Source organism: Pseudoclavibacter sp. AY1H1 (assembly GCF_002931055.1).
Classification (GTDB): domain Bacteria; phylum Actinomycetota; class Actinomycetes; order Actinomycetales; family Microbacteriaceae; genus Pseudoclavibacter.
Genome location: NZ_PSXX01000006.1, coordinates 56,021 through 113,691, shown reverse-complemented (window position 1 = coordinate 113,691; position 57,671 = coordinate 56,021). Strand labels below are relative to the sequence as shown.

Here is a 57,671-nt window from a genome sequence, read left to right as displayed (position 1 = left end):
TTCGTGACAAATCATGAAAAGCACACGTCTCACCAGCACGACCCCGCAGCAGGTGCACCCGCACCGCCGGGCAACCACAAGGAGAGCATCATGTCGAACACCACCCCGAACGTCAGCACCTCGTCCAGCGACCGCAAGGATCTGCGCCCCGCTCACGCCGCCAACGGCAAGACCACGATCGATGACGGCGTCGTCGCGAAGGTCGCCGGCATCGCCGCCCGCGACGCCCGTGGTGTCTACGACCTCGGTGGCGGTGCGGCCCGCGCGATCGGCGCCATCCGCAACGCCATCAACGCCACCGACCAGAGCCAGGGCATCAGCGTCGAGGTCGGCGAGAAGCAGGTCGCCGTCGACGTGACCATCGTCGCCGAGTACCCAGTCTCCCTCCAGGACGTCGCCGACGGCGTCCGCGCCGACGTGATCCGCGCCGTCGAGACGATCGTCGGCCTCGAGGTCACCGAAGTCAACGTCACCGTCAACGACGTCCACCTCCCCTCCGAAGACAACGACACCAACAAGGCGGAAGAAGCGCGAGTCCAGTGAACACCGCATCCCTCACCCGAACCGGCATCCTCATCGGCGCAGTCCTCGCGCTCACCTGGATCATCCTCGGCTTCTGGGCCTTCTTCTTCGTCGCGATCGCGATGATCATCGGCGGCGTCATCGGACGCATCCTCGAAGGAAAGCTCGACGCCAGCGCCCTCGTCGACGTCATCCGAGGACGGAACACCTCCTCATGAGCATCGCCGCGACCACACACCACGGCGCGGCGCAGCGAGGCACAACACGACTCACCGCGAAGGCCCTGACTCGTGTCGCGTCAGCTGTCGCCGGTGACGCCCTCGGGGTCGACGCCGGCAACGTCAACGTCGACCTCGACGACCACAACGGCAACCTCGCGCTGCGGATCAGCACACCGATTCGTGTGCCCTCCCTCTCCCGCATCCGCTCGCAGGACGCCGCCATCGAACGCAGCGGCGGGGCGATCCTCGATCGAGTCGAAGCCGCGAAGGTCGCGATCCGGGACCGCTTCCAGACGTTGACCGACTCGCGCGTCGACCGCGTCATGCTGCGGATCACCGGGCTCGACATCCGAACCGAGGAACGAGTCACATGAGCAACCACGATTCCCTCTACAAACGGGTCGCTCGGCGCGAGACGCATTCGCCACGGTCGGCGCTCGCGATCGTCCTGGCCGTGCTGCTCATCGTCGTCGCGGCCTGGGTCGGCACGGAGATCGTCCTGGCGCTTCTGGCGCTCCCCGCGCTGCTCGTCGCGCCGGTCGACATGTTCACGTCGACCCTCGGGGTGCTCGAGCAGCCAGCCCAGTACGTCGGGATCGCGGGCGTCGTGGTCGCCATCCTGGGTCTGGTCCTGCTCATCGCGGGGCTCGCCCCCGGACGGCGAGCGCGCCACACGCTGCGCTCGTCGCGGACCGCGACCGTCGCGGACAACGCGGTCATCGCCTCGGCGCTCGCCCGCCACGCGGCTCGAGCTGGCCACGTCAGCCCGGACAACGTCACCGTCTCGGTCTCGCACCGTCGCGCCGACGTCCACCTCGTGCCCGCCTCCGGGGTGCCCGTCGACGCCGCCTCCATCGAAGCGGCCGTCACCCGGCAGCTCGAGCAGTACGAGCTCACCCCACGCGTCACCGCCAAGGTCCGCGTCGCAGAGAACGGGAAGGTCGGCGCATGAACAGCACGAACCGAGGCCTGAACCGGCTCCTCATCGTCGCCACAGGGCTCCTTCTGCTCATTGTGGGCGCAGCCGCCGCCATCGGCGCCTGGCTGCCCGGAGCCAAGGACACCTGGACCCCGATCTCTGAAACGGTCACCACGCAGGTCGGCAGCTGGCTCCAGCAGACCCCCTTCCCCGGCACGGACTTCAGCTGGCTGATGATCGCCGTCGTCGCCGTCCTCGTGGTGGGCATCATCCTGCTCCTCGCCTTCAGCCTCCGACAGGGGCAGGGTCGGACGGGACCCCTCATCCACGACCGCGCGTCGAAGGCGGGACCGACTGTCGTGGACGTCAGTGTCGCCAGAGACGCGCTCTCGGACTCGCTCGGCGAACGCGATGAGTTCCTCTCGACCAGCGTCTCCGCCTACGAGGTGCGCGGAACCCCGGCGCTGAAAGTCTCGGCGAGCTGTCGGCGAGGGGTCTCCCCGAGGGACGCAACAGACCTCGTCGAACGTGACCTCCACACCCTCGACGCTCTGCTCGGCAGGGAACTGCCGGTGCTCCTCCAGCTGACCGGCGGGTTCAGAGCACAGACCCAGAAGCCGACTCGCCTGCAGTAGCCAGACCCCCACCCAACAAGCACGCCCCAGCTCCAACCCGAAAGCTCCACCACCATGTTCCTCCGCATCATCACCTTTGCCCTCGGCATCATCACCAAACGACGCAGCGCGAAAAAGCGACAGCAGAAGCGCGACGGGAACCGACACTGACCGCCACCCTGCAGATGACCGCGCGACGGATTCTGAGGGGCCCGGCCTGGAGCGCACCTGTCGTTGCGGCCGCGGTCGCCCCTACTGCTCCCCCCGAGTACCCCTGCCTCGGAAACTCCACCTCACGCTCGGCGTGGAAGATCGACGCCGGCCCGCTCACGGGTGCGTTCGTCGAGGGCTCGGGCACAAACGGCTTCGAGAGCCCGACGGGCATCACCCTGGTCTCCGGGATGGACGCCGCTGGCACGGCTGCTCCCGCCACCTGGAGTGCGAGCTACGCCTTCCCGGTGACCCCTGGCCGCACGTACACCTTCACCACCCGGGCGTGCGCGACCCGCCGCTCGTCTGCAGCGGGGTCGAGCCGCCCCGCGGCGGTCGCCGTGGAGGTCGTCGACGGGAGGGGGACGATGATCGAATCCCTCGCAGTGCTCTCCACGGCATCCGCCGATCCGGCGCCGACACAGACGCTTCCGGTCACGCAGAGCGCAGACCCGAAGATGACCCCGATCACGTTCGCCCACCACTCCGGAGGCGCGGCTGGAATGGTCACGCTGCGACTGCTCTTCTCGAAGGCGATCGCTCCAAGCGACCTGATGGCGAACGACGACCTCAGAATCGAGCTCCCCACCGTCACCTGCACGTTCCCGCCCGCCTGAGACCGTCGGTGGGGGGCTGACTACTGCCCTCGCTCCGCTTCTTCGACGGCCGTGACCAGGCGTGCGCGCTCCTTGTCGATCCACTGCTTCCCTGAGTACGACTGCCCGAACGTCTCGGCGAAGTCGACCGGGTCGCTGCCCACGATGTCGCGGACAGGCGCGTCATCGGCCACGGCCCGCTCCCAGAGGTCGGCGAGATCAGCGTTCATGCGCACCATCGACTCGCCATCGACGACGCCACTGGAGTACATGAGGTAGCGCTGGACGGCCTTCGCGACCCTGCCGTAGGGCTCCGGCAGCGCATCCAGCCGGGCCTGTGCCTCCTTGTACTGCTTCTTCTCCTCGAATGAGCCCGTGAGCGATTCGATCCACTTGGCGGCCATGTCAGTTGCCTCTCTCGATGTCTGTGCTGGTTGCAGCGGATGGTGCGGTGATGGCGCCTCGGAGCTGCTCGAGGCGTTCGACGAGGAAGCCCCACGTGCGCCAGAACTCCGCGAGGTACTCGGTGCCCGCGGCGTTGATCGTGTAGACCTTCCGCGGCGGGCCCTTCTCGGACGGGACTTTCTCGACGTCGACGAGGCCTTTCTGCTCGATGCGCACGAGGAGCGCGTAGACCGTTCCCTCGGCGATGTCGACGAAGCCCTGCTCGCGGAGCCAGCTCGTGATCTCGTACCCGTAGGCGGAGCGCTTCGCGAGGATCGCGAGCACGATGCCTTCGAGCGTGCCCTTGAGCATCTCGGATGCCTGCCTGCCCATCGGCCACCTTCTCTACTCAGTAACAATGAATACCGGTACAAAGTAACACCGAGTACTGGTACTTAGCAACAAAGACAAGTGATTGTCTGTCAACACTCAGAGCCACCCGGAATGCACAGCTTCGCCGACATTCACCGATGTATCGTCGGGTGTCGTCAGGTATCGCCAATCCGCGCATCCACCCGGTCGACACGATCGCCACCGGATGCTCGGCACTCGAAAGGAATGCACATGGTCGCTCAGCACACCCCAGGCGGACTCGGCTTCGGCCTCCGCGAAGCCGTCGATGAGATCCGCGAGACCTTCGCCTCGCGACCGACCACTGCTCGAGCCGGCCGCGGAGATGTCAGGACCGCCCTCCTCGTCGCGCTCCTCGAGGGCCCACAGCACGGCTACCAGCTGATCCAGGCCATCGAAGCCCGCACGAGTGGCGCTTGGAAGCCGAGCCCCGGCTCCGTCTACCCCACGCTCCAGCTGCTCTCCGACGAGGGCCTCGTCGTGCCCGAGGTCACCGGCGAGCGCAAGGTCTACGCGCTCACCGAAGAAGGCCGCGCCGTCGCAGTGGATGCCTCAGCCGGGGAGCTCCCCTGGGAGTCGCCCGCCGCCCGCCGCGCCGAGCGCGCAGCGACCCTCCCGAAGGCCGGCGCTCGCCTCGCCCAGGCCGTCGTCCAGGTGCAGAGCAGCGCCACCCCCGATCAGGCCGAACGGGCCGCAGCGCTCCTCGACGAGACACGGCGCAAGCTGTACTCGATCCTCGCCGAGGACTGAACGTGACCGATGGCCCCGGCCTCACGGAGGAGCTGGCCGCCGAGAGCAGACTGACCGCAGCCGCGGCGCAGGCGCGAGCCGTCACCCGGCCCGGCGCCGTCCGCAGCAGCGATACGAAGCTCTCGGCGGAAGGCCGTGCCAGGTACCGCAGGATCGTGCGGTTCGCGCAGCGTGCGATGGTGCAGATCTGGTGGTTCGAGATCTTCCTGCCGCGCATCCGCCTCGGGAAGCTCGCGGAACGCGGACGGACGGCGCGCATGCAGCGCCTCGCCCGCCGCTTCCACGCCCTCGCGGTCGAGCTCGGCGGGCTCATGATCAAGGTGGGCCAGTTCCTGTCGTCGCGCCTCGACGTGCTGCCACCGGAGATCACCGCAGAGCTCGAGGGGCTCCAGGATGAGGTGCCCGCGGTCGCGTTCCCGGCCATCCGCGCGCAGGCGGAGGCTGAGCTCGGCATGCCGCTCGGGCAGGCCTACGCGAGATTCGACGAGAGTCCGATCGCCGCCGCCTCCTTCGGGCAGGCGCACCGGGCTGTACTCACCCCCGCGCTCGCCGAGGAGACCGGATACTCCAACGTCGTCGTGAAGGTGCAGCGGCCGGGCATCGAGGACCTCGTGGAGACCGACCTTCGCGCACTGCGCCGCGTCGGCCAGCTCCTCAAGCGAGTCGAGCTCGTCTCCAAGCGTGCTGACGCCCCCGCCCTCGTCGAGGAGTTCGCCGCGACGAGCCTCGAGGAGATCGACTACATCCACGAGGGCACGAGCGCCGAGCGATTCGCCGCCGACTTCGAGACCGACCCCCGTGTGGGGGCCGCCCAGGTCGTGTGGGAGCGCACCGCGTCGCGCATCCTCACCCTCTCCGACGTCACCGCGATCAAGATCACCGACGTGGATGCCCTGCGCGCGGCGGGCATCGACCCCGTCGAGGTCGCCAACGAACTGGCGAGGGCCACGTTCCAGCAGCTGTTCGTCGCCGGGTTCTTCCACGCCGACCCGCATCCCGGCAACATCTTCGTCACCCCCTTGACCACACCGAGGCTGCCCGCCCCGACGGACGTCGATGCCGAGGGCGGCCCCGAGACGCCCGCGCCCGTCACGTGGGAGCTGACCTACATCGACTTCGGCATGATGGGCGTCATCTCCGACACCCTCCGGGCGAGCCTCCGCCAGCTGATCTTCGCGATCGTCTCTCGCGACGGGCCGGGGCTCGTGCGGTCGATGCGCAGCGTCGGCGTGCTCCTCCCTGCCGGTGACACCATCGAGCTCGAGCAGGCGATGACCGAGCTCTTCGGGCGCTTCGGAGGGATGGGCGTCGCCGAGCTGCAACGCGTCGACCCCGCCGAGCTCGGCGACTTCGCCGACCGCTTCCGCGACACCATCCGCGAGATGCCGTTCCAGCTGCCCGAGAACTTCCTGCTCATCATCCGAGCGATCTCGCTGGTCTCCGGCGTGACCTCGGCGCTCGACAAGGACTTCAACATGTGGGAGGCGGTCGACCCGTTCGCCCGCACCCTCACCCGCGACGAGGGCGGCAACACGGTGCAGGCCGTCGCCAAGCAGGCGATCTCCGCGCTGGCGACCGCAGTCACCCTCCCCGGTCGACTCGATGCGCTCACCACTCGCCTCGAGGCCGGCCAGCTCAAGGTGCAGACGCCCAGCGTCGACCGGCATATGCGCTCACTCGAGCGGATGCTGCGCGGGGTCGTCTCGGCGATCGTGTTCGCCGCGCTGCTCATCGCGGGTGTGCTCCTGCTGCCGCAGCTCGCCCCGCTCGGGATCGTGCTCATGAGCGTCTCGGTCGTGCCGCTGCTGCTCGCCGCAGGGGCGGTCTTCGGTCGGCGTCGGGGCTAGACCGCGAGCTTGCCGCTCTTCGACAGCTCAGGGTCGGTGCACGAGGAGAGGTCGAAGCAGCACGGGCGGCGCTTGCCCGCCTCGAGCTTCGAGAGGCCGACCTCGACGCGGCGCAGACGCGTCTGCGGGTTGCGGGTCGCGTTGATCCATCGCACCCACTCCCACCTCGCCATCGGCGTGATGTCGTTCCAGGTGGCGACGGATTCGGGTGCCTCCGCGAGCGCGGCGGCGAAGTCCTCGGGAACGACCGGCTCTGGCCAGTCGCCTCGAGGTCGCAGCTCGACGGCCACGACATCGCCGGCCCTGATACCCGCACCGAGCGCGGCCGCGACGTCCAGCCAGTGACCCCGGAGCCCGTCGGGTTCGATGACGGAGTCGAAGAGTCTAGCCGTCTCCGCGCCATCCGGCCGGATCGAACCGGTCACGGCAACCTGGCCGCGGGACGGCAGCATCCTGCTCGCGTCGTCCGGGAACCGGACGATGAACCGCTCGCCCGAATCGCCGACGACCGGGGCGGCGATGACGCGTGCCTCGAATCGCACAGCGTCGGTGTCCGGTGCCGCACTCTCCTCGACGAGAGCGCTCTTCGTGTCAGCCATGAGGAGATCGTACGACCCGGCGCCTCGTGCCGGGGATGCCAAGGCCCATCTGCCTCGAGCTTCGCGCTAGGAACGACGGCGGATGGCAGCTTCCTTGCGCTGCGCCTCGATCGTCGCGATGAGCGTGCGCGCGTCATGCGCACCGCTGTGGCGCGTCTCGCCGAGGAAGAACGTGGGAGTGCCGCGCGCACCGCTATCGATGGCGCTCTGCATGTCGTCGCGGATGCGCCTCGGCAGCTCGTCGTCGAGCATGTCGAGGTCGAACCGGTCGAGGTCGAGCCCGATCTCCTCCGCGTAGCCGCGCAGGAACTGCACGTCGAGACGCTCCTGGTTCGCGAAGAGCAGGTTGTGCATCTCCCAGAACTTCCCCTGGTTCGCGGCGGCCTCGGCGGCGATCGCGGCCTGGAAGGCGTGCGGGTGGTAGTCCTCGAGCGGCAGGTGGCGCACCACGTAGCGCGCCCCTCCGTCGGTGAAGTACTCGCCGAGGTCCTGCCACATGCCGGTCGCTCGCGCGCAGAACGGGCATTCGAAGTCGAGGTACTCGACGATCGTGACCGGCGCGTCCGGGTCGCCGAGGAGGTGGTCGCGCTCGGGGTCGACGGGGCGCGACAGCTTCGTCGGCAGGTCGGCCGTCGTCTCGTTCATCTTGACGCGCGCGAACGTGAAGGTGAGCCAGCCGAGGACCCAGGAGAGCACCATGGCGATGAACACGCCCACGATGGCCTGCCCGGCGACTTCGCCCTCGAGCGCCAGCGAGATGATGAGCAGCGACATCGTGAAGCCGATGCCGCTGAGCGCGGCGCCGCCGAAGACGCTGCCCATGCCGACGCCCTGCGGGAGTGTGCCGAGGCCAGCACGCACGGCGATCCAGCTGCCGAGGGCGATGCCGCCGAACTTGCCGAGGACAAGACCTGCGACGACACCCCACGTGACCGGGGAGGTGAGCGCATCGCCGAGCATCCCGCCCCGCAGGTCGACCCCCGCGTTCGCGAGCGCGAAGACCGGCACGATGAAGAGCGCGACGGGGCTGAGCAGCACCTCGTGGAGCCGTTCGTTGACGGAGATCGACTTGGCGAGGCCGAGCCGCACGTTGCGGGCAGCATCGGCGCGAGGTGACTGCCAGAAGTCGCGGAAGAGCCGCTTCGCCCGCACCACGTCCTCCCGGTCTGGGTCAGAGGCCGGGATGAGCAGCCCAGCGGCCATTCCGGCGAGTGACGGATGCACACCGGAGAGCAGCGTCGCGGCCCACAGCACGACGATGACGACGATGTAGGGACTGCTGCGCCACTCGTTCGCGCGGGCCAGGAGGAACAGGAAGACGAGGCAGACGACGGCGATGCCGAGGGGCATCCACTGCACGGACTCCGTGTAGACGATGCCGATGATGGCGACGGCGAGGAAGTCGTCGACGACGGTGAGGGTCAGCAGGAAGACGCGCAGCTGGCTCGACATCTTCGGACCGACCAGCGCAAGCGCGCCCAGGAGGAACGCCGTGTCCGTGCCGATGACGGCTCCCCACGCTTCCGGGGCGTCCCGCCCGGCGATGGCGAGGTAGATGAGCGCTGGGAGAGCGACTCCGGCAAGGCCCGCGACGATAGGCACAAGAGCCTGGCGCCGGTCACGCAGCGAGCCGACCGCGAGCTCTTGTCGCACCTCCAGACCGATGAGGAAGAAGAAGATGACCATGAAGCCGTCGTTCACCCAGTGGTGCAGGCTCATGTCGATGCGGAAATCGCCGATGCCGATGGCGGCGTGGGTCTCCCACAGCTGCACGTACGACTCAGACCAGGGCGAGTTCGCCCAGAGCAGCGCGAACACCGCGACGCCGACGAGCAGGAGGGCGCTTCCCGACTCGGTGCGCAGACGGTCCGCGACGAGACGGACCCAATCCTGTTTCTGCTGGCCCAATGGCTTCCCCTCCACGACGGCGGGGTCTGTGCTCAGACTTCTCGCCGGATGGAAGCATACGTCCCAGCGGAGACGCGCGGGGTCGTCAGGCAGGTCCTGTCAATCCCTCCTTGGCGTCAAGTCGACTGCCTCAGGTGTGGCGCGCGAATGCGAACGCGTCGAGCCAGGCATTCACGTCTGGCCAGTGCGGCGCATCCGGCGCGATCGCGGCGCGATGCTCGAGGGTCGCGGGCTCGATGAGCTCGACGTCGGCGCCAGCCTGCCTGGCGGCGGCAACGTAGGCGCGGGTGTGCTCGACCGGCACACGCTCGTCATCGACTCCGTGCACAAGCAGCGCCCGTGCCTGCAGAGGCAAATGCTCGATCGGTGACGCCGACGCGTAGACCTCCGGGGCTTGGGAGGGCGCCACGCGGAAGAACTCCGAGACGGCTCCGTCGCCGTTGCCCTCTTCGTAGCCGCGCGCGAGGTCAGTGACGGGCGCGAGCGCCACGACCGCGTCGCCTGGTTCTCCGCCGAGCAGTGCGAGCTGACCGCCAACCGAGTGCCCGACGATCACGAGCCGCGCATCCGGCGTCAACCGGGACGCCTCGCTGCGCGCCGCCGAGAGGCCACGCGAGAGGTCCCCGCGGGTCGCCGACCATCCATCGTCGCCCCGCCGGTACTCGAGATTCGCCACGGACCAGCCGCGTCGGGTGAATTCCGGCACCAGCGGGAGCATGAGCTCGTCGGTGAACTGCGATCGCCAATACCCACCGTGGATGAGCACGGCGAGCCCGCGCACGGACCCGGAAGCCGCCCAGAACGTCAGATGCTGATCTGCGTCCGACCCGTATGTCTCACGCCTCGCCTCAGGGTCGCCCGGCATGCCCCGGACGCTCGCATCCGTCACGTGCGCCGCCTCACGCGCCTTCCACGGCACCCTCTGGCAGGAAGTCGACGCCGTTCAGGGCTGAGAGACGCACGACCTCGGCCGGGTCGGTCACGTTGTGCAGCAGGCTGAAGAGGTTCGCCAGCTGGCCGCCTGGGCTCACCCAGAAGAGCGACTTCGCTGCCTCGTCCTGCTTGTTGTAGTAAGCGTGCGGGATGCCCTTCGGCATCTGCACGAGGTCGCCCGGGCCGGCCGAGGTCCACTGGCCGTCGAGGTAGAGGGTGTAGACCCCGTCGAACACGTAGATGAACTCGTCCTGGGTGGGGTGCACGTGCGGCGGCACCCCGGTTCCGGCCGGGTCGAGCGAGAGCCATGAGTAGGTCGAGGCGCTCTCTGCCTTCGTGATGTAGGTGTGGCCGAGCACATTCCAGACACGGCCGGCCACGGCCTCGTCGGCTCGGACGATACCTGCGGGCAGGTCGCCCAGGACGATCTCTTCAGAACTCACCATTGGGTTCCTCCAGTTGGGGTCGGTGCGCTCAGTCTGGCAGATGCCTCGCCGCCTCGGCGATCGCGTTCGGCCTCCTTGCTGGCCTGCTGGCGGATCGCGAGGACGCCGGTTGTCCAGGCCGTGGCGATCGCGGCGCATCCGCTGCTGCCGGCGATGATCATGGGCGCAGAGCTGGCCATGACCCCGGCAACCAGCATGACGAGCACCGCGAGCAGTAGAACGCTCATCGCGATCGTGAGGATGCGTATCGATCGGCGCTGCTTCATGCTGGCCGGCTGCGTCGCGTCAGCGTTCATGATCTCTCCCTATGTCCCTGTCACCGCGAGTGGGTGCTGCATTCAAGGTACGAAGCACAGGAGCCTCGGCGCTTCGGCCGCGGGGCTGAACTCGATAGCCGGAGGGATGAGACCGACGAGCTCGTGGTGCGGATACGAGCTTCGCGCTCCATCCGCTTCTCATGCCGCTCGCGTCCCTCGACCGCCTCCACCTCGCGATTCTCCGGCGGCGCGTTGGTGACGAGGTCGTCGATGAGGCGCGGCCGCGTTCGCCTACTGCCCCGTCGCGTAGCCGGGCGCCATGTCCATGAAGCGAGAGAAGTGCCCCTGGAAGGTGACGGTGATCGTGTCGGTCGGACCGTTGCGGTGCTTGGCGAGGATGAAGTCGGCTTCACCGCCGCGCGGGCTCTCCCGGTCGTACGCGCCTTCGCGGTGGAGCAGGATGATCATGTCGGCGTCCTGCTCGAGCGATCCGGACTCGCGGAGGTCGCTCGCCGCCGGGCGCTTGTCGGCGCGCTGCTCGGGACCACGGTTCAGCTGTGACAGCGCGATGACGGGAACGTCGAGCTCCTTCGCGAGCAGCTTCAGCGCGCGCGAGAACTCCGACACCTCCTGCTGGCGGCTCTCGACGCGCTTGCCGCTTGTCATGAGCTGCAGGTAGTCGATGACGACGAGCGACAGCCCGACCTTCTGCTTGAGCCTGCGGCACTTCGCGCGGATCTCGACGAGCGTCATATTCGGGCTGTCGTCGATGTAGAGCGGGGCGTCGGAGATATCGCCCTGCGTGCGGGCGATCTGCGTGAGATCTTCCTGCGTGAGGCCGCCGGCGCGCATGTGCTGGAGCCGAACGCTCGCCTCTGCCGAGATCAGGCGCATGGCGATCTCGCTCTTGCCCATCTCGAGGCTGAAGAAGATCGAGGCCTTGCCGTGCGTGATGGACGCGGACCGTGCGAAGTCGAGCGCCACCGTCGACTTTCCGAGACCGGGGCGGGCGGCGACGATGATGAGCTGGCCGCCGTGGAAGCCGTTCGTGATGCGGTCGAGGTCGCTGAACCCAGTCGGCACTCCGGTCATGCCGCCGGATTTGTTCTGCGCGGCGTCGATGTCGTTCTGGGCCTCGAGGATGGCCTCGGCGAGGACGACGTAGTCCTCCTTCTCGACAGCACCGGTGACGCCGTAGATCTCGGCCTGGGCCTGGTTGACGAGGTCGACGACCTCACCTTCCGCGAGGTAGCCCATCTGCACGATGCGGGTGCCGGCCTCGACCAGGCGCCGCAGGACGGCGCGCTCCGAGACGATCGCCGCGTAGTAGCCGGCGTTCGCTGCTGTCGGCACGATGCCGGCCAGCGTGTGCAGGTACTCGGCACCGCCGGCGCGCGAGAGCTCACCCGACTTCGTGAGGTGGTCGGTGACGGTGATGACATCCGTGGGCTCACCGGCGGCGTAGAGCGCGTGGATGGAGTCGAAGATGATCTCGTGCTTCGGCACGTAGAAGTCGATGCCGCGCACGGCCTCGACGACGTCGGCGACCGCGTCCTTCGAGAGGAGCATGCCGCCGATGGCGGACTGCTCGGCGAGCAGGTCGTGGGGAGGCGTGCGAACCCCGTCGTGCGTCTCCCGCTCACCCTGAGATGAGGAACCGAGATGCGCGATCGACACGGATGCTCCTGACTTCGCTCGAATGCCGGTGAGAGATTTGACCACAGTAGTCCCCAGCTCCCCAGCCGGGCGAACCATCACCGGCGTGCCTGTGGATAACTCTGTGGGTAACTGTGGAGACGCGCCGGACGATGTGTGGAAACTCTGTGGATAACATCGGGGATACTTGCCGAGCATGAGGCGATAAAGCGGCCTTGACCAGGCTTTTTATTGCGCACATCTGGTGTGCACAACAGGTGTGAAGCATCCATTGAAGGTTGAAACCTGCAAGCGGGACTGTGCATAACATCCGCCCGCTTCCCCACGCAAACCGGGGATATCCGGGCGTTTTCCACAACCTCGCGAGCGTGCGCTCAGCGCTGCGTGTGAGCGCGCTCCCTCAGCTTGCGCTGCCGTCTCGCGCTCCAGCGATCGACGAGCACCTGCCCGTATGGAACGGCGATGACCACCGCCCGCCCCGACACGTTGCTCGACCGCCACCACCAGACGAGCACCGACAGCGCGAACAGCACCGTGATGCTGGCCACCGCGAGGCGCGTGTACGGCCCCTCGAAGAACGAGTCGGTGGGCTCAGCGAGCGTCACGGTCGTGAAGAAGATGGTCACCAGCATCGCGAGGTGCTCCTGCCCCTTCCTCCACGGACCCGCGACGGCCGCGAACGGAAGTATCCACATGACGTACCAGGGGTGGATGGCAGTGGATGCGGCGACGATGACCGCCGTGCACAGCACGAGGCGCAGCAGCGGGTCGATGGGCCGCTTCGTGAGGACGACCCACGCGGCGACGAGACCGGCGATCGAGAAGGCGATGATCTTGAGGATGACCTCGAAGACGAACGGGTCGAGGGTCACGAGCTCCGCGAGGCCGCGCACGGTGCCGACCATGAGCGTCAACGGGGAGTACCAGTGCTGGATCGCCCCCGGCACGGTGAGGGCCGTCACCCAGCCGAATCCCAACCCCAGCACGAGGCCGATGGCACCAACAAGTCCGATGGCGATGGCGCCGTGCAGTGTCCAGCTCTTCACCCTGTCCCACACGGGGAGTGAACTGGGCCTGCCGATGAGCGCCACGATGGGGAGGGCGATGAGCGCGATCGGCTTGATCGCCACAGCGAGCGCGATCCAGACCACTCCGAGGACACGATGCCCCTTGAGCGCCGCGAGCAGGCCGAACCCCATACCGGCGAGCATGAGGCCGTCGTTGTGCCCTGAGGCGATGAACAGGAGGAGCGTGAGGGGGTTCGCTGCGATCATCCAGGCGACGAAAGCGCGGTTGCGCCCGCGAAGTGCGGCGATCTTCAGGAAGGCCACCACCATGAGCACGGCGCCCGCGGTTGCGGCGACGCGATTCAGGAACAGGGCGTACTCGGGGATCTCTGCCCCGAGCCAGGAGAAGACGGCCGCGACGCCGAGGAACAGCGGACCGTAGGGCGACTCCGTGCTGGACCAGAAGGGATCGACGCCGAGCGAGTACCAGCCGGCGATCTCGTTGACGCCATGCTGGTACGGGTCGATCCCCGCCGCCATGAGGCGTCCGACCGCGACGTACGAGAACATGTCCCGACTGAAGACGGGGATGCAGATCAGCAGCGGCAGGGCCCAGATGACCGCCGTCCTGATCACGCGTCGCAGCGAGGCGTCGTCGTCGCGAATGCTCGGCCGGAAGCGGATCCAGGCGATGAGGAGCAGGAAGCCGCCGACGATGAGCAGCATCGTGCAGAGACGAGTCAGGTCTGGCGAGCTGCGGAAGAAGGCAATGGGGAACCACTCGCGGATACCGAGGCCGTCGCCGATCCAGCCAGCGCCGAACGATCCGACGAGGATGAACAGCGACCCGATGAAACCGAGGACCGTCGGGCTCACCGTCACCGGAAACCGGCGCGGCTCGTGCTCTGCTGCCGGTCGGTGCGTTTGGTTCGACATGTTCGTGTGTCAATCAGGAAAGGGAACGAGCTGGATGCTGGACTCCGCTGACCTTATAGCGTCCGCTCGCGCATCCACCCCAGACTGGTGCGAGCAGGCCGTGGGGTGCGACCTTGGGGCCCGACGCGGGACAGGAACGGCCCCGGACATCGAGATGTCCGGGGCCGTGCTCTGTCGATCAGCTACCGAGGTGCTGCTCGAGCGCCGAGGCGGCTACTGGCTATCGCTGGGCGATGACCTGGAGCTTGACGGTCGCAACGAGGTCGTCACGGAGGCGAACAGTCGCCTCGTGGTTGCCCGTGTACTTGATCGGGTTCGGGAACTCGACCTTGCGCTTGTCGATCTGGCCGAGGCCAGCTTCTTCGACGGCGGTCGCGACGTCGGCACCGCGAACGGAACCGAAGAGGCGGCCTTCGGCGCCCGACTTCACGTGAAGCTTGACGATGGCGGACTCGATCTTGTCCTTGAGCGCCTTCGCCTCTTCGAGGGTTGCGAGTTCGCGTGCGGCACGAGCGGAACGAATCTGCTCGACCTGCTTCTCGCTGCCACGGGACCAGCTGACTGCGTAGCCCTTGGGGACGAGGTAGTTGCGGGCGTACCCGCTCTTGACCTCGATGACGTCACCGGCTGCACCGAGGCCGGAGACCTCGTGCGTAAGAATTACCTTTGCCATGTCGACTACTCCTTAGCGGCCAGAGCCGGCGTAGGGCAGGAGCGCCATTTCACGTGCGTTCTTGACTGCACGTGCGATGAGGCGCTGCTCCTGGACGGAGACGCCGGTGATGCGACGAGCGCGAATCTTTCCGCGCTCCGAGATGAACTTGCGGAGGGTGTTGACATCCTTGTAGTCGATGACTCCGACCCGGATCTGCTTCGCGGGAGCAGCGGGCTTGCCGCCCTTCCCGCGTACACCCTTGCGGCGGTCGCCGCTTGACTTTCCAGCCATTGGGATCTTCTTTCGTTGAGTGTGTTTGCGAGCGCCCTTTAGAAGGGGGGCTCGTCAAAATCGTTCGATGCGCCGGGCGTCGCCCAGCCGGATGCGCCGTTGTCGCGGGGCTGGCCAGCAGGCTGGCCCCATGGCTCGTCCGCCGGGGCGGACTGACGTCCACCTGACGCGTTGCCGTTGCTGTTGCCGCCGCCGTTGCCACCGAAGGAACGCTGCTGGCCACCGCCGAAGCCACCCTGGCCGCCACCCTGCTGTCCGCCGGCGCCGCCGGAGGACGTGCGGGTGAGCTGCGCAGTGGCGTAGCGGAGGCTAGGACCGATCTCCTCGATCTCGAGCTCGATGGAAGTGCGCTTCTCGCCTTCCTTCGTCTCGTAGGAGCGCTGCTTGAGGCGACCCTGCGCGATGACTCGCGAGCCCTTTGAGAGGCTCGAGGCGACATGCTCCGCAAACTCACGCCAGACGCTCGCCCGAAGGAAGAGTGCCTCGCCGTCCTTCCACTCGTTCGCCTGACGGTCGAACACGCGGGGGGTGGATGCGATGGTGAAGTTCGCGACTGCGAGCCCGTTCTGCGTGTACCGCAGTTCGGGGTCAGCCGTGAGGTTGCCCACCACGGTGATGATCGTGTCGCCAGCCATGACTAGGCCTCGGTGGTCGCCGCGGGCTTCGCTGCAATAGCAGCGGCCTTGGCAGCCTTGCGAGCCTCGTCGCGCTTCGCCTCGGAGGCGACGCGAGCGATGGCCTCTTCTGCGCGGAGCACCTTGGTGCGCATGACAGCTTCGGACAGGTTCAGCTGGCGGTCGAGCTCGTTCGCCGTTGCCGAGGTCGACGTGAAGTCAACGACGGCGTAGATGCCTTCGCTCTTCTTGTTGATCTCGTAGGCGAGGCGACGACGGCCCCAGATGTCGGTCTTCTCGATGGTTCCACCGTCATTGCGAATGACGTTGAGGAACTTATCGAGGCTCGGAGCTACGGTGCGCTCGTCGATCTCTGGATCGAGGATCACCATCAACTCATACTGATGCACGATAAACCCACCTCCTTCGGTCTAGAACGGCTGCAGACGATCTGCAGCAGGAGGGTTATTGCGCGTGCCTGGGCAGTTGATCGCTCAGACAACCTGGCAAGCATAGTCGCTTCCGGCTCCTAAATGCCAGTCAATTGGAAGAACTCCCCGACTCGCGAACGAATATGCTCTTTCCAGCACAACCGGCGGCCCCCGTGGTCCGCTGAAACGCACCACTACCTAGGGGAATCATGAGCGATCCAACAGGCGGCGCGGGCGAACGCGACCCGAACGCCCCAGTGCCACAGAACTCAGCACCGCAGGAAGGCGACGCTGCGGCGTCGCAGGCTCCTCAGGCGGCGTTCGGCGACCAGCCCGGCGCAGCCGAGCAGGGCTCGAGCAACGGCTACGGCGTCGGCAGCAGCTACGGCTCGAGCGGCGACAACTACCAGGCCCCGGGCAACTACACGGCGCCTGGCGGCTCCTACGAGGCCCCGGGCTCCGCATCCGGCTACCAGGGCGGGCAGTCGTCCTACTCCGGTTCGACCGGTTCGAGCGTGCCGAGCGCATCGTCGAACTCGGGCTACTCGACCCCCAACTACGGTTCGTCGAGCGACAACTCCAGCTACGGGGCGTCGAGCGACAACTCGTACTCGTCGCCGAGCGCTGGCTCGTACACGGGGGACACCTCGTACACGGCACCCTCCGCATCCGGAAGCGACTACTCGGCTCCGAGCTACGGCAGCACTCCCGACTACTCGGCCGGAAACGGCTACGGGAACGACAGCGCACCCGGGTCCTACGGGTCAGCACCCGCACCCGACGCGTACGGGGCATCAGCGCAGAACAACGCGTACGGCTCGGCTCCGGCACCCGACGCGTACGGCACGTCCGGACAGGGCAACGCCTACGGCGCCCAGTCCCAGGACCCGAACGCAGCTCCCGGCGCCTACGGAGCGGCTCCTGCCTACGGAGCAGCCGGCGGTGCTGGCGGAGGCCAGCAGCAGCAGTATGGCAACTACGCCCCGCAGGGCAAGGGCGGCTTCAACGTTCTCGGCCTGATCGCAACGATCGCGGGTGCCTTGGCTCTCTTGATCTGCCTCATTCCCTTCGCCGGGTACTTCTTGGCGATCGTGTTCGCGCTCGCCGCGATCGGCCTGGGCATCGCCGGCCTCGTCGTCAAGCGCTTCAACGCGAAGAAGCTCTTCGCAATCATCGGCGTAGCGCTTGGCGGCATCGCGCTGCTCGGCGGCTGGGCGATCACCCTGGCCACGAGCGCCGGGGTTGCGCAGGACATCTCCGACGAGGCCACGACACAGATCGATGAGCTCTCTGACGAGTCATCCGGCGAGCTGGAGATCGAACTGACCATCACCAGCACGGGCACCTCCCCGGTCGACATCACGTACAGCTACGAGAACGGCCTGGCTGGCTCGGACCGTGTCCAGGTCGACACGGAGGCGCTTGCGACAGCAGTGCCGTGGTCGGAGACCACCACGATGAAGTACGAGGCTTCGTACGGATACGACAGCACCCTCGCATCTGTTTCCGCGAGCCACAGCGACTACAACGACCAGTCAGAGCTCTCCTGCACCCTGACGGTCAATGGAACCGTGATCGTGGAGGCGAGTAGCTCAAGCTACGTCTCCTGCTACGACTCGAACCTCTCGCAGTACGCGCTCGCCGAGTAGCTCCAGTCGCATCGACACGAACGGCCCCCTCTTCGGAGGGGGCCGTTCTGCGTTGCTTCGACAGACCAGAGTTCGCTTGGCAGACCAGCCGCGCTGAATCCCCTGCCCGTGCATCCAAACGTGCACCGTCCGTGATGGGTTTTCACGACCGGTGATGGGAAAGAACCCATCACCGTCACCGAAAGTCATCACGCGCCTCAACGGCGCCACGACGGACCGGTGCCGCCTCGGACTGGTGCCGCTTCGGAGCGGTGCCGCTACGGCCGGTTCTGCTCCCACCAGTCGAGCAGTCGCTGCTTCGCGTCGTCGTGCTCGAGCGGGCCCTCGTCGAGGCGCACCTCGAGCAGGTGCTTGTATGCCTTGCCGACGAGCGGGCCGGGGGCGATGTCGAGGATCGCCATGATCTGCTCCCCATCGAGACTGGGGCGCACGGAGTCGAGCTCCTCCTTCTCCTGCAGTTCCAGGATGCGCCGCTCGAGGTCGTCGATCGCGAAGAGGAGCCGATCGGACTTCCGCTGGTTGCGTGTCGTGATGTCGGCGCGGATGAGGATGAGGAGCCGCTGCAGCTCTGGTCCGGCGTCTCGCGCGAATCGTCGCACCGCCGAGTCGGTCCAGCCCGCGCCCTCGTAGTTGAAGACCCGCATGTGGAGTTCGACGAGGCGCGCCACCGACTTGATGGTGTCGTTATCGAACCGCAGTGACGTGAGGCGCTTGCGCGCGAGCTTCGCGCCGACGACGTCGTGGTTGTAGAAGGTGACCTTCCGCCCCTCGCCGAAGCGTCTCGTCTTGGGCTTGCCGATGTCGTGCAGCAGCGCGGCGAGGCGCAGGACGAGGTCCGAGTCCGCTCCGGGGTTGCGCTCGCGCTCGAGGCTGATGGCCTGTTCGAGCACCGTGATGGAGTGCTCGTAGACGTCCTTGTGCCGGTGCGCGTCGTCGCGTTCGAGCTGCAGCGCGGGCAGCTCCGGCAGCACGAGCTCGGCGAGCCCCGTCTCGACGAACAGCTCGAGGCCTGGCCGAGGCGTGTCCGTCTTGAGCAGCTTCACGAGCTCGTCGCGCACTCGTTCCGCGGAGATGTCGAGGATGCGCCGCCGCAGCTCGACGATCGCGTCGAAGGAGTCGCGGTCGAGCTGGAAGCCGAGCTGCGAGGTGAACCGCACCGCCCGCAGCATCCGCAGCGGGTCGTCGCCGAACGATACTGCGGCCTCGATGGGCGTGCGCAGGGTCGTCTCGATGAGGTCTTTCGTGCCGTCGGAGGGGTCGACGAGCGTGAGCGCCGGGAGCTGCAGGGCAAGCGCGTTGACGGTGAAGTCGCGCCGATGCAGGTCGCCGTCGATGGTGTCGCCGAACGCCACGACGGGCTTCCGGGAGGTCCCGTCGTAGCTGTCGGCGCGGTAGGTCGTGATCTCGACGGTCTCACCGGAGAACCGTGCCCCGATCGTGCCGAACTCGCGACCGATGTCCCAGTGCGCATCCGCGATCGGGGCGACGATGCGGAGGATCTCATCTGGCCGAGCGTTCGTCGTGAAGTCGAGGTCGGTGACGTCCCTCCCGAGGAAGGCATCTCGCACCGGACCGCCGACCAGGGCGAGCTCGAAGCCCGCGGCCTCGAAGGCGGAGGCGAGCTCGGCGACGGGAGACGCGGTCGCGAGTCCGCGAAGGCGTTCCATGGCGGACTGCACGTTTTGCATCCGCTCATTCTACGAGGCGAGGCGGACGGTCGGCTCGCCTCTGAGGGCGCGTTCAGCTCGCCACCTCGCCGTCCGTCCTTACTATGGAGGTCATGGACCACGCACCGCGCGCCGCTGTGCCACGGTTCCTGCGTGCCTGTGCACGCCGGGTTGTCCCTGCGACGCTCCTGGCGTCGGTGCTGGCGCTCGGGGTCACCGGTGGCGCGTCAGCTGCACCCACGAACCAGACGAGCCCGGCCACGGTCAGCGCCTCGACAGCCGCGCCGCGAGCCATCGCCGACGCGCCGGACGGGCAGGTCTCGATCTTCGCCGCGCCGGCCGACGGCGGTCTCGTGCAGCCAGGCGGACCGCTCGTCGTGGAGCTCGTCGTCGTGAACAAGACGGATGCCGAGATCGCGCCCGGCCAGCTCGAGCTCGCGGTCGGTTCGTCGACGATCGACACGAGGTTCGCGTTGAATGCGTGGAGCTCCTCGAGCAACGAGTCCGCGGTTGACCGGCTCGACGTAGTCGCGGACCTCGCAACGGAGAGCGTCCCGCCCGGGGAGACCGAGCTCGTGAACGTGTCGGTATCTGCGGAGGGGCTGCCGTTCGCCGCCACCGACGACTTCGGTCCCCGAGCCATGGCCGCGACCCTCACGAGCGGTGACTCGAAGCTCGCACAGGCGCGTTCCACGATCGTGCTCAACGGCGTCGCTGCCGCTGAGCCGACGCTCGTCTCGACCGTCGTTCCCATCACCTCCGGCCTGTTCGTCGATGCCGATGAGGCGCTGCTCAGCAGTGCGCGGCTTGCCGAGGAGACGGCCCCGGGCGGGCGCCTCGAGAAGATCCTCACCGCGGTCGAGGCCAGCCCGAACTCGACGGTCGCAATCGACCCCCGCCTCCTGGCCTCGATCCGCGTGCTCGGTTCTGCAGCGCCGCAATCGGCGCTCACATGGCTGGACCGGCTGACGGCGATCGACAATCAGACGTTCGAGCTTCCCTTCGCAGACGCGAGCCTCACCCTCCAGTCGCAGTGGGGGGCCCAGCAGCCGCTGGAGGTCACGAACTTCGACTTCGACATCGATCCCGCGAACTTCGCCGATCCCGCGGAAACCCAGACGCCGACGCCGACGCCGACCGAGAGCGCCGACACCGGGACGCTCACCCCCTCCGAGGACGAGGCGGCGGGCACCGACGCAGAGGGCAGCGCGGAATCGTCCTCGTCCCCCGAGGCGACCACGACCGAGTCCCCCGCGCCAACCGCCACAGAGGATCCTGAGCCGGTCGCACCGCCGCTGCCCACGACCGAGAGCCTCGTCAGCTTCCCATACACGATGAGCGGCGTCGTCTGGCCGCAAGCTGGCACCGTCCAGTCGGCAGACCTCGACAGGTTCCGCGACTGGGGCGGCGAGTCCCTCATCCTGGACGACTCCAACACGGGGGTCAGCGCGGACGCGGACTTCACCGAGAGCGCGCAGGCCACGGTCGCAGGCTGGAGCGCGGTCATCGCCGAGAAGACCCTCGACGACGCGATCGACGACGCCGTGCACGCCACCACGGACGAGGAATGGAACGAGGCGGCGACGCGCATCGCGACGCTCCTGGCCGTCGTGACGCGCGAACTCCCCTACGAGCCGCGCACGCTGGTCGGCACGGTGACGCGCGACGAGTTCGACGGCGATCGCCTCGCACAGACCCTGCAGTTCGTGGATGGGCTGAGCTGGGCTTCAGCGACACCGCTGACGTTCCCGAGCGACGCCGACACCGGGCGGCGGGAGGCCTCCCTCATCGACGGAAGCGTCGGCGAGTCCGCGTTCAACCGCATGACGAACGTCATGCAGACCATCGAGCGTGCGCAGGTCATCTCGACGATCTTCGAGGACCCGCAGGACTACAGCGAGCCGGTCCGAGTCGCCGGCATCGGCGCCCTCGCAACCGGGTGGGCGACCACACCGGCAGAGGCGCAGACTGCCGTCAGCGGGCTCCGCAACCACGTCACGCTCACGGAGTCGTATGTCCAGCTCGGCGACACGAGCGAGGCGCTCATCGTCGGCCGCGACACCGAGCTGCCGCTCTTCGTGTCCAACGCGATCCAGAACCGCAAAGTCACCGTGCTCGTCGAGTTGAGGCCGACGACGGGCGCCGTCGAGACTGGCGACGCCGTCGCCCTCACGATCGAGCCGAACTCGATGTCGCGGGTCGGCATCCCCATCAAGGCGATCGCCAACGGACCGACGTACGTCACCGTGAACGTCATGACCCCGGATGGCGAGCAGCTCTCCTCGACGAAGCAGATTCGCCTGGATGTGCGCGCCGAATGGGAGAGCATCGCGATCCTGGTCGCGAGCGCCGGCCTGGCCGTGCTCTTCATCGCGGGTCTCGTGCGCACCATCCGTCGTCGGCTCGCAGCAGTGGCCGGACCCGGAGCCGAGCCTTCGGACGCTCAGACTTCCGCCGAGGACAGCACCCAAGCCGACGCGGCTGACACCCAGACCGCCGACGCGGCGAAGACCGAGGAGTAGGCATGGCTCAGGGCATCGCTCGGGCGAGCGCGCTCCTGGCATCGGGCACCATGGTGTCTCGCGTGCTGGGCTTCGTGAAGGCCATCGTCATCGCGCAGACGATCGGTGTCATCGGCGTCTCCGCCGACGCCTACGCCGGGGCGAACCAGCTGCCGAGCAACATCTACTCGATCATCTCGGTCGGGCTCCTCAACGCCGTCATCGTGCCGCAGGTCGTCAAGGCAGCGAGACACGAAGACGGCGGTCAGCTCTACGTCAACAGGCTCGTGACGCTCGCCATGGTGCTGCTGGGCGGGCTGACGATCCTCGCGACCGTGGGCGCGCCCATCATCGGCGCGCTCTACGGCGCGAGCCTCAGCCCCGAACAGCTGGGGCTCCTCGTGGCGTTCGCCTACTGGTGCATGCCGCAGATCTTCTTCTACGGCATGTACGCCGTCCTCGGCGAGATCCTCAACGCCCGCGGCCTCTTCGGGCCGTTCGCGTGGGCGCCCGTCATCAACAACGTCGTCGGCATCGCAGGCCTGCTGCTGTTCAGCTCCGTGTTCGGCGCCGACCCGACGGGTACCGGGCGCAACATCGACTCGTGGGACCCGACGATGATCGCGATGCTCGGCGGCACCGCCACGCTCGGCGTCGCGATGCAGACGATCGTGCTGCTGTTCTTCTGGCGTCGCGCGGGCCTGCGCTTCGGCCTGGACTTCCAGTTCCGCGGCACGGGCCTCGGACAGGTCGGCAAGCTCGCCGGGTGGACGCTCGGCATGCTGCTCGTCATGCAACTCGCGGGGCTCGTGGAGACGATCGTCGCCTACCTGGCATCCGGTGAGAACGCGTCGATCGCGGCCATGCAGAACGCGTTCCTCATCTTCGCGCTCCCGCACGCCGTCATCGCCGTCTCGATCGCCACTGCGTTCTTCACCCGCATGAGCGCGGCGATCAGTGACGACAGACCCCAGGACTTCATCCGCGACCTCTCCGAGGGCTCGCGCCTCATCGGCATGTTCTTGCTGTTCGCCGGGTTCGGCCTCGCACTCGTGGCTGTGCCGTTCGCGCGGATCTTCGCGACGACGGATGCCGGCATCAACTCGATCGCGGCGATCCTCATCGCGTTCCTGGTCGGCCTCATCCCGTTCAGTGGCCTGTTCCTCGTGCAGCGCGCCTTCTACGCGCTCGAGGACACCAAGACCATCTTCTTCGTGTTCCTCTTCACGTTGCCACTGCACATCTTCGGCATGGCGCTCGCCGCGATCGGGCCGGTCGAGCTCATCGTCGTGGGCCTCGCCCTGATGCAGTCGATCATGTCGACCCTGCGGCTCGCGATCCTGCTCTTCATCCTGCGGAAGCGGATGGGCCAGCTCGACTTCGCGAACATCGTTCGCTCCTACGTGCGCTTCACGATCGCGGCCATCGCTGCATCCATCCCAGCCCTGATCGTCATGGTGCTGCTCGGCACGTTCCAGGAGGACGGCTTCCCCCGCTCCGGCATCTTCCAGGCGCTCGTCTCGTGCGCGATCGGCGCCGGCATCATGGCCCTCTTCTACTTCCCCCTGCTCTGGCTGCTCAAGTCACCCGAGTTCCGGGGCTTCGCCGGCCCACTCCTCGCTCGTTTCGGCATCAAGCCCGGCCCGCCATCGAGTCCAGCCCGCCCCGGCGAGGAGGGGCTCGACGAGGATGACCTTCCGGCGTTCCCAGAAACCGTCACCGTTGGCGCGGAGGACTCGGCACCGACGCCATGGAATCTCGCATCCGAGGAGATCGAGCCAGACCCTGCGGACGAACGCAGGCAGGCTGCGGAGCAGGAACAGCGCGAGGAGCGAGTCAACGCGGCCTCCTGGGCGTTCGGTGGCGCCACCGAGGACCTCTCGACCGCCGGCATCATCCTGCCCATGCACTCGCGGACGACCGAGATCCCGAAGGTCGGCCGCCAGGAACCGCCCCGCACCCGCCGGGAGCGTCGCGAGGAGGAGCGCCGAGCTGTGATCGAGCTGGCCGCCCGCCGTGAAGAAGAGGCGCGTCTCGCCCGTGAGGCCCGGAGCCAGGCCGATGACGACGACGGGCGCGGTTCAACACCTCGTCCGAAGGAATAGTCGCTAGTCTCAACGCGTTTGCCTGTATGTCGAGCCGCGATTCCCGCGACTCGGAGAAGTGCGGAGGACTCATGCGGAACGTCATCATCATCGGTTCAGGCCCCGCCGGCTACACGGCTGCGATCTACGCGGCCCGTGCTGGCCTCAAGCCTGTCGTCATCACCTCGAGCGTCGAAGTCGGCGGCGAGCTGATGAACACGACCGACGTCGAGAACTTCCCCGGCTTCCCCGAGGGCATCCTCGGCCCAGACCTCATGGAGCGCATGCAGGCGCAGGCTGAGCGCTTCGGCGCCGAGCTCGTCTACGACGACGTCACGACAGTCGACCTCGAGGGCGACGTCAAGAAGGTCTCCACGTCGTACAGCGGCGACTTCGAGGCGCGCACGGTCATCATCTCGACCGGTTCCGCCTACCGGAAGCTGGGCCTCGACGCTGAAGGCAGGCTCTCGGGCCGCGGCGTCTCCTGGTGCGCGACCTGCGACGGCGCGTTCTTCAAGGACCAGCACATCGCGGTCGTCGGCGGCGGCGACTCGGCGATGGAGGAGGCGACCTTCCTGACGCGCTTCGCGAGCAAGGTCACGATCATCCACCGCTCCGAGAACCTCCGCGCATCGGTCATCATGCGCGAGCGTGCGGAGCAGAACCCGAAGATCGAGTGGATGCTCAACTCCCGTATCGAGGACATCACCGGTGAGGCGAGCGTCGAGTCGGCGAGCGTCCTCAACACGGCGACCGACGAGCGCACCGAGCTGCCCGTGACGGGCGTGTTCGTCGCGATCGGCAACGACCCCCGCATCGACCTCTTCAAGGATGTCCTCGACATCACCGAGGAGGGCACGATCTGGGTGGATGGCCGCTCCTCGCGCACGAGCATCCCCGGTGTCTTCGCCGCCGGCGACGTCATCGACCCCCACTACCGTCAGGCCATCACGGCTGCGGGCTCCGGCACGGTCGCGGCACTCGACGCGGAAGCGTTCCTGGCGGCTCTCCCCGAGCCGATCGCGGAGGAGTCGGAAGACCAGGCAGCCGCCGCGGTGACGGAGAGCGAAACCGTCATCGTCTGATCGACCGGAGCGCACGCAGACTCAATCCGAGCAGGCACTCCGCCCCGAACACCATTCACCACGAAGCACGACAACTCCCACGGAGGTACCAATGTCAGAACCGATCGTCGCCACCACGGCGAACTTCGACCAGATCGTGGCAGACGCCCCGGGTCCCGTCATCGTCGACTTCTGGGCGCCCTGGTGCGGCCCGTGCCGCCAGGTCGCCCCAGTGCTCGACCAGATGAGCGAGGCGCACGAGAACCTCTCCATCGTCAAGGTCAACGTCGATGACGAGCCTGACCTGGCCATGAAGTTCCGCATCACGAGCATCCCGGCCCTCAAGCTGTTCTCGAACGGCGAGGTCGTCAAGGAGGTCGTCGGCGCATACCCGCGTGCGGCACTCGAGAAGCAGTTCGCCGACTACCTGGGCTAGACCCGACCGGCGAAGGAAGCAGACATGGCGAGGGTGCCGATAACGCCCGCAACGAAGGCGCTCGTCGCTGCCGGGGTCGAGCACGTGGTTCACAGCTACGTGCACGACCCCGGCGTCTCTGCGTTCGGCGCCGAGGCGGCTGCGAAGCTCGGCATCGACGAGGCCCGCGTCTTCAAGACGCTGATCGTGCAGCTCGACGAGAAGCAGCTGGCTGTCGCCGTCGTGCCCGTCAGCGGGTCGCTCGACCTGCGCGGGCTCGCTCAGGCCGCTGGCTGCAAGCGCGCGGCGCTCGCCGACACCGCGCTCGCAGAGAAGCGGACCGGGTACGTGCGAGGTGGCATCAGTCCGTTCGGCCAGCGGATGCGACTGCCGACGTACCTCGACGAGTCGGCGTTCGCGCATCCGACGGTCTTCGTCTCCGGCGGACGCCGCGGGCTCGACATCGAGGTCGCGCCGACGGCGTTCCTGCAGGTTGTCGACGGCCATCGCGCACCGATCTCGAAGCGCTGATTCGGGGGCTGGGGACGCAAACAGGGCTGCGCACGCACTTCGCCTGCAGCTCACGCACGCGGGCCGATCAGTCCACTTCCTGCATGCGGTTCGCGAGACAACGCTCGGCGCGGGCGTATCCTGGGATTTCGACTCTCGCGAAGGAACCCCGTGACGCATCCAGGAGACGTCGGCCCGCAGACAGGCCGAAACCTTGACCCGTGGTACACCAGCTACGCCGACCGCACCGCCGGTCTGGCCGCCAGCGAGGTCCGAGCCCTCTTCGCCGTCGCCTCTCGCCCCGAGGTCGTGTCGCTCGCCGGCGGCATGCCGTTCGTGCAGGCCCTCCCGGAAGAGCTCATCCACTCCGCTTTCTCCACGATGATGCGGGAGCACGGCTCCGAGGCACTGCAGTACGGGGGCGGGCAGGGCATCCCCGAGGTGCGGGAGCAGATCCTGCAGGTCATGAGCCTCGAAGGCATCAACGACGCGTCAGCGGACGACGTCGTCACGACGACCGGTTCGCAGCATGCCCTCGACCTCGTGTCGAAGCTCTTCCTGAATCCGGGAGATGTCGTCCTCGCGGAGGCACCCAGCTACGTGGGTGCACTCGGCACGTTCAAGTCGTACCAGGCGGACGTTGCCCACGTCACGATCGACGACAACGGACTCATCCCAGAAGCGCTCGAGGAGACCATCGCGCACCTTCGTGCCGAAGGCAGGACCATCAAGTTCCTGTACACCGTCGCGAACTACAACAACCCCGCCGGCGTCACGATGAGCCTCGAGCGGCGCATCCGCGTGCTGGAGATCTGCAAGCGCGAGCACATCCTGATCCTCGAGGACAACCCGTACGGGCTCCTCTACTTCGACAAGCCCGGCCTGCCAGCGCTGCGTTCGATGGATGCAGAGAACGTGGTATACCTCGGGTCGTTCTCGAAGATCCTCTCGCCGGGCCTCAGGGTGGGCTGGGCGCTCGCGCCGCACGCCATCCGCGAGAAGCTCATCCTCGCCGTCGAGGCGTCCATCCTCTCCCCGTCGACGTTCAACCAGTGGGTCGTCACCGAGTACCTGCGGCAGAGCGACTGGCAACAGCAGATCGAGGGCTACCGGGACGTGTACCGGGAGCGTCGCGACGCCATGGACCAGGCCCTGCAGGAGCACCTCCCGCAGCTCAGCTGGACGAAGCCGGACGGCGGCTTCTTCGTGTGGGTGCGCCTCACCGAGCAGCTCGACTCGAAGCAGATGCTGCCCCGCGCCGTGAAGGAGCTCGTCGCCTACACGCCAGGAACCGCGTTCTTCGCCGATGGCCGCGGCCGCCACGAGATGCGCCTCTCGTTCTGCTACCCGACCCCCGAGCGCATCAAGCTCGGCGTGCGGCGTCTCGCGAATGTCATCAACGGCGAACTCGACCTCGTCGAGACGTTCGGAACGTCGACGCGGCGCGGGCCCGACGCGGACCGCGTCAATATGCCGCCGCCCAACATCTCCTGACCGCGGCACCTGACTCTCCTACGAAGGGAACCCCATTGAGCATCGAGGGCCTGCACGTCGTCATCCTCTCCGGCGGCATCTCGCATGAGCGGGACGTCTCGCTGCGATCTGGCAGGCGGGTCGCGGATGCGCTCAGCCGAGCGGGCGCGAACGTCACCATCCGCGAACCCGACGCCTCCCTGCTCAGCTTTCTCGAAGAGTCGAAACCCGACGTCGTCTGGCCCCTGCTGCACGGCTCGAGTGGCGAGAACGGTGCCCTGTACTCGCTGCTGCGCGCCGCACGCATCCCGTACGTGGGGTCCCGGCCGACGTCCGCGCGGCTCGCGTGGAACAAGGCGACCGCGAAGGCTCTCGCGAAGCGAGCAGGGCTGTCGACTCCCCCTTCGATCGTGCTCGAGAACAGCACGTTCCGCGAGCTCGGCGCCGAGGCCGTCATGCGCCTCATCGCGCGCGGCATCGAGCTGCCAGCTGTCGTGAAGCCCGTCGAGGGCGGGTCAGCGCAGGGCGTGACGTCGGTCTCGACGTTCGAGGAGTTCCCGCAGGCACTCGTCACCGCGTTCACCTACGACGACACGGTGCTCATCGAGAAGCGCATCGAGGGCCGCGAGGTGATGGTCGGCGTGCTCGACCTCGACGGCGAACCGCTTGCCCTGCCTGCAGTCGAGGTCGTGGCCAACAAGGGTGTCTACGACTACGAGGCCCGCTACAACGCCGGTGAGACGACGTACTACGCTCCGGCGAGACTGTCCGACGAGGAAGCCCAACGCGTCAGCGAGGCGGCCCTGCACGCGGTCGCGACGATCCGTCTCTCCGACATCGCACGGGTCGACTTCATCGTCGATGAGGCCGGCGTCGTGTGGTTCCTCGAGGCAGACCCCATCCCGGGGCTCACGGAGACCTCGATCGTGCCCCTCGGCATCGAGGCCGACGACTCCGAACTCAGCGCGATCTACGCGCAGCTCGCCGCATCTGCCGCAGCGCGCGGACCACTCGAGTAGGCAGCTCTTCCCCGCAGAACAGCTGAGGTGGATGTGCGGTCGACGCGCATCCACCCCAGCTGTTCCTGGGCGGGACTTCGCTGGACCTGCACCCGAGTGGCGAAGCAGTCCAGGGACGGCAGGGAGACGGGCAGGCTGTCGGCGCCGCCAGGTGCGGCGCCGACGTGGGCCGAGCTACTTGCCGGGTGCCGACTCCCCGAGCTCCTCGAGGATCCGATTCAGGTCCGCGATGGAGGCGAAGTCGACGACGATCTGGCCCTTGGTGCGCCGCAGGGTGACCTTGACGCGAGTGTTGAGGCGGTCACCGAGCTGCTCGCCGATCTCGTCGAGGTACCCGGTGAGGCCGCTGCGGGGCTCCTTGTGGATGGGCGCCTGGGTGTCTGCCTTGGCGCTGCTCGACTTGGCGGCGGCAGCTTCGGCCGAGCGAACGCTCAGGTCCTCGTTGACGATCTTGTCGGCGAGCTGTTGCATGGCTGCCGGTTCGCCGGCGCTGAGGATCGCACGGGCGTGGCCTGCTGAGAGCACACCGGCTGCGACGCGACGCTGAACTTCCAGCGGAAGCCGAAGGAGGCGCAGCGTGTTGCTGATCTGCGGGCGCGAACGACCGATTCGCTCCGCGAGCACCTCCTGCGTGATCCCGAAGTCGTTGAGGAGCTGCTGGTACGCGGACGCCTCTTCAAGCGGGTTGAGCTGACTCCGGTGCAGGTTCTCGAGGAGCGCGTCACGCAGCATGACGTCGTCTTCGGTATTGCGGATGACGGCTGGGATGCTCGAGAGACCGGCTGCCTTCGTCGCCCGCAGGCGACGCTCACCCATGATGAGCTCGAAGTCGGCTTCGTCGCGGAGCGGGTGGTCGGCCGGGATCGGGCGAACGACGATCGGCTGGAGAACCCCGAACTCACGGACGGAGATGATGAGCTCCTGCAGCGCGGCCTCGTCGAACTCGGTTCGAGGCTGGTGCGCGTTCGGAACGATCCGGCTCGGGTCCAGGGCGCGCAGGGTCGCACCAGGGATCTCGATGAGGCCGTCTCCGTCGACGACGCCGTTGTCGCTGTCAGCACTGCTCGGCGCAGCAGTTGCATCGAGCGCTTCGGGCGAACGCTCCGACGCCGGTGCGCTGGTGCTCGTGAGCTCCTGGGTGTCGTCGACCATACTAGTTGAATCGATCTTCTTCGATTCAGCCTCGTTCTTCGGAGTCGCGGGGTCGCCTGAAGCTGCCTTCGCAGCCGTGGTGCGGGCCTTGGCTCCGGCAGGGGCCTTGGCAGTAGAAGACTTGGCAGCAGGGGTCTTGGCAGCAGACACCTTGGCCGTTGGGGCCTGGGTCGTTGATGCTCTCGCACGACTTGCCCGAGTCGCGGGGGGCTTCGTTTCCGTACCCGTCTCTGCGGTCTTCGCGTCGAGTGATGCCGCCTCTTCGGCCGCGGCGGCATCAGACGCGACCGTTGTCGCCTCTTTTCCTGCATTGGTACGCGTCGATGCAGTCGTGGGATAAGCAGGTGTGTCGCTGTCGAAGAAGACGTCGGAGGGGCGTGATGCACCTCGGTCTGACGTGGGGATGAGGGCCCCGATGCCCCGACCGAGTCCGGTCCGTTTTTTTGTAGCCATGTTGTTTATGCTCCTCGCTGGGCGATTTCGACGGCCGCTTCGAGATACGCGATCGCGCCGGTCGAGGTTGGTTCGTGGGAAATGATGGTCTTGCCGAAGCTCGGGGCTTCCGAGATACGGACGGTGCGAGGAATCGCAACCTTCAGCGTCTCCTGTGGGAAGTGCTCTCGAACGTCGGCGGCGACCTCCTGCGACAGGTTGGTGCGCCCGTCGTACATCGTCAGCAGGATCGTCGTGAGTCGAAGCTGCGGGTTGAGGTCCTGTGACAGGAGATTGAGGTTCGAGATCAGCTGTCCGAGTCCCTCAAGGGCGTAATACTCGCACTGGATGGGGATGAGTACCTCTCGCGCAGCGACGAAGGCGTTGATCGTCAACAGGCCGAGCGAGGGAGGACAGTCGATGAAGACGTAGTGGAATTCCTGGTCAGTGCCTGTGGTCTCGTCGAGGAGCCCAGCGATTGCCTGACGCAGGCGGTAGTCGCGCTTGTCGAGGTTGACGAGCTCGATTTCTGCGCCCGCCAGGTCCAGTGTCGCCGGCACGCACCAGAGGGTGTCGATGTCTGGGCACTGCTGCATGAGCTCGCTGAGCGGTTCTCCGTCGAGGAGAGCCTCGTAGGTTCCCGCGGTCTCACCACGGTGTTCGATACCGAGCGCAGTAGAAGCATTGCCTTGTGGGTCCAGGTCTATGACCAGAACGCGGGCGCCGAGCGTCGCGAGGGCCGCCGCGAGGTTGACCGCGGTTGTTGTCTTCCCGACTCCACCCTTCTGGTTGGAGATCGTGAAGATGCGCGTGTGATCGGGGAGGGGAACCTCTCGTTTGACGAGGCTCTTTCTCCGCTGGTTCAGTTCAGAGAGAGCCGTGGCGAGCGGTGAATCGTCGAGCTGCGACGCTGGTGGCGAAGCGGCATCGCCGGCAGATGAAGCTTTCAAGAATGCTCTCCCTCAAGTAGACGTCTCAATTGTGCCCCAGATCGCACGCGGAAACGCGGTGACGCTCAGGCTTGTGGAATCAGTGCACCGCGGTGGGGGTAGTTGGTTTCACGTGGAACATAGGCCTGGCATCATCAACTTCAGCTAGAGGGTTGAGGTGCCGTGGAGACAGCCGACACCAAGAGCTGGTCCCAGCCGGATCTGAAAAGGCTCGACCAGTCCACTCGAACTCGTTTTTACCCAAGCCCTGCCTCCTCGTAGCGTCAGACTGGGAGCCCTCAGGAGTGAGGTGAGGGGGGGAAGTGACGCACGCGCGTACACACCCACGGCCGTACGCATGATGGACACGCGGACACATGGACACATGGACACATGGACACATGGACTCACCGACCCACGGACCTACGGACCCACGGCCCCACGGAGCGGATCCACGGACTCAGGGACCCACGGACGGGTTGTGTTTCACGTGAAACGCTGGTCATCGGGTAGCTGCACGAAAGCACGGGTGCCTGCCTGGCACCCGCTCCCATTCCACCGCGAGCACGAACAGCTCGCCGCCGTGAATTTCTACACGAATTGATGCAAACCACAGGACCGTGTAGCTGGACTGCGCAACACCACCCTGCGTTGAGTCACGATCCGAACGCGGTAGGCGCATCCCGCGTAGACCGCACCGTCTACCGCCAACAGCACCCGGACCTTCAGAAGAGAAGCCGATGGCGAGGGGCCAAGGACCCGGCGAGCCATCACGGGGCGGAACTGGATTCTGCAGCCCGTCGGGACCCGTTGTCGAACGGATCTGCGGACCCTGCTGCTGACCAGACCTACGGGCTTTGAAGTGGGAGGGATCAGCGAGACCAGCACGACCGACGGGGCAGTCAGGAGGCCGGCGTCCTTGTTGTTGTCGTGAGCGACGGCGTGGCCTGCCCCTCCGCAGCTCAGAGATGCAACCGGCGCCGCGGAAGCGGAGGCCGAAGCAGGAGCACGACCTGCTCCACCAACGGGCACACGGCTGTGTGCGCCTCAGTGGACTCGCACCGCGCCCAGGCCACTGCAGTGGCGGGCAATCTGCGCGAAGGGTGAGGCGCGCCTCTCAAATTCAGACGTCTATTCACCTCGACGACTACGTTTCACGTGGAACGGCCGGAATTGCACCCAAGCTGCCCGCGTCCTCCAATGTTCCAGAGCGAGCCTGCAATCGACCACAGAGACGGCCGTCGGCTAAAGCCCGATGATCATCGGTGCGAAAGAAGAACTTGAGGACGGACCGAACCTCAGAGCTTTCGACAGGCCTGAATCGAGGTTGCCCCAATGTCACCCCCTGTGTGCGACGCGCAAGTTCGTCCCAGTGGGCCCGACCAATGGTTGTCATCGTCGCTGCCGCAGTAGCGGCGAGGAGCAACGATCTGAGGACAGGACCGATAGAGGCTGCTGAAATAAGCCCGACGGGACACTCACCTCTTCCTCAGGCCACGAAACCAATGAGCTCCGGCCGCTACAGGACTGCCCTAGTCTGCCTTTTCCTCGGCACCAGTCCAGTCCGTCAGAGACGCGAATCAGCGTGGACTTCGGACACAAGTCACGACAGGACACTGAGGGGCCAGCAGACCAAACCGCAGGGCCCCATAGCCCCACAGCACACAACGGGGACGCGGAACACAAAGAGACGAGGCGAAGGAGAGATGGAGAAACGGAGAGATGGAGAAACGGAGAGATGGAGAGTACTCGATCTCATTCGCCGCCTGCGCGCGAGATCCCTGTGTTGATTGATCGCCGGCTCTCACTGACCTTTGACCTTGACCCGCTGACCTCCTTCAATCGCTCTGAAGGAAGTCAGCGTCATCACTGCAGTCCGTTTCACGTGGAACACACGGAGGACGTGAGCCCACCATTGTTTGGCGCCCGCCACCGTCTCTGCGGGGGCCAAGAGACTAGCAAGGGGTTTGCGACCCTCTTACGAGGCACCCACCCTCACCACTGGAGCGAATCGTTGATGTTCAGCAGGCGACGGCGCCCAACGTCGACGAACAGGATCGCGATGCAGCTGGCGAAGGGAAAGTACCACCCCCTGTATGCACCGGCGCGGGCACTTCGTTGACACCTCGGCTAATCACCCGCCACCACTCAAACGCCACTACGGGCCCAAAATGCGGCGACAATCATTAGTCAAACAACTGCGCACACGCAGTGCGGGTAAGGAGACTGTGGAACGAGATCTCCGCGGTACGGGGCCCCTACGAGCCCATGAGCATTCACGCTTCTTCGTCTAATGCCCGCCGCGACGCAGCATGGGCTCCGTGTCTCGCCCAGCAAACGCTTTCACGTGCATCCTGCTCTGCGTATTTTGCTTCGCTGGAAATGCCGAGCCGAGGCTAGTACTTCACACGTGGCTTCGGTCTCACCCAGCGGGCTAGGCGTTCAAGATTCGTTCCACGTGAAACACGTGAAGAGAGGCTGGTTCTGCTCTGGTCCGTTGCACGATCAGCCTGCGCCCAGACCCTAGGCGGCGGCCCTACTGGGGCCCAGTATGGGCCCGCTCACAGGGCCTGATGGGACGGACCGACGGTCGACGAGATTCGACCGCGCAACTTACACGTCCCACGGGACTGCCTTGTTTGTGACGATGGGACTTAATGGATCGCCCCCCTTCCACAGACCCCGAGACGAAGGTATTGGCTTCGTTTCACGTGGAACAGAACCCGACGGCTGACAGCTCGGTTCGGGCCTCAAGCCAGGTCGGGTCTCAAGCTCCCGACAGCTACAAAGCCGCACGGCTCGACCTGGAAGACACGACAAGAGTGTGAGGACTCCAATATCCACGTCAGCGGGTTGCGCGGGCCGCAGAATGAGCACCGGACCTCGCAAGTGCGAGACCTCGAAGTTCGAACCGAAGAGTCCGGTCCGGCGCTCAGAAACAAGACCATCGGACGCTGAGATTCAAGGGATAGCCGAGCGCGCGCCGGTCATGTGATGAGGGCTCCATGATGAGCTCCGAACACCAGTGGATCGCAGCTGCACCTCACGGCGACGGTCACGACTGGAACCACGGGCCTAATTCAACTTAGGCTACCGACTGCTTTCGCCAACGCCTTCACTCCCTATGTTGTGTCATGCCGATTCCACGTTGCAGCACAACCGCGGGGTACCCGTGGGTCGGTAGCGGTTGAACATGAGTACCTCACGCAACTCATATGAGAACCTAATCGAGTCCCGTCGGACCACTCCATTTGTTCCATGTCTGTCCAGTACTGGGACCCAGACTCCACCACACCAGTCGACTGTCAGCACTGCGGGAGCCTCTCAGCCCCCTACACCCACCCTTTAACCTCGCCAGCAAGCCCCTGTTCTCAACGCACTCCGATCACTCGCGGCACAGACGTGCCATGATCCAGATGTGCTGTTACTTGTTGCCATTTGGCATTTGCGGCTGTTTGAGAGTTCAGGTGACCCAGCTAGCAGACCACGTTTCACGTGAAACGGGGCGCATTCCTAGCGCTCAATACGGTGGTCGAGCCCCAGTGCAGCAGCCGCTAACGGCGAACCGTTGACGAGGCCAGCCAGCATGACTCTGGGCGCATCTCACCAAGCTGTCGTTCCTTCTCCACTGGACGGTGCCTTCCTGAGCGTTCACGTGACGTTTCACGTGGAACGCAATTCACTCCCAAAACTCGGGCGGGCCCAATTGACGCGTAGGACTGTGTTGCAGTTGGCCCGAAGCGTTCATTCGCACGAGTCGCAATCCGTGACTGCCGCCCTCTCTCTCACGGATCAGAACCTCTGGCAGCCACGGGTACCGGAACTACCCTGACCTCACTGCTTGAGCACCTGGAGACGGACAGTCCACGGCGACTCATGCCGATATCGATCGAGAACTCCCGTAGGTATCGATCGCGGAGCAGATCACTGTTGAGAGATGGACCGACGCTTACACAAATGCGGTCTGGCAGGGCGGCCCACTCCGTTGCATTAGCTTTATGCGAAGGGCCTCTGCGCACGATCATCATCGCCTGAGACGTGACTCGACCTGTCAGCTGTCGGTCGTCAGCCGTCACGTTCTGTTTCACGTGGAACACAGCCCTCATCTCAGGATTCGCGGCTGGGATGACACCGTTCCTTCGGCCCGCTGCCCGAAGACGCGTCCCGATAGATCTCCCACATGGTGGGTGGCTGACCTGAGGTTCTCTTTTCCTATTAACCTACTTGGAGCTGAATCGAGTCCGGCCACGGCGTAGAGAGCACTCTCAACTCGTCGACAGACAAGAGTCTCAGATTGACAAGGTGGCACTGTTCCGAGCTCTGCGCCCTTGCCCAAGGCCGGTGAGCCCAGCCGGCGCGTTCGACGAGCTGAACTCCTTGAGCCCCGTGGAACACTCCGCTCCGCCCCACAGAGAGGACCAGATGCCGCCGCTGAACATCCAGTATTCGGCGACGGCCGGCTGCTGGAGCCCGCTAGTCGACAACGAGGCGACACCGGCTCCTCATGGTGTTCGAGTCATGTTGCTCTAGCTTCAAGCGCCAACAATCATCCGTTTCACGTGGAACACACCGCCCTAGAGACTCTCACTACCTACAGCCGGAGCAGGACCGCTACCCACTTCGCGCCGCGGTTACGATCCACAGTTCAGTCGTTGCACCTGTCTGGGACTCTGCTGCCGCGCCTGATTCGATGACAAACGCATTCTCGCGAACCCTCTCAGTCACACGATCCGTATCCTTCCGAACGAGGCGAAGTGCAGCGACTCCGAACGCCCGGGCCTACGGCCCAAAGGAAAGCAGTACTACTCTCGCGCTCCACCAACCGTTAGCCGGCCCCAGCGGCCGCGAGCTTGGATCCAATTTGCCGCGACTGGGTTCCGGCGTGCGATTGAGATCGGACACATCGAACGTCAACGCTCGGAACTTCACGCAGCTGAGTCAGTGAATCACTGCATCACTAGGCAGCTAGGCCGCCGCAGAGACGCAGAGACGCAGAGACGCAGAGACGCAGAGACGCAGAGACGCAGTTCAGCTTGGCACCCCTAGTGCTGTCGCTGCACTTGATTCGGACTCCAGACCGCAAACTCACACGGTCGATATGCTTCGGCTGGCCCGCTCAATCTCATCCCATTCCCTCTCCCAACCCATGGTGAGAGTGGTCCCCAGGACTGCGGGGCCACTGGGGGCAGAGGGAATCCGATCGGCAGTGCCTTGGGAGATCCATGGGTGCACGCGCTTGCTCAGCCCAATGGTCATTGCAACAGGCTGAGTACTAGGCAGCGCAGGCACCCAATTTCCCTCGTACTTCTTCCTCGCTTCAACGCGCGAGCACGCAGGAACGCGAGTACACGAGCTCTATGTCCCAACAGGGTGACCACGGACTGCAAGCCTTGGCCTGCGCTGTGACGGTGCGACCGCCGTCGTTTCACGTGAAACAAGCCCAAGTCGGTCTTGGGATGAATAGTGGTGGATCGACAACGGGACGACCGGACGACCGGCCCGTCTTGATCAAGGAAGTTCTGAAACTGTGCGAGGAGCTCAACTGGCGGCCACCGCGGAATCCTCGATCTTGGATCCTGAATTGCACGATGTTTCACGTGGAACGATTTGAAGACAAGACATCGAAACTGGTTGAAGTCACGAGTTCGATCACGTGAACATAGTCATGTGCAGGCACTGCCCGCGACGGGACCGAACATCGAGCGGCTCACGTGAGCTCATCATCGACGCAATCGCACTTGGTAGTCCCGAGCGGGTGCGGTCCCACAGCCAGGTCTGTGCCCCCACACGGGTAACCAGACGATTGGGAGCAGCACCGCACCCCACGAGACAGCCAACGCCGATCCGCGCACGGACAGGGGCAACGAGAGCGGCAGGGTCACGGTCACGGTCACAGTCACAGTCACAGTCACAGTCACAGTCACAGTCACAGTGAAGCTATCTCCACACCAGACCAGCTTCCAGCGCCCAACGCGCGCTCCGACAAGCTTGTGGACGGACAGTGACAGTGCCGGCTTTCACGCGCCGCGCCTCGATTTGCAGACGCTACCGACTCGGACGCTCTCCTCCTTCCTCTGCCCCTACCCCGTGCCCATACCTGTATCGCCCCAACTGAACCGGAACCGCACCCCCACCGCCATTCGTCTGTCGCCCGCAGCCCGCAGCCCGCCGTGACTACCCAGTCGCCAGTAGCCGGCCGCAAGCTCGTCACGTAGCCTTCCTCGCACCAGCACGGCGACGGCACGCGAGACTTCAGATATCAGTGAACCGCGTCGGGGCGGTTGGGGGCGGCTCGGGGCGGTCACAGTGGCCTCAGACTTCCTGCGCTGGCTCGGGACTGTCTCGGCGTGCGCCATGAAGGCTCGAGCCTTCATGTGCCCTTCCACACCTCCCCAAAGAGCAACGGGCGGAGAGCGGTAGCAGAGAGCGACAGGGCTCAGGGCGACAGGCAAAAAGGACTTGCCGCCCACCACCACACCACGATCGGCACTGCCACCGGTCAGCTCTCCGAGTCCGCCAATGTCCGGGGCACGCTTCCAAGGCATCTGAACCCCCCACACCCCCGTGGCCGCCGCCATGAGCCACGTCGGTCAGAGGGTGGTCAGGCACGACTCATGGATGCGCAGCGAGCGACAGTTTCGCGGCGCATAGGCCTTCTGGATAACAACGCGCCACGAAAATCCACCGTTTCACGTGAAACAGCCGCCGTTGACGAAGAGCTTCATACGAATGGGTCGGGAGCACACAGTTCAGGAGTAGGAAAGGAACGACGGCCCGAATTCGACTGCCTGTGCGCGACAGGCTCTCGCAACTGATCGAGGGGTTGGCGTCAGGTGACGTGGGGACGGCGCCTGGGCCATCTATGAGCGAGAACGGTTCGCGTCTGACCGACTGACTCCGATTCCAGAGCTACGGCACGCTGTTCCGTGCGGATTCAACACCGACAGACCAAGAATCCGACTTCGGGACACCTGATCGACAATGACCGGCAGATTCACGTGAGATAAATACCGCGCCCGTGTTGTTCACGAAGAAAACCAAGCTGCATCGAACTCCACCGATACAAAGAGTCAGCGTTTAACTGTGACTCTGAGGACGACCGAACGAGAGCAGTCAGTCGACCGTCGCGCGAATAACTCGCGTCGTCTCGGTGTCCAGCTCTTCCCCGAGTTCTTCGACGCGAACATCGATGAGTCCGAACTTGCGAATCACCTTGCTGGCCTTCTCGATCTCCGCTTCTGCGGAGCGTCCCTTGAGGAAGACCAATTCGCCGCCTGAGCGGACGAGCGGAACCGTGATCGGGATCAGCTTGCTCAGAGCTGAAACTGCTCGGGCTGTCAGCTGGTCGAACGTGAACTCATCGTGGACCTCTTCGGCACGAGCACGACGCACCTGCACGTTCTCGAGGGCAAGCGCATCCACCTCACGCTGCAGCCAGTCGGTACGACGCTCCATCGGCTCGATCAGCACGAAGTTGACATCAGGGCGTGCGATAGCGAGCACGATACCCGGCAAGCCAGCACCAGAGCCGATGTCTCCAACGAGGCCCGGACGGAGCAGCGGCGCCATGAGCACCGAGTTCACGATATGGCGCGTCCACAACCGCGGGTACTCGAGGGGTCCAACCAGACCGAGCTGCTCCCCGTACTGGGCGAGGTCGGACGTGAACGCCCGCGCAAGGTCGATACGGTCAGCGAAGAGCTCGGCGGCGATCGCCGGCTCGACCTCGACCTCGGTCGGCTGCTCAGTCATACGGGAGATCCCTCTCGAACGTGAATGTTGACGCCAGACTGCAGTGCCTCCCGCAATCAGCTCGAACCAGTCTGACACGTGCGGCGGCGACCGCACCCGCCTGACAGTCGTCCACGGACAACAAAGCTGTGGATAACTTTGTGGAGAACGCGGGATCGAGGCGGGTCAAGAGTCAAATCGCCTGGAATAAGCCCCTGACCAGGCTTTTAACGAGGGAAGGTGCAGAACTCGCCGAGGAGCGTACTCTCGCCTGTGGAAACTCCTGTGGATAAGTCCTAGATCAGGCAGACGCGACTGGGCGGATGACGGTGTGACGCTCACGCGCCTCGCCCTCCGACTCGGACACGTAGCCACGCTCCGAGACGATGTCGTGCACGATCTTCCGCTCGTAGGACGACATCGGGGGAAGCGCAGCCGATGAGGCGCCTTCTTCGATGCGAGTCACGGCCCGGTCGACGAGACCGACGAGCTCGGCGCGGCGCGCGTCGCGCGAGCCGCCGATGTCCAGAATGAGTCTCGAGAACTCTCCGGTCTCGGCTTGGACGGCCAGACGAGTCAAGTGCTGGAGAGCATCAACCGTCTCACCATCCGCGAGCTTCGAGAGGTTCGACTCACCGTCTGAGTTCACGGAGATGTACGTGCGAGACTCGCGAACCTCGATGTCGAGGTCACCGTCGACGTCGCTGATGTCCAGCAGCTCCTCGAGGTAATCCGCCGCGATGTCACCGTCGTCACGGGGGTCCGGCGTGCTGACATCTGCGGGGATGGTCTCAGGAGTTGCTTCAGTCATGCGGGTTCCTTAAACAGTGTGGCAGCGAGAGTTGGGGAGCTACTTCTTGGCAGGTGGGCTGCTCTTGCCCGACGAGGTGCCACCGCTCGGCTTGCCGCCGGAGGCCTTCTTCTTGGCCCTGTTCTTCGACACGGGCTGCGTTCGCTGCACCGGCTGCTGGACGGGTGCCTCGATGATGACGTTGCCCTTGGCGTCCTTGCGCTCAGGCTCGACCCACTTGCCCCGAGCCTTGAGCCGGTCCTCGCGAGCCTTCGCGGCTTCAGAGCCGGGCGTCGGCATGTTGCGGATGATGATGTACTGCTGCCCCATCGTCCAGAAGTTCGAGATGAGCCAGTACGTCATGACACCGAGCGGGAACATGACACCGGATACCAGGAACGTGAGCGGCAGGATGTACAGCAGCATCTGCTGCTGGCGGTACATCGGCGACTCCTTGGTCGCCTGCGACACGTTCTTCGAGGTGATCTGCTTCTGGGTGATGAACTGGGAGACCGTCATCACGACGACCATGACGCCGGCGAGGATCTGCACTCCGACGTTGCCGTCGTTGTTGAGGAACGTCGCACTCAGCGGTGCGCCCCAGATGTCTGCCTGCGAGAAGGATGTGGCGAGCTCCTGGTTGAGGAGGCCGACACCCACCGTGTTGTGCTGCGCGCCGTTGAGCACAGAGAACAGGCCGAAGAAGATCGGCATCTGCACGAGGAGCGGCCAGCAGCCAGCCATGGGGTTCGAGCCGGTGCGCTGGTAGACCGCCATGGTCTCGCGGCGCATCGCCTCCATGGAGAACTGGTCGCGCTTGCCCTTGTACTTGTCCTGGATCTTCTTGATCTCAGGAGCGACATCCATCATGGCTCGCTGGGACTTCACCTGCTTCACCATGAGGGGAATCATGGCGGAGCGGACGACGAGCACGAGGCCGAGGATCGCCAGGATCCAGGTCCAGCCGTCTGTGCCATCGAGACCGAGCGTCGTCCACAGCGAGTGGAATCCGACCAAGATGAGCTCGATGACCCATTTGATCGGCCACAGGATGGTTCCGAGGATATCCATGAGTGTGGTGACGTCTTTCTCTTAGATGCCGCTAGCTGCCCTGGACTACGAATCCGTGGGCAGTAGTGGTGGTGGTTCTGTGTTCAGGCTCTGGCACGTCGTCAATGCCTCCGGCAGCCCAGGGGTGGCAACGAACGAGTCGTCGCCCGGTGAGGAAGCCGCCCCGGAGGACGCCATGAACCTGCACGGCTCTTAAAGAGTACGCGGAGCAGCTGGGGTGATACCGGCAGACATCTCCGTAGAGCGGAGAGATCAACAGCCGGTAGCCGTTGAGCACAGCGATGACGACGTTGCGGGGAAACAGCGCGACCGCGCGGAGTGAGCCGCCCATCAGGTGCTCGAGCTCACGGTTCTCGGTGCACTCTCGTCGCCGCTGGCGGCGATACGACGCACTCCTCGTAAGGATCCGAACCGTGCACGCTCCCGCAGCTCCTCGAAGCCGAGCGCAGCTGCTTCGGGGTGCACGCGGTAGACGATGTCGAAGCCCGACCCCACTTCAGGGAGAAGCTCCCTGGAGACGGCTTTGAGTCGACGACGGATGCGATTGCGCACAACGGCCACACCTACCCGCTTCGAGACAATGAAGCCGAAGCGAGTAGGTGTGTCGTTGGTGTCGCGCTCGCGCACGCTGACCGTGATTCCCCGAGCACCCACGCGAACGCCGCGTCGAACGATGGCTTGGTAGTCATCGCCCTTCGTGACGCGGTTCGCGTAGGGAAGCAAGAAGCTACGCGGAAAGCTCGGTGCGTCCCTTGCGGCGACGAGCCGAGAGGATGGCGCGACCCGCACGGGTGCGCATACGCAGGCGGAAGCCGTGGGTCTTCGCGCGACGGCGGTTGTTTGGCTGGAAAGTACGCTTCGACATGAGAACTCCGGAAGATACGACCCGATCGGCGGACGCCGTACGGATTTTCACAAGTGCCCTACCGAAGGGCACAACTGCCTTAACCTACGTGACCTGCGCCTGGCAGTCAACTGCCGCCAGAAGCCCCGCATTATGCTCACGAGCTCGTGCCGAGGAGCGGCGACATGCCGGATCCAGCGAAAGCGATTGGCGCACGCCCTGATCCGGCGTAGGCTGGACCCCTACCTCTGCGAGTTATGCACAGGCAGACGCCCGTTTGTCCACAGAAGTTGTGGATATCTCACCGGGTAGATCACAATGACTTGCGCACCAGTGCCACACGGCCGGTGCGTTGACCATGCTGCGAGTGCGCAGCCAAGAAGAAACGCCGGCCCACAGAGATGCGGAGCTGGGAAGTACAGAGGGACGGGGGGAGTGCTTCGGTGACCGACCCCGTTTCGGAGACGTGGCAGACGCTGCTCTCCACACTGCGTGAAGACGACCGCGTCCCCGCTTCCCTTCTGGGGTTCCTCGGCCTCGTCGAGGCGAAGGGCGTCATGAGCGGCGCCCTGCTCCTCGAAGTCCCGAACGACATGACTCGCACGATGATCGAGACGCGCGCGCGGGTGCCGATGCTCGCCGCGATCGCTGAGCTCGACGAGTCCGAGATCAAGACCTTCGCGGTGCTCGTCAACCCGGATGCTGCGCCTCGAGCATCGGCGAGCGAGCCCCTGGACTCGCACGACTACATCGAGGTGGCACCACCACGCTCCGCTCCCGCGCCGACGAGCTCCGTCACCGTGGTCGAGTCGGAGGCGGTCGGCCTCCATTCCTCGTCGGATCAGGGAGCGCGCACACAGCCAGACCCGGAGTCGCGCCTCAACCCTCGCTACACCTTCGACAACTACATCATCGGAGGGTCGAACCGATTCGCGCATGCTGCCGCGGTCGCAGTAGCGGAAGCACCGGCTCGCTCGTACAACCCCCTCTTCGTCTACGGCGGCTCCGGGCTGGGCAAGACCCACATGCTCCACGCCATCGGCAACTACGCCGAGTCGATATATCCGGGCATCCAGGTCAGGTACGTCTCGAGCGAAGAGTTCACGAACGACTTCATCAACTCGATCGCCAACAACAGGACGCAGTCGTTCCAGGCGCGCTACCGCGACAACGACATCCTCCTCATCGACGACATCCAGTTCCTCCAGGGCAAGGACTCGACGCAGGAGGCCTTCTTCCACACGTTCAACACCCTGCACGAGCACAACAAGCAGGTCGTGATCACGAGTGACCTACCACCGAAGCAGCTGACGGGCTTCGAGGACCGGATGCGGTCGCGCTTCGAGTGGGGCCTCATCACCGACGTGCAGTCGCCTGACCTCGAGACGCGAATCGCCATCCTGAGGAAGAAGTCGCAGGTCGACAACCTCCTGATTCCCGACGATGCGCTCGAGTTCATCGCTGCACGGGTGTCCTCCAGCATCCGTGAGCTCGAGGGCACGCTCATCAGAGTCACCGCGTATGCGAACCTCAACGGTGAGAAGGTCGATCTTGCGCTCGTCTCGACCGTCCTGAAGGATCTGGTCTCCGACCAGGACACGGGCATCGTGTCTCCGGTCGACATCATCAACCGCACTGCCGCGTACTTCCAGCTGACCGTCGATGACCTCTACGGCTCGTCCCGCTCTCAGGCGATCGCAACGAGCAGGCAGATCGCCATGTACATCTGCAGGGAGATGACGAACCTCTCGCTCCCGAAGATCGGGCAGCTGTTCGGCGGACGGGACCACACCACGGTCATGTACGCCCACCGCAAGATCACGAAGCTCATGACCGAGCGGCGAGACGTCTACAACCAGGTCACCGAGCTCACCGCGCGCATCCGCCAGAACGGCAACGGCCGCTCCTGAGCGACCCATCTGCTCCACATCACGACGCCACGTGCTCGGATGTGGAGTTTTTCTTGCCGTTTTCGCCTGTGGATAACTTGTGGACTGTGGAATCGACACGCGAGCACGGACTGTGGAAAACGCCCTCGACGCTGTGGAGTCCACGAAGTTGTGCACCCCAGTGCTCGTCAGCGTGCACAGGGCGTCCACCGCTCGACCACAACTTACATTCTTGTAGTTCCCGTGGGGCTGCTGGTGAGTTCGGAGTTATCCACAGTGTGCACAGCTGTTAATACGATGATGACAAGAAATCTATAGATATTGGGAGAGTCGATGACATCGATGGACGGTGGTCGGCTGGACGTCGGCGGGCTGGTATTTTCGCGTGCGCGACGCCTCGGGCATGCTGCTGCGTGCATCACAGGATGCACGGGCGATCGGTCACAACACACCGAATCGAGGCGGCTACCATTGGGGCATTCCAACGAGAGGAACGCCTAGTGAAGTTTGTTGTCAACCGTGACGTCTTCAGCGATGCGGTGTCGTTTGTCGTCAAGCTTCTGCCTCAGCGCCCGACCCTCCCCATCCTCAGCGGTGTCGTCGTCGAGGTCGGCGAGGCAGGCGTCACGCTCTCGTCGTTCGACTACGAGGTCTCAAGCCGCACCAGCATCGACGCTGATGTGCAGGAACCCGGCGCGGTCCTCGTACAGGGTCGTCTTCTCGCAGACATCGCGAACCGCCTCCCGCAGGCCCCCGTCGAGCTGAGCCGTGACGACTCCGGCGTTGTCATTCGCTGTGGAAGCGCTTCGTTCCACCTCCCGACGATGCCGATCGAGGAGTTCCCGAGCCTTCCCGTCGTCGAGGGTGCCAGCGGCTCCATCGCCGGCGACGTCTTCTCGGAAGCCATCTCCCAGGTCGCCGTCGCCGCTTCCCGTGAAGATGTCGCCCCCGTCATCACGGGCGTCAACCTCTCCCTGCAGGCAGACTCCATGAGCCTCGTCGCAACCGACCGCTACCGCGTCGCCGTTCGCACGATCGAATGGCAGAGCTCGCTCACGGAGACCGAGACGGCGCTCGTGCCGGCGAAGACGCTCGCCGAGGTCGGCAAGTCGCTCGGCAGCTCAGGTGAGATCACCATCACCCTCGTCAAGGACGACATCCGCGAGCTGATCGCCTTCTCTGCCGGCAACAAGACCGTCACCTCGCTGCTCATCAAGGGCAACTTCCCGGCCGTCGAGCGTCTGTTCCCTGCTGAGACGCCGCACTACGCGGTGCTCACGGTGAGCGACATCGTCGACGCGGTTCGTCGCGTGCAGCTCGTCCTCGAGCGCGAGGCGGCCTTGCGCTTCACGTTCACGACCGAGGGACTCCACCTGGAAGCGCTCGGCAGCGAGCAGGCGCAGGCGAGCGAGAACCTCGACGCGGTGCTCCAGGGGAACGACATGGTCGTCTCGCTCAAGCCGCAGTTCCTGCTCGACGGCGTCGGGGCCATCCACTCGCCGTTCGTTCGCATCGCGTTCACGAACTCCGAGAACCCCAACAAGCCCGGACCAGTGCTGCTCACGAGCCAGACCTCGCGCGATGAAGGCGAGTCGACGAACTACCGCTACCTGCTGCAGCCGAATCTGCTCATGCGGTAACCGGTGCACGTCACCCGTCTGCAGCTGCACGACTTCAGGAACTACGAGTCGGCCGACCTCTCGCTTGGACCCGGCGCTCACCTGTTCGTCGGCTCCAACGGCCAGGGAAAGACCAACCTCGTCGAGGCGATCGGATACCTGGCCACGCTCGGTTCGCACCGAGTCTCGAGCGACCAGGCGCTGGTGCGCTTCGGCCAGGAGTTCGCCGTCGTCAAGATGGAGCTGGCCCACGAGACGCGCTCGCTGCACCTCGACGTGCAGATCGCGAGCTCGGGTGCGAACAAGGCGCGGGTCGGCGGACAGAACGTCCGGTCTCGGGACCTGGCCAGGTACTTTGCCAGTGTGCTGTTCGCACCGGAGGATCTGACGCTCGTTCGCGGCGAGCCCGGGGCGCGGCGTCGGTTCCTGGACTCCCTGCTCGTGACCCACTCGCCCAGACTTGGCGGTGTCATCGCCGACTACGAGCGTGTGCTTCGGCAGCGGAACTCCCTGCTCCGCTCCATGCGCGGGCCGCGATCGTCCGACGCGATGATCGCGACGCTCGACGTGTGGGATGAGCGAATGCTCGAGCTCGGCTCGCAGATCATCGCGGAGCGGCTGCTGCTCTGCGACCGGCTCCTGCCTCACCTCGCCGGTTCGTATCAGCGTCTTGTCGGCGCCGACCACCGTCCGACGCTCTCCATGCGGGTGTCGGCATTCGGGCACGCAGCCTCCGTGATGGGCGACGCGGATGGCGAGGGGGCCGAGGTCGAGGGTGGCGAGGTCACGACGTCTGAGATCCGCGAGCGGTTCACAGCACAGCTCGCTGCCATGCGTCCGCGGGAGCTCGAGCGCGGAGTGAGCCTCGTGGGCCCGCACCGCGACGACGCCGTCTTCTGGTTGAACGGCCTGCCGGCCCGCGTCACGGCGAGCCACGGGGAGTCCTGGTCGTTCGCCCTGGCGCTCAAGCTCGCCGCTGCCGAGCTGGTGCGGAGCGAGTCGCGGGCTGGGGATCCCGTCCTGATCCTCGACGACGTCTTCGCCGAGCTCGATGCTTCGCGCCGATCGCGCCTTGCAGAGGCGATCGGCGACTTCGAGCAGGTCCTGATCACCGCGGCGGTCCTCGAAGATGTGCCAGCGGGGCTGCGGTCGCAGGTCATCCGCATCAGCGCTGGAACGATACAGACGGGCCAAGCCGATGAGTGAGGGCGCGGAAGTCTACGCGCGCTTCAAGGAGGTCTTCGGCGGGAAGACGACCTCCTTGCGCAGGCGACTGGCCGCCAAGGCGAAGGACGAGCAGGGCACCGACCTGTCCGAGCCTTTCGGCTTCGGCCGGGACCCCGTCGCTGCTGGTTCCGCTCTCGCGGCGCTCACCAGGCAGTTCGGCTGGAACGGCCCCATCAAGCAGGCGGAGCTGATGGATGCGTGGCCCGAGATCGTCGGCAAGGAGACGGCCGCGCATTCGACGCCCCTGCACATCGAGGACGGCGTGCTGCTCGTCCAGTGCGACTCGACAGCCTGGGCGACGCAGCTCCGCGGCATGCAGACGCTGCTGCTCACGAACCTCATCGAGAGGTACGCCGAGGCGAAGGTCGAGCGCATCCGCTTTCTGAACCCGGGTGCCCCCTCGTGGAAACGCGGTCCCAGATCGGTTCCAGGGCGTGGCCCACGCGATACCTACGGTTGACGAGGCATTTACGGTCCTGGCCATTGTTTTCGTCGCTTGACGCGCCTTCTTCGGGCTTCGGGCCGGGTTCCTTGGTAGACTGAACAGTCGCTGGATCCGCGTCGTGCGAGTTTGCTCGCAACGCGGATCTTGCATGTCGCCACACAGCAAGGAGACGCCCGAGTTATGGCATCAGAAACTTCCGACCCCGAGAACACGACTGAGACGCCAGAAGATGCGGGGAAGTCGGCCGGTCCAGGAACGTCGGAAGGCCAGACTGCGGCGGAAGGGCTGAGCGAGGCGCCCGCTGAAGTGGCTGAGACCCGCTCGCAGAACGATCGCGTCGAGAACGACTACGGCGCCGGGCAGATCCAGGTGCTCGAGGGGCTCGAGGCCGTGCGCAAGCGCCCGGGCATGTACATCGGGTCGACAGGCCCCGAGGGCCTGCACCACCTGGTGTACGAAATTGTGGATAACTCTGTGGATGAATCGCTCGCGGGGTACTGCGACGACATCCAGGTCGCGCTCCAGGAAGACGGCGCCGTGCGCGTGAGCGACAACGGACGAGGCATCCCCGTCGAGCTGCACCCGATCGAGGGAATCTCCACACTCGAGGTGGTCCTCACCAAGCTCCACGCCGGCGGCAAGTTCGGTGGCGGTGGCTACGCCGTCTCCGGTGGTCTCCACGGTGTCGGCTCTTCGGTGGTCAACGCGCTCTCCTACCGTCTCATCGCTCAGGTCAAGCGCGACGGCTTCGAATGGGAGATGGACTTCGAGAACGGCGTCCCGACGGGCGACATCCGCAAGGGTGAGCCGACGGAAGACACCGGGACCACCATCACGTTCTACGCGAACTCCGAGATCTTCGAGACCGTCGAGTACGACTTCGAAGTGCTGCGCGCCCGCTTCCAGCAGATGGCGTTCCTGAACAAGGGCCTCCGCATCTCGCTGGCCGACGACCGTGACCAGTCCACCCTCCAGGGTGATGGGCTCGCCGCTCAGATCACGGAGCTGCAGGACGAGTCCGCCGCCGATATCGACGAGGCGGAGCGCACCGAGACGGGTGAGCCGAAGGGCGTCACCGAGTCGATCGAGATCCCACAGAAGCGCTCGCAGACGTACCTGTTCGAGCGCGGTCTCGTCGACTACGTGCAGCACCTCGTCAGCCGCCGGAAGAAGCAGCCGGTCCACGAGGAGATCATCGAGGTCAACGCCGAGGACACCGAGCGCAAGATCTCGCTCGAGCTCGCCATGCAGTGGATCGACTCCTACTCGGAATCCATCCACTCGTTCGCGAACACGATCAACACCAAGGAGGGCGGCACGCACCTCGAGGGGTTCCGTGCAGCGCTGACCACGGTCGTGAACCGCTACGCGAGGGAGAAGAACCTCGTCAAGGAGAAGGACGAGAACTTCTCAGGCGAAGACGTCCGCGAGGGCCTCGCGGCAGTCATCTCCATCAAGCTCGGCGAGCCCCAGTTCGAGGGCCAGACGAAGACGAAGCTCGGCAACACCGAGGCCAAGTCCTACGTGCAGCGCATCGTCGGACAGGCCCTCCAGGACTGGTTCGACCGCAACCCCTCACAGGCGAGGGACATCATCCGCAAGGCCGGTCAGGCATCCGCCGCCCGCCTCGCCGCCCGCCGCGCGCGCGAGCAGACCAGGCGCAAGGGGCTCCTCGAGACCGGCGGCATGCCTGGCAAGCTCAAGGACTGCCAGTCGAAGGACCCGACTCGCTCTGAGGTCTTCATCGTCGAGGGTGACTCGGCAGGCGGCTCCGCCGTCCAGGGCCGTGATCCCGAGACGCAGGCGATCCTCCCGCTCCGTGGAAAGATCCTGAACGTCGAGAAGGCCCGCCTCGACCGTGCGCTGCAGAACAACGAAGTGCAGTCCATGATCACGGCCTTCGGAGCCGGCCTCGGCGACGACTTCGACCCTGACAAGGTCAGGTACCACAAGATCATCCTCATGGCAGACGCCGACGTCGATGGTCAGCACATCACGACCCTGCTGCTCACCCTGCTGTTCCGCTACATGCGTCCGCTCGTCGAGCTCGGGTACGTCTTCCTCGCCCAGCCGCCGCTGTACCGCATCAAGTGGTCGAATGCCGCGCACGACTTCGCGTACTCCGACCGTGAGCGCGACGCGATGCTCGCAGACGGCAAGGCAGCTGGCCGACGCATCCCCAAGGACAACGCCATCCAGCGCTACAAGGGGCTCGGCGAGATGAGCTACCAGGAACTCTGGGAGACGACCATGGACCCCGCGGTGCGCACGCTCCTGCAGGTCAAGGTGACCGACGCTGAGGCGGCTGACGCCGTGTTCAGCACGCTCATGGGCGAGGACGTCGAATCTCGCCGGACCTTCATTCAGCAGAACGCGCACGACGTGCGCTTCCTCGATATCTAAGGCACACAGGCACCTCTATGGCTGAAGAACGCGTCACAACCACCAACGCCGACGGCGGCGACCGCATCGGACAGGTCGACCTGCAGCTCGAGATGCAGCGCTCGTACCTCGACTACGCGATGAGCGTCATCGTCGGACGAGCACTGCCCGAGGTCCGGGATGGGCTCAAGCCCGTGCACCGTCGCGTCATCTACGCGATGTACGACGGCGGGTACCGCCCGGACAAGGCGTTCTCGAAGTGCGCCCGCGTCGTCGGCGACGTCATGGGGCAGTTCCACCCGCACGGTGACTCGGCGATCTACGACGCGCTGGTCCGCCTCGTGCAGCCGTGGTCCCTTCGCTACCCGCTTGCGCTCGGCCAGGGGAACTTCGGCTCCGCCGGCAACGACGGCGCCGCCGCCCCCCGCTACACCGAGACGAAGATGGCGCCGCTTGCGCTCGAGATGGTCAGGGACATCGACGAGGACACCGTCGACTTCCAGGACAACTACGACGGCCGCACGCGTGAGCCTGCCGTGCTGCCCGCTCGCTTCCCGAACCTCCTTGTCAACGGCTCCGTCGGCATCGCCGTCGGAATGGCCACGAACATCCCGCCGCACAACCTCCGTGAGGTCGCAGCAGGCGCGCTCTGGCACCTCGAACACCCGGACGCCTCTCGTGAGGAGCTCATGGATGCGCTCATGGAGCGCGTTCACGGTCCAGACTTCCCGACCGGTGCGCAGATCCTCGGCACCAAGGGCATCCAGGAGGCGTACCGCACCGGTCGCGGCTCCATCACGATGCGCGCGGTCGTCGCGATCGAGGAGATCCACGGACGCACGTGCCTGGTCATCACCGAGCTTCCGTACCAGGTCAACCCGGACAACCTCGCGCTCAAGGTCGCCGAGCTGGTCAAGGATCAGCGACTCTCCGGCATCGCCGACATCCGCGACGAGTCCTCCGGCCGCACGGGACAGCGCCTCGTCATCGTGCTCAAGCGCGACGCCGTCGCCAAGGTCGTGCTGAACAACCTCTACAAGCACACGCAGCTGCAGGAGAACTTCGGCGCGAACATGCTCGCGATCGTCGATGGGGTTCCGCGCACGCTCGCCATCGACGGCTTCATCACCGCCTGGGTGCAGCACCAGGTGGAAGTCATCGTGCGTCGCACGAAGTTCCGCCTCAAGAAGGCCGAGGACGAGGTTCACATCCTCCGCGGCTACCTCAAGGCCCTCGACATGCTCGACGAGGTCATCGCGCTCATCCGCCGGTCGCCGACCGTCGAAGAGGCGCGTACCGGCCTCATGGAGCTGCTCGACGTGGACGAGCTGCAGGCAAGCGCCATCCTGAACCTCCAGCTCCGCCGCCTCGCGGCGCTCGAGCGCCAGAAGATCATGGAAGACGCGGCCCGCCTCGAGGCCATGATCGCCGAGTACAAGGCGATCCTCGCCGACCCAGTGCGCCAGCGCACCATCATCGGCGAAGAGCTGCAGGAGGTCGTCGACAAGTTCGGCGACGATCGTCGCACCGAGATCCTCCGTGGCTCTGGCGGCGACATGACCGACGAGGACCTGATCCCCGAGGAGGAGATGGTCGTCACCGTGACCCGCGGCGGCTACATCAAGCGCACGCGCAGCGACAACTACCGCTCGCAGCACCGCGGCGGCAAGGGCATCAAGGGCGCGCAGCTCCGAGCGGATGACGTCGTCGAGCAGTTCTTCGTGACGACGACACACCACTGGCTGCTCTTCTTCACCAACCTGGGCCGCGTGTACCGGGCGAAGGCGTACGAGCTCATGGAGGCGGGACGGGACGCGAAGGGGCAGCACATCGCGAACCTCCTGCCGCTCCAGCCTGATGAGAAGGTCGCGCAGATCCTCGACATCAGCGACTACCGCCAGGCGCAGTATCTCGTCCTCGCGACGCGTGAGGGGCTCGTCAAGAAGACGGCCCTCACGGAGTACGACACGAACCGTCAGGCTGGCATCATCGCGGTCAACCTTCGCGAAGGGGACGAGCTGGTCTCCGCCATGCTCGCCGACGAGTCGGACCACGTGTTCTGCGTCTCGCACCTCGGAATGTCGCTTCGCTTCGAGGCGAACGACGAGGCGCTTCGGCCCATGGGCCGGTCGACCTCCGGCGTCAAGGGAATGTCGTTCCGCGACGGCGACTACCTGCTGACGGCCGCGGTCACCTCGAGCGACGATGCCTACGTGTTCATCGTCACGGAGGGCGGCTACGCGAAGCGAACCTCGGTGTCGCAGTACCGCATCCAGAAGCGCGGCGGACTCGGCATCAAGGTCGCGAAGCTGAACGAGGAGCGCGGCGGCCTCGCCGGCGCGCTGCTCGTCCACGACAACGAAGAGGTCCTGGTCATCCTCGGCTCCGGCAAGGTCGTTCGCTCCAACGTCGCCGAGGTCTCGGTGACGGGACGCGACTCCATGGGCGTGACGTTCGCGAGGCTCGACAGCAGCGACTACGTGATCGCGATCGCGCAGAACGCCGACCGCGAACTCGAGAAGGAAGACGAGGAAGGTGAGGACGGTGAGACGGACGTCACCGCCGCCGACTCCGCCCTCGAGGAAGCGTCTGCAGGATCAGCTGACGGCGAGACTGCCCCAGCCGAGAGTGCCCAGAGTGAGACTGTGGCAGACTCTGTCACGTCGTTCGAGCAGGACGAGACCGAAGACTGAGGTACTGATCTATGACGAGCGTTGCTGACAAGCTGGCCCAGAAGTCCAGCAAGAAGACTGCGAGCAAGCAGGTGCGCCTCCGTTTGGTGCACATCGACTTCTGGTCTGTCGTGAAGTTCTCCTTCCTCCTGTCGATCTGCTTCGGCATCATCACGATCGTCGCGACGTTCCTGATGTGGACCGTCATCGAGAACACGGGTGTGCTCGGAAGCGTCAACGACCTGCTCAATGACGTCTCCGGCTCGGCCGGCGTGGGAGTCGACGACTTCGTCACCCTGCCTCAGCTGATGCTGTTCTCCCTTGTGGTCGCACTCCTCAACCTCGTCGCGGGCACGGCCCTCGGCGCAGTTGCGGCGTTCCTCTACAACCTCGCTGTGAAGGTCACGGGGGGCCTCGTGTTCGGTTTCACGAACAGCTAGCGGCTCGATTTCCCTTGACGTGCACTTTTCGTGTATGTTGGGGCAGTCGCTTCGGGGGCTATAGCTCAGGCGGTTAGAGCGCTTCGCTGATAACGAAGAGGTCCCAGGTTCAAGTCCTGGTAGCCCCACGGTTCGATACTGAAGGTTGGTATCGTTTCCACCCGAACGGGGCCTTAACTCAGTTGGTAGAGTGCCTGCTTTGCAAGCAGGATGTCAGGAGTTCGAATCTCCTAGGCTCCACGGTGACAAAGAACCCCGGTCAGAGAAATCTGGCCGGGGTTCTTTCTTGTCTGCCTAGTCGACGAAGGCGTCGGGGTGGAGCTCGGAGGCGTCGACTCCCGGCGAGTGCACGCTGAGGTCGCTCACGCCGGCGTCTGCGAGCACGTCCTCGCAGAGCAGCGTCTCGTCTCGTGACGCGGTGACAGGTTCCGCATCCGAACGAGTCGCTGGCCACGGTGGTTCAGGATTCGATCTGCCGTTCGATGAACGACGCCATACCGGGAACAGTGAAGGCCACGACCCCGTGGTCCGGCGCGTAGATCAGGCCCTTGTGGATGAGTTGAGCTCTGGCGGGGCCGAGACTGCTGATGGACTTCTTCAGTCGTGCGGCCACTTCGCCGGATCCAACACCAGCATCGCCTTCCGGGCACATTGCCCGGAGGTATCGCTTCTCCGATGCCGTTGTCCGGTCCCACCGCGCTCGGAAGAACCCGTTGTCGAGGAGGTTCTGTCCGGTCGCTACCCCAAGACGAGAGTCTGCGAGGGTGATCTGGCTTCCGGTGGCGACATTCCAAGCTTCACGGCCGAATTGCTGAATGAAGTAGGGGTACTGTCCGGACTCCGTGATGAGGTGCTGGACGGCATCCTCTGCCCAGGTGACGAGTTCCGCGGCCGAAGGTTGAGCGATCGCGAGGTGGGCGTCAGCGCGCGAGAGTCGCTCGATCTGGTTGAACTGGAACCGTTCCGTATACGACTTCGCCTCGGCGAGGATCTGGGGGAGGTTGGGCAGCCCAGCGAGAGCAAACAATACTGGCCAGTTGTCCTGGGCAGCCGACTGTGTGACTGCGGCGAGCGTCGTGAGTTCTTCCGCTGAAAGGTCCTGCGCCTCATCGATGAGGATTGCGAGCCCGACTCCCTCTTCCCTCGCGGCGAGACCCACATCCTTGATGATCTTGCGGAGATCTGTATGCAGGACGCCACTGTCGGCACCGCCACCTGGCGTGTCAGACAGATCCACGCCGAATGTCCAGGATCCGTTCGCATCGTAGGACGCCTTGAACGACAGAGCCGTCCGGAGGGCCTTGAGAACTTTGCGGCCCGCCGATGGTCGGCTGATGTCAGACAGCGGTTCGTAGAGGCCCTCACCGATCAGCTCTCTGAGCTCACGATCGGAACCGGCCTCGATTTGCACGACCCACCAGTCGCGGTCTTCGGCGTCATGTCGGAACTGAGTCAAGAGCACGGTCTTCCCGACCCCGCGGAGGCCGTAGAGGACGAACGGTTGATCAGTGATCCCGTTTTCGGCTCGCTGGAGTGCGATCCGCCACCCGGTCATCGATGAGTCGCGACCTACGAGAGCGGCCGGTTTGCGACCAGCACCTGGCACGTAGGGGTTCTTGACCGGATCCATGTGACTCCAAGCACTTGCTAGCGAACTGTAGCCATGTATAGCAAATAACTATACTTACCTACAGTTGCCTACAATTGTTCCGCACTCGATCAGTCAACGAAGGCGTCGGGGTAGAGCTCGGAGGCGTCGACTCCCGGCGAGTACACGCTGAGGTCGCTCACGCCGGCGTCTGCGAGCACGTCCTCGCAGAGCAGCGTCTGTCCTCGATACCGGCCCCGCGGGGCTGTGAGCACCGCGTGGGCGGCGTCGGCGTACAGCTCAGGGGTGCGGCTGCGGCGCATGAGCTCCTCGCCGCCGATGATGTTGGCTACCGCTGCTGTCTGGATGGTGGTGCGGGGCCACAGGGTGTTCGCATCCACACCCCGTTCAGCGAACTCGGCCGCGATACCGAGCGTGGCGAGCGTCATGCCGTATTTCGCGGTCATGTACGCCGGGTAGGCGCCGAGCCACTGGGGGGCGAGGTTGAGGGGCGGCGAGAGCGACAGGATGCGCGCATCCTGTGACTCGAGGAGGTGCTGCAGGGCTGCCCGCGAGAGCATGAATGTGCCGCGCTGGTTGATCTGGTGCATGAGGTCGTAGCGCTTCTCGTCGATGTCGAGCGTCGAGCGCAGGTCGATGGCGCTCGCATTGTTGACGACGATGTCGATGCCGCCGAACTCGGCGACGGCGCTGTCGACCGCCCGCTGCAGGTCGGAGTCGTCGCGCACGTCGCCAACGACCGGCAGCGCGCGTCCGCCGGCCTCGCGTATCTCCTCAGCGGCCGTGTACACCGTCCCTGGCAGCTTCGGATGCGGATCCCCGGTCTTGGCGAGGAGCACGACGTTCGCACCGTCACGCGCGGCGCGCTTCGCGATTGCGAGTCCGATGCCGCGGCTCCCGCCCGACATGATGATGGTCTTCCCCGCGAGGGAACCTGTCTCCGCTGACTGCGTCAAATCCGCACCTCCATGTGCATCGTGGACAGGCCCACGCTACCCACGCGCCTGCGGAACCTCATGTGCGTTGTGGCACCGAGACAACGCGGACGCGCAAATGGCCGCCCTGAGCGAGTCAGAGCGACCATTCGCGAACGCGAACGCGACGTGTCGACGAACGCGGTGCAGCGAGCTTTCTAGTGCTCGACGGCCTCCTCCGCGCCGTAGCCCGTGAGCGAGCGCACATCCATCTCCGCGGCGACCCGAGGGTCTTCCTTCTTCTGCGGCAGCACTGAGCCGAGCCAGCCGAGGAAGAACCCGACCGGGATCGAGACGATGCCGGGGTTGTTGAGTGGGAACCAGGCGAAGTCGATTCCATCGCCGAGCATCGCCGTCTCGGCGCCGGAGACGACCTTCGAGAAGACGATCAGGATGATGGCCGTCGCGAGTCCGCCGTACATGCTCCACAGCGCCCCACGGGTCGTGAACTTGCGCCAGTAGAGCGAATACAGGATCGTCGGCAGGTTCGCGCTGGCCGCGACAGCGAAGGCGAGCGCCACGAGGAACGCGATGTTCTGCCCCTGCACGCCGATGCCACCGACGATGGCGACGACACCGAGGACGACCACCGTGTACTTGCCGACCTTCACCTCCTGCTCTGGGGTCGCCGTTCCACGCTTCACGACGCTGTTGTAGATGTCGTGGGCGAAGGATGCGGCAGCCGTGATCGCGAGGCCCGCGACGACCGCGAGGATCGTGGCGAATGCGACCGCCGAGATGAAGCCCATGAGGATCGGCCCGCCCAGCTCGAGGGCGAGCAGCGGGGCCGCAGAGTTGACGCCTCCTGGCGCATCCTTGATGGCCGGGGCCCCCACGAGTGCCGCTGCGCCGTAGCCGAGGATGAGTGTGAAGACGTAGAAGCCGCCGATGAGCCAGATGGCCCAGACCACCGACTTCCTGGCCTCCTTGGCGGTGGGCACCGTGTAGAAGCGCATGAGCACGTGCGGGAGTCCAGCTGTGCCGAGCACCAGCGCGAGTCCGAGCGAGACGAAGTCGATCGGGTTCTTGCCGTACTGCAGGCCCGGCGCGAGGATCGCGGCCGGATCCTCCGCACCGTCGAGGGCCGCCTTGTCGACCGCCGCCTGGAGGAGCGCGGAGAGATCGAAGCCGTTGATGACGAGCACCCAGATGGTCATCGCACCCGCGCCGCCGATGAGCAGGAAGGCCTTGATGATCTGCACCCAGGTGGTGCCCTTCATCCCGCCGATGAGCACGTAGATGATCATGAGCACGCCGACGACGGCGACGACGATCGCGACCCCGATGTCGTCCGTGATGCCGAGGAGGAGAGCGACGAGGCCGCCGGCTCCCGCCATCTGCGCGAGCAGGTAGAAGAAGCACACCGCGAGGGTCGTGAGGGCTGCGGCGACGCGCACAGGACGCTGCTTGAGGCGGAACGAGAGCACGTCCGCCATCGTGAACTTGCCGGTGTTGCGCATGAGCTCGGCGACGAGCAGCAGAGCGACGAGCCAGGCGACGAGGAAGCCGATCGAATAGAGGAATCCGTCGTAGCCATTGATGGCGATAGCTCCGACAATGCCGAGGAACGACGCTGCTGACAGGTAATCACCCGAGATCGCGAACCCATTCTGGGTCCCGGAGAAGGATCGCCCGCCGGCGTAGTAGTCGGCTGCGGTCTTGCTGTTGCGGCTTGCGCGAATGACGATGAAGAGAGTGACCGCGACGAATGCCGCGAAGATCGCGATATTCAGGACGGGGTCATTGTTCGCGACAGCGCTGGACTGGGGTGCCAGCAGCTGCCCGCTCATGCCTGGTCCGCCTTGGTGAGCTCAACGCGAAGGTCGTTCGCGAGCGGATCGAGCCGTCGATTGGCGTAGGAGACGTACCACATGGTGATCGCGAAGGTCGTCACGAACTGGCCCATGCCGAGCAGCAGACCCACGTTGATGTTGCCGAAGACCGGGGTGGCCATGAAGTCATGCGCGTAGGCGGCCACGATGATGTATGCGCCGTACCAGACCAGGAAGAAGATCGAGAGTGGGAAGACGAAGGAGCGCTGGCGCTTCTTCAGCTCCTTGAATTCAGCCGCTTCCTCGAATGCGACGTAGTCGATTCCGCCTGGGGGTTGAGATGACGTTTCGTGTCGCATGGGGCCTCCTTGCCTCAGTGCATTGCTGCGTTCGTCAGATATGTGCGTGCAGTTCTCAACGGCAAAAGGCGGGGCTTCTTCGCATCGTTGCGAACACGAAAGCCTCATTGCCTGCGTGATAGCATCCACGCTACGCATACGACGAAGTATCGAACTACCCCCGGAAGTTGGTAGTGACCACATGATGTTCCCAGAGGCAGCCACTGAGGCGGACGTCTTCGCCGAGGCCGTCGCCCGCCTGCGCGAGACCACGGGGTGTTCACTCTCGTTCGGCGGACCCACCCATCGCGACACGACGAACGTGCACACGATCTGCGGGAATCAGGGTCGTGGATTGGTCGGGTTGCGAGTCCAGCTCGGTCGAGGACTCGGCGGCCGCGCGATGCTGGAGCGTCGCGCGAAGGTCACGACGAACTACCGCGGCAGCAGCCGCATCACGCACGACTACGACGTGCAGGTCCTGTCTGAGGACGTCCAGAGCCTCATGGCGGTTCCGGTCATCGTCGACAAGCATGTTCGGGGCGTGCTCTACGGCGGGTTCCGCGCGGCTCCGGACTCCCAATCGATGTCGCTCGGTCAGGCCGTCGCACTCGGCAAGAAGGTCGAGGATGAGCTGCGTCTCCGAGACGAGCTGAGGCGCCGAATGCGGGTGGGGTCCGCGAGCATCTCCGAACTCGGATCCGGCGGACTCACTGCAGCCCAGCTGGAGGAGCTGCGGGGCACCTTCTCCGATCTGCGCGAGGTC

50 protein-coding genes and 2 tRNA genes (1 of these 52 cut by a window edge) are annotated in these 57,671 nt (G+C 65.5%); 26 read left to right on the top strand and 26 right to left on the bottom strand.

Annotation, left to right across the window (positions count from 1 at the left end; all coding sequences use genetic code 11):
- The first annotated feature begins 90 nt into the window (after nt 1-90).
- From C5E05_RS11275 to C5E05_RS11250, 6 genes are all read left to right on the top strand, one after another.
- Nucleotides 91-543 (top strand): Asp23/Gls24 family envelope stress response protein, encoded by a 453-nt coding sequence (locus C5E05_RS11275; protein WP_104341970.1) that lies wholly within the window; start codon nt 91-93, stop codon nt 541-543.
- Nucleotides 540-740: a DUF2273 domain-containing protein gene (locus tag C5E05_RS11270; RefSeq protein WP_104243617.1), complete on the top strand. Its 201-nt coding sequence runs from the start codon at nt 540-542 to the stop codon at nt 738-740. Before C5E05_RS11275 ends, C5E05_RS11270 begins: the two co-directional genes overlap by 4 nt.
- Nucleotides 737-1,117: a hypothetical protein gene (locus C5E05_RS11265; protein WP_104307561.1), complete on the top strand. Its 381-nt coding sequence runs from the start codon at nt 737-739 to the stop codon at nt 1,115-1,117. Before C5E05_RS11270 ends, C5E05_RS11265 begins: the two co-directional genes overlap by 4 nt.
- Nucleotides 1,114-1,695 carry a DUF6286 domain-containing protein gene (locus tag C5E05_RS11260; protein ID WP_104341969.1) on the top strand — a complete coding sequence of 194 codons (582 nt, stop codon included), beginning with the start codon at nt 1,114-1,116 and terminating at the stop codon, nt 1,693-1,695. The genes C5E05_RS11265 and C5E05_RS11260 overlap by 4 nt, the downstream gene beginning before the upstream one ends.
- Nucleotides 1,692-2,297 (top strand): hypothetical protein, encoded by a 606-nt coding sequence (locus C5E05_RS11255; RefSeq protein ID WP_104341968.1) that lies wholly within the window; start codon nt 1,692-1,694, stop codon nt 2,295-2,297. The genes C5E05_RS11260 and C5E05_RS11255 overlap by 4 nt, the downstream gene beginning before the upstream one ends.
- Before the next feature lie 164 nt (nt 2,298-2,461).
- Nucleotides 2,462-3,103 (top strand): hypothetical protein, encoded by a 642-nt coding sequence (locus C5E05_RS11250; protein ID WP_104300316.1) that lies wholly within the window; start codon nt 2,462-2,464, stop codon nt 3,101-3,103.
- Nucleotides 3,104-3,123: 20 nt separating this feature from the next.
- Here the strand turns inward: C5E05_RS11250 and C5E05_RS11245 are convergent, their stop codons facing one another.
- Nucleotides 3,124-3,486 carry a DUF1048 domain-containing protein gene (locus tag C5E05_RS11245; RefSeq protein WP_104243979.1) on the bottom strand — a complete coding sequence of 121 codons (363 nt, stop codon included), beginning with the start codon at nt 3,484-3,486 and terminating at the stop codon, nt 3,124-3,126.
- A gap of 1 nt (nt 3,487) precedes the next feature.
- Nucleotides 3,488-3,859, bottom strand: coding sequence for a PadR family transcriptional regulator (locus tag C5E05_RS11240; protein ID WP_104341967.1), 372 nt, complete (start codon nt 3,857-3,859; stop codon nt 3,488-3,490).
- Nucleotides 3,860-4,090: 231 nt separating this feature from the next.
- Here C5E05_RS11240 and C5E05_RS11235 point away from each other — a divergent pair, with 231 nt between their 5' ends.
- Entirely contained in the window at nt 4,091-4,627 is a 537-nt protein-coding gene (locus C5E05_RS11235) for a PadR family transcriptional regulator (RefSeq protein WP_228496668.1), read from the top strand.
- A gap of 176 nt (nt 4,628-4,803) precedes the next feature.
- Nucleotides 4,804-6,474, top strand: a complete 1,671-nt coding sequence (locus C5E05_RS11230) for an AarF/ABC1/UbiB kinase family protein (RefSeq protein WP_104342021.1) — start codon at nt 4,804-4,806, stop codon at nt 6,472-6,474.
- Here the strand turns inward: C5E05_RS11230 and C5E05_RS11225 are convergent.
- The 11 genes from C5E05_RS11225 to rpsF form a co-directional block, all read right to left on the bottom strand.
- Nucleotides 6,471-7,073 (bottom strand): YdeI/OmpD-associated family protein, encoded by a 603-nt coding sequence (locus C5E05_RS11225; RefSeq protein WP_104341966.1) that lies wholly within the window; start codon nt 7,071-7,073, stop codon nt 6,471-6,473. The two genes, C5E05_RS11230 and C5E05_RS11225, sit on opposite strands and share 4 nt — an antisense overlap.
- A gap of 66 nt (nt 7,074-7,139) precedes the next feature.
- Entirely contained in the window at nt 7,140-8,981 is a 1,842-nt protein-coding gene (gene nhaA, locus C5E05_RS11220) for a Na+/H+ antiporter NhaA (RefSeq protein ID WP_258064844.1), read from the bottom strand.
- A 130-nt stretch (nt 8,982-9,111) separates the two neighbouring features.
- Nucleotides 9,112-9,870: a S9 family peptidase gene (locus tag C5E05_RS11215; protein ID WP_146081096.1), complete on the bottom strand. Its 759-nt coding sequence runs from the start codon at nt 9,868-9,870 to the stop codon at nt 9,112-9,114.
- A 10-nt stretch (nt 9,871-9,880) separates the two neighbouring features.
- Entirely contained in the window at nt 9,881-10,360 is a 480-nt protein-coding gene (locus C5E05_RS11210) for a cupin domain-containing protein (RefSeq protein WP_104307568.1), read from the bottom strand.
- The gene (locus tag C5E05_RS11205; RefSeq protein WP_104341964.1) at nt 10,354-10,656 is read right to left on the bottom strand and encodes a hypothetical protein; all 303 of its coding nucleotides are present in this window, start codon (nt 10,654-10,656) and stop codon (nt 10,354-10,356) included. Before C5E05_RS11205 ends, C5E05_RS11210 begins: the two co-directional genes overlap by 7 nt.
- 252 nt (nt 10,657-10,908) lie before the next feature.
- Nucleotides 10,909-12,294 (bottom strand): replicative DNA helicase, encoded by a 1,386-nt coding sequence (gene dnaB, locus C5E05_RS11195; RefSeq protein ID WP_104243995.1) that lies wholly within the window; start codon nt 12,292-12,294, stop codon nt 10,909-10,911.
- A 353-nt stretch (nt 12,295-12,647) separates the two neighbouring features.
- Complete coding sequence (gene mptB, locus C5E05_RS11190) at nt 12,648-14,216, bottom strand: polyprenol phosphomannose-dependent alpha 1,6 mannosyltransferase MptB (RefSeq protein WP_146081095.1); 1,569 nt, start codon at nt 14,214-14,216, stop codon at nt 12,648-12,650.
- 220 nt (nt 14,217-14,436) lie between these two features.
- On the bottom strand, nt 14,437-14,889 hold the full coding sequence (rplI, locus tag C5E05_RS11185) for a 50S ribosomal protein L9 (RefSeq protein WP_104243999.1): 453 nt from the start codon (nt 14,887-14,889) through the stop codon (nt 14,437-14,439).
- 12 nt (nt 14,890-14,901) lie between these two features.
- Nucleotides 14,902-15,162 (bottom strand): 30S ribosomal protein S18, encoded by a 261-nt coding sequence (gene rpsR / locus C5E05_RS11180; protein WP_068482210.1) that lies wholly within the window; start codon nt 15,160-15,162, stop codon nt 14,902-14,904.
- A gap of 38 nt (nt 15,163-15,200) precedes the next feature.
- Nucleotides 15,201-15,797 (bottom strand): single-stranded DNA-binding protein, encoded by a 597-nt coding sequence (locus tag C5E05_RS11175; protein ID WP_104244001.1) that lies wholly within the window; start codon nt 15,795-15,797, stop codon nt 15,201-15,203.
- Between the two features lie 2 nt (nt 15,798-15,799).
- A complete protein-coding gene (rpsF, locus tag C5E05_RS11170) occupies nt 15,800-16,189 on the bottom strand; it encodes a 30S ribosomal protein S6 (RefSeq protein ID WP_104244003.1) in 390 nt (129 codons plus the stop codon).
- 227 nt (nt 16,190-16,416) lie between these two features.
- Between rpsF and C5E05_RS11165 the strand changes: the two genes are divergently transcribed.
- Nucleotides 16,417-17,856: a DUF308 domain-containing protein gene (locus C5E05_RS11165; protein ID WP_104341962.1), complete on the top strand. Its 1,440-nt coding sequence runs from the start codon at nt 16,417-16,419 to the stop codon at nt 17,854-17,856.
- Nucleotides 17,857-18,113: 257 nt separating this feature from the next.
- Here C5E05_RS11165 and C5E05_RS11160 read toward each other — a convergent pair whose 3' ends face one another.
- The gene (locus C5E05_RS11160; protein ID WP_104307570.1) at nt 18,114-19,544 is read right to left on the bottom strand and encodes a CCA tRNA nucleotidyltransferase; all 1,431 of its coding nucleotides are present in this window, start codon (nt 19,542-19,544) and stop codon (nt 18,114-18,116) included.
- 92 nt (nt 19,545-19,636) lie between these two features.
- On the opposite strand from C5E05_RS11160, the gene C5E05_RS11155 reads away from it, so the two are divergent.
- The 7 genes from C5E05_RS11155 (at nt 19,637) to C5E05_RS11125 (ending at nt 28,589) form a co-directional block, all read left to right on the top strand.
- The gene (locus tag C5E05_RS11155; RefSeq protein ID WP_104341961.1) at nt 19,637-22,045 is read left to right on the top strand and encodes a DUF6049 family protein; all 2,409 of its coding nucleotides are present in this window, start codon (nt 19,637-19,639) and stop codon (nt 22,043-22,045) included.
- Nucleotides 22,046-22,047: 2 nt separating this feature from the next.
- Nucleotides 22,048-24,129, top strand: coding sequence for a murein biosynthesis integral membrane protein MurJ (murJ, locus tag C5E05_RS11150; RefSeq protein WP_194686410.1), 2,082 nt, complete (start codon nt 22,048-22,050; stop codon nt 24,127-24,129).
- A 71-nt stretch (nt 24,130-24,200) separates the two neighbouring features.
- A complete protein-coding gene (gene trxB, locus C5E05_RS11145; RefSeq protein WP_104244178.1) occupies nt 24,201-25,193 on the top strand; it encodes a thioredoxin-disulfide reductase in 993 nt (330 codons plus the stop codon).
- Nucleotides 25,194-25,284: 91 nt separating this feature from the next.
- Nucleotides 25,285-25,608: a thioredoxin gene (gene trxA, locus C5E05_RS11140; protein WP_104244011.1), complete on the top strand. Its 324-nt coding sequence runs from the start codon at nt 25,285-25,287 to the stop codon at nt 25,606-25,608.
- A 24-nt stretch (nt 25,609-25,632) separates the two neighbouring features.
- Entirely contained in the window at nt 25,633-26,118 is a 486-nt protein-coding gene (gene ybaK / locus C5E05_RS11135; protein ID WP_104341960.1) for a Cys-tRNA(Pro) deacylase, read from the top strand.
- Between the two features lie 150 nt (nt 26,119-26,268).
- Complete coding sequence (locus tag C5E05_RS11130; RefSeq protein ID WP_104244015.1) at nt 26,269-27,591, top strand: PLP-dependent aminotransferase family protein; 1,323 nt, start codon at nt 26,269-26,271, stop codon at nt 27,589-27,591.
- A 35-nt stretch (nt 27,592-27,626) separates the two neighbouring features.
- A complete protein-coding gene (locus C5E05_RS11125; RefSeq protein WP_104244016.1) occupies nt 27,627-28,589 on the top strand; it encodes a D-alanine--D-alanine ligase in 963 nt (320 codons plus the stop codon).
- 174 nt (nt 28,590-28,763) lie between these two features.
- Here C5E05_RS11125 and C5E05_RS11120 read toward each other — a convergent pair whose 3' ends face one another.
- From C5E05_RS11120 to rpmH, 8 genes are all read right to left on the bottom strand, one after another.
- Nucleotides 28,764-29,741, bottom strand: coding sequence for a ParB/RepB/Spo0J family partition protein (locus tag C5E05_RS11120; RefSeq protein ID WP_104342020.1), 978 nt, complete (start codon nt 29,739-29,741; stop codon nt 28,764-28,766).
- A gap of 458 nt (nt 29,742-30,199) precedes the next feature.
- Nucleotides 30,200-31,123, bottom strand: coding sequence for a ParA family protein (locus C5E05_RS11105; protein ID WP_104244018.1), 924 nt, complete (start codon nt 31,121-31,123; stop codon nt 30,200-30,202).
- 7,092 nt (nt 31,124-38,215) lie between these two features.
- Entirely contained in the window at nt 38,216-38,854 is a 639-nt protein-coding gene (rsmG, locus tag C5E05_RS11095; RefSeq protein WP_104244020.1) for a 16S rRNA (guanine(527)-N(7))-methyltransferase RsmG, read from the bottom strand.
- Between the two features lie 280 nt (nt 38,855-39,134).
- Nucleotides 39,135-39,644 carry a R3H domain-containing nucleic acid-binding protein gene (locus C5E05_RS11090; protein WP_104341958.1) on the bottom strand — a complete coding sequence of 170 codons (510 nt, stop codon included), beginning with the start codon at nt 39,642-39,644 and terminating at the stop codon, nt 39,135-39,137.
- Between the two features lie 39 nt (nt 39,645-39,683).
- Entirely contained in the window at nt 39,684-40,694 is a 1,011-nt protein-coding gene (yidC, locus tag C5E05_RS11085; protein ID WP_104244024.1) for a membrane protein insertase YidC, read from the bottom strand.
- A 31-nt stretch (nt 40,695-40,725) separates the two neighbouring features.
- The gene (gene yidD, locus C5E05_RS11080; protein WP_104244026.1) at nt 40,726-41,025 is read right to left on the bottom strand and encodes a membrane protein insertion efficiency factor YidD; all 300 of its coding nucleotides are present in this window, start codon (nt 41,023-41,025) and stop codon (nt 40,726-40,728) included.
- The gene (rnpA, locus tag C5E05_RS11075; RefSeq protein WP_104244028.1) at nt 41,025-41,417 is read right to left on the bottom strand and encodes a ribonuclease P protein component; all 393 of its coding nucleotides are present in this window, start codon (nt 41,415-41,417) and stop codon (nt 41,025-41,027) included. Before rnpA ends, yidD begins: the two co-directional genes overlap by 1 nt.
- Before the next feature lie 4 nt (nt 41,418-41,421).
- The gene (gene rpmH / locus C5E05_RS11070) at nt 41,422-41,559 is read right to left on the bottom strand and encodes a 50S ribosomal protein L34 (RefSeq protein WP_068484134.1); all 138 of its coding nucleotides are present in this window, start codon (nt 41,557-41,559) and stop codon (nt 41,422-41,424) included.
- Nucleotides 41,560-41,981: 422 nt separating this feature from the next.
- On the opposite strand from rpmH, the gene dnaA reads away from it, so the two are divergent.
- The 9 genes from dnaA (at nt 41,982) to C5E05_RS11025 (ending at nt 52,452) form a co-directional block, all read left to right on the top strand.
- A complete protein-coding gene (gene dnaA / locus C5E05_RS11065; protein ID WP_258064842.1) occupies nt 41,982-43,448 on the top strand; it encodes a chromosomal replication initiator protein DnaA in 1,467 nt (488 codons plus the stop codon).
- Between the two features lie 479 nt (nt 43,449-43,927).
- Nucleotides 43,928-45,067 (top strand): DNA polymerase III subunit beta, encoded by a 1,140-nt coding sequence (gene dnaN / locus C5E05_RS11060; RefSeq protein WP_104244032.1) that lies wholly within the window; start codon nt 43,928-43,930, stop codon nt 45,065-45,067.
- Nucleotides 45,068-45,070: 3 nt separating this feature from the next.
- Complete coding sequence (recF, locus tag C5E05_RS11055) at nt 45,071-46,252, top strand: DNA replication/repair protein RecF (RefSeq protein WP_104244034.1); 1,182 nt, start codon at nt 45,071-45,073, stop codon at nt 46,250-46,252.
- On the top strand, nt 46,245-46,733 hold the full coding sequence (locus C5E05_RS11050; RefSeq protein WP_104244036.1) for a DUF721 domain-containing protein: 489 nt from the start codon (nt 46,245-46,247) through the stop codon (nt 46,731-46,733). Before recF ends, C5E05_RS11050 begins: the two co-directional genes overlap by 8 nt.
- Before the next feature lie 165 nt (nt 46,734-46,898).
- Nucleotides 46,899-49,121, top strand: coding sequence for a DNA topoisomerase (ATP-hydrolyzing) subunit B (gene gyrB, locus C5E05_RS11045; RefSeq protein WP_104244038.1), 2,223 nt, complete (start codon nt 46,899-46,901; stop codon nt 49,119-49,121).
- A 17-nt stretch (nt 49,122-49,138) separates the two neighbouring features.
- Nucleotides 49,139-51,793: a DNA gyrase subunit A gene (gene gyrA / locus C5E05_RS11040; protein WP_104244040.1), complete on the top strand. Its 2,655-nt coding sequence runs from the start codon at nt 49,139-49,141 to the stop codon at nt 51,791-51,793.
- A gap of 11 nt (nt 51,794-51,804) precedes the next feature.
- Nucleotides 51,805-52,212, top strand: coding sequence for a DUF3566 domain-containing protein (locus C5E05_RS11035; RefSeq protein ID WP_104244042.1), 408 nt, complete (start codon nt 51,805-51,807; stop codon nt 52,210-52,212).
- Between the two features lie 54 nt (nt 52,213-52,266).
- Nucleotides 52,267-52,340, top strand: a tRNA-Ile gene (locus C5E05_RS11030).
- Nucleotides 52,341-52,379: 39 nt separating this feature from the next.
- Nucleotides 52,380-52,452: transfer RNA gene (locus tag C5E05_RS11025), tRNA-Ala, on the top strand.
- 220 nt (nt 52,453-52,672) lie between these two features.
- Here C5E05_RS11025 and C5E05_RS11015 read toward each other — a convergent pair.
- The 4 genes from C5E05_RS11015 to C5E05_RS11000 form a co-directional block, all read right to left on the bottom strand.
- Nucleotides 52,673-53,842 (bottom strand): ATP-binding protein, encoded by a 1,170-nt coding sequence (locus C5E05_RS11015; RefSeq protein ID WP_104341956.1) that lies wholly within the window; start codon nt 53,840-53,842, stop codon nt 52,673-52,675.
- 89 nt (nt 53,843-53,931) lie between these two features.
- Nucleotides 53,932-54,777 carry an NAD(P)-dependent oxidoreductase gene (locus C5E05_RS11010; protein ID WP_228496670.1) on the bottom strand — a complete coding sequence of 282 codons (846 nt, stop codon included), beginning with the start codon at nt 54,775-54,777 and terminating at the stop codon, nt 53,932-53,934.
- 176 nt (nt 54,778-54,953) lie between these two features.
- Entirely contained in the window at nt 54,954-56,585 is a 1,632-nt protein-coding gene (locus C5E05_RS11005; RefSeq protein WP_104341955.1) for a cation acetate symporter, read from the bottom strand.
- Nucleotides 56,582-56,926, bottom strand: a complete 345-nt coding sequence (locus C5E05_RS11000; RefSeq protein ID WP_104244049.1) for a DUF485 domain-containing protein — start codon at nt 56,924-56,926, stop codon at nt 56,582-56,584. Before C5E05_RS11000 ends, C5E05_RS11005 begins: the two co-directional genes overlap by 4 nt.
- Nucleotides 56,927-57,107: 181 nt before the next feature.
- Between C5E05_RS11000 and C5E05_RS10995 the strand changes: the two genes are divergently transcribed.
- On the top strand, nt 57,108-57,671 hold the 5' portion of the coding sequence (locus C5E05_RS10995; protein WP_181059535.1) for a LuxR C-terminal-related transcriptional regulator. The gene runs 330 nt beyond the window's last position; only the first 564 of its 894 coding nucleotides appear in the window; its start codon is at nt 57,108-57,110; the stop codon falls past the right edge of the window.

Excerpts from the sequence above, each read along its gene's own strand:
- C5E05_RS11275 (WP_104341970.1), top strand. The coding sequence starts at position 91 with ATGTCGAACACCACCCCGAACGTCAGCACCTCGTCCAGCGACCGCAAG.
- C5E05_RS11265 (WP_104307561.1), top strand. The coding sequence starts at position 737 with ATGAGCATCGCCGCGACCACACACCACGGCGCGGCGCAGCGAGGCACA.
- C5E05_RS11260 (WP_104341969.1), top strand. The coding sequence starts at position 1,114 with ATGAGCAACCACGATTCCCTCTACAAACGGGTCGCTCGGCGCGAGACG.
- C5E05_RS11255 (WP_104341968.1), top strand. The coding sequence starts at position 1,692 with ATGAACAGCACGAACCGAGGCCTGAACCGGCTCCTCATCGTCGCCACA.
- C5E05_RS11250 (WP_104300316.1), top strand. The coding sequence starts at position 2,462 with ATGACCGCGCGACGGATTCTGAGGGGCCCGGCCTGGAGCGCACCTGTC.
- C5E05_RS11245 (WP_104243979.1), bottom strand. The coding sequence starts at position 3,486 with ATGGCCGCCAAGTGGATCGAATCGCTCACGGGCTCATTCGAGGAGAAG.
- C5E05_RS11240 (WP_104341967.1), bottom strand. The coding sequence starts at position 3,859 with ATGGGCAGGCAGGCATCCGAGATGCTCAAGGGCACGCTCGAAGGCATC.
- C5E05_RS11235 (WP_228496668.1), top strand. The coding sequence starts at position 4,091 with ATGGTCGCTCAGCACACCCCAGGCGGACTCGGCTTCGGCCTCCGCGAA.
- C5E05_RS11230 (WP_104342021.1), top strand. The coding sequence starts at position 4,804 with ATGGTGCAGATCTGGTGGTTCGAGATCTTCCTGCCGCGCATCCGCCTC.
- C5E05_RS11225 (WP_104341966.1), bottom strand. The coding sequence starts at position 7,073 with ATGGCTGACACGAAGAGCGCTCTCGTCGAGGAGAGTGCGGCACCGGAC.
- C5E05_RS11210 (WP_104307568.1), bottom strand. The coding sequence starts at position 10,360 with ATGGTGAGTTCTGAAGAGATCGTCCTGGGCGACCTGCCCGCAGGTATC.
- C5E05_RS11205 (WP_104341964.1), bottom strand. The coding sequence starts at position 10,656 with ATGAACGCTGACGCGACGCAGCCGGCCAGCATGAAGCAGCGCCGATCG.
- mptB (WP_146081095.1), bottom strand. The coding sequence starts at position 14,216 with ATGTCGAACCAAACGCACCGACCGGCAGCAGAGCACGAGCCGCGCCGG.
- rplI (WP_104243999.1), bottom strand. The coding sequence starts at position 14,889 with ATGGCAAAGGTAATTCTTACGCACGAGGTCTCCGGCCTCGGTGCAGCC.
- rpsR (WP_068482210.1), bottom strand. The coding sequence starts at position 15,162 with ATGGCTGGAAAGTCAAGCGGCGACCGCCGCAAGGGTGTACGCGGGAAG.
- C5E05_RS11175 (WP_104244001.1), bottom strand. The coding sequence starts at position 15,797 with ATGGCTGGCGACACGATCATCACCGTGGTGGGCAACCTCACGGCTGAC.
- C5E05_RS11165 (WP_104341962.1), top strand. The coding sequence starts at position 16,417 with ATGAGCGATCCAACAGGCGGCGCGGGCGAACGCGACCCGAACGCCCCA.
- C5E05_RS11160 (WP_104307570.1), bottom strand. The coding sequence starts at position 19,544 with ATGCAAAACGTGCAGTCCGCCATGGAACGCCTTCGCGGACTCGCGACC.
- C5E05_RS11155 (WP_104341961.1), top strand. The coding sequence starts at position 19,637 with ATGGACCACGCACCGCGCGCCGCTGTGCCACGGTTCCTGCGTGCCTGT.
- murJ (WP_194686410.1), top strand. The coding sequence starts at position 22,048 with ATGGCTCAGGGCATCGCTCGGGCGAGCGCGCTCCTGGCATCGGGCACC.
- trxB (WP_104244178.1), top strand. The coding sequence starts at position 24,201 with ATGCGGAACGTCATCATCATCGGTTCAGGCCCCGCCGGCTACACGGCT.
- trxA (WP_104244011.1), top strand. The coding sequence starts at position 25,285 with ATGTCAGAACCGATCGTCGCCACCACGGCGAACTTCGACCAGATCGTG.
- ybaK (WP_104341960.1), top strand. The coding sequence starts at position 25,633 with ATGGCGAGGGTGCCGATAACGCCCGCAACGAAGGCGCTCGTCGCTGCC.
- C5E05_RS11120 (WP_104342020.1), bottom strand. The coding sequence starts at position 29,741 with ATGGTCGACGACACCCAGGAGCTCACGAGCACCAGCGCACCGGCGTCG.
- rsmG (WP_104244020.1), bottom strand. The coding sequence starts at position 38,854 with ATGACTGAGCAGCCGACCGAGGTCGAGGTCGAGCCGGCGATCGCCGCC.
- C5E05_RS11090 (WP_104341958.1), bottom strand. The coding sequence starts at position 39,644 with ATGACTGAAGCAACTCCTGAGACCATCCCCGCAGATGTCAGCACGCCG.
- yidC (WP_104244024.1), bottom strand. The coding sequence starts at position 40,694 with ATGGATATCCTCGGAACCATCCTGTGGCCGATCAAATGGGTCATCGAG.
- yidD (WP_104244026.1), bottom strand. The coding sequence starts at position 41,025 with ATGGGCGGCTCACTCCGCGCGGTCGCGCTGTTTCCCCGCAACGTCGTC.
- rpmH (WP_068484134.1), bottom strand. The coding sequence starts at position 41,559 with ATGTCGAAGCGTACTTTCCAGCCAAACAACCGCCGTCGCGCGAAGACC.
- C5E05_RS11050 (WP_104244036.1), top strand. The coding sequence starts at position 46,245 with ATGAGTGAGGGCGCGGAAGTCTACGCGCGCTTCAAGGAGGTCTTCGGC.
- gyrB (WP_104244038.1), top strand. The coding sequence starts at position 46,899 with ATGGCATCAGAAACTTCCGACCCCGAGAACACGACTGAGACGCCAGAA.
- gyrA (WP_104244040.1), top strand. The coding sequence starts at position 49,139 with ATGGCTGAAGAACGCGTCACAACCACCAACGCCGACGGCGGCGACCGC.
- C5E05_RS11035 (WP_104244042.1), top strand. The coding sequence starts at position 51,805 with ATGACGAGCGTTGCTGACAAGCTGGCCCAGAAGTCCAGCAAGAAGACT.
- C5E05_RS11015 (WP_104341956.1), bottom strand. The coding sequence starts at position 53,842 with ATGGATCCGGTCAAGAACCCCTACGTGCCAGGTGCTGGTCGCAAACCG.
- C5E05_RS11005 (WP_104341955.1), bottom strand. The coding sequence starts at position 56,585 with ATGAGCGGGCAGCTGCTGGCACCCCAGTCCAGCGCTGTCGCGAACAAT.
- C5E05_RS11000 (WP_104244049.1), bottom strand. The coding sequence starts at position 56,926 with ATGCGACACGAAACGTCATCTCAACCCCCAGGCGGAATCGACTACGTC.